This window comes from Sandarakinorhabdus sp. (assembly GCF_987265915.1).
This window is the reverse complement of the sequence record NZ_OZ503948.1, coordinates 1,249,925-1,304,506: the sequence shown is the minus strand read 5'-3', so window position 1 is coordinate 1,304,506 and position 54,582 is coordinate 1,249,925. Positions and strand designations below refer to the sequence as shown.

Annotated in this window: 59 protein-coding genes (2 of these 59 only partly in view); 26 read left to right on the top strand and 33 right to left on the bottom strand. The window is 65.4% G+C overall.

Annotated features, from left to right (window positions below; translation table 11 throughout):
- From AC6UUM_RS06380 to nadB, 3 genes are all read left to right on the top strand, one after another.
- On the top strand, positions 1-1,080 hold the end of the coding sequence (locus AC6UUM_RS06380; RefSeq protein ID WP_500804496.1) for a TonB-dependent receptor. The gene continues 1,254 nt to the left of window position 1, outside the view; only the last 1,080 of its 2,334 coding nucleotides appear in the window; its start codon lies off the left edge, out of view; it ends in the stop codon at positions 1,078-1,080.
- A 467-nt stretch (positions 1,081-1,547) separates the two neighbouring features.
- Positions 1,548-2,474: an ABC transporter ATP-binding protein gene (locus AC6UUM_RS06375; RefSeq protein WP_500804495.1), complete on the top strand. Its 927-nt coding sequence runs from the start codon at positions 1,548-1,550 to the stop codon at positions 2,472-2,474.
- A complete protein-coding gene (nadB, locus tag AC6UUM_RS06370; RefSeq protein ID WP_500804494.1) occupies positions 2,458-4,089 on the top strand; it encodes an L-aspartate oxidase in 1,632 nt (543 codons plus the stop codon). The genes AC6UUM_RS06375 and nadB overlap by 17 nt, the downstream gene beginning before the upstream one ends.
- Positions 4,090-4,093: 4 nt before the next feature.
- Here nadB and AC6UUM_RS06365 read toward each other — a convergent pair whose 3' ends face one another.
- Both AC6UUM_RS06365 and leuC read right to left on the bottom strand, forming a co-directional pair.
- The gene (locus AC6UUM_RS06365) at positions 4,094-6,526 is read right to left on the bottom strand and encodes a putative bifunctional diguanylate cyclase/phosphodiesterase (protein WP_500804493.1); all 2,433 of its coding nucleotides are present in this window, start codon (positions 6,524-6,526) and stop codon (positions 4,094-4,096) included.
- 158 nt (positions 6,527-6,684) lie between these two features.
- Positions 6,685-8,100, bottom strand: coding sequence for a 3-isopropylmalate dehydratase large subunit (leuC, locus tag AC6UUM_RS06360; RefSeq protein WP_500804492.1), 1,416 nt, complete (start codon positions 8,098-8,100; stop codon positions 6,685-6,687).
- A gap of 87 nt (positions 8,101-8,187) precedes the next feature.
- Here leuC and AC6UUM_RS06355 point away from each other — a divergent pair, with 87 nt between their 5' ends.
- On the top strand, positions 8,188-8,979 hold the full coding sequence (locus tag AC6UUM_RS06355; RefSeq protein ID WP_500804491.1) for a bestrophin-like domain: 792 nt from the start codon (positions 8,188-8,190) through the stop codon (positions 8,977-8,979).
- Positions 8,980-9,169: 190 nt separating this feature from the next.
- On the opposite strand, the gene AC6UUM_RS06350 is transcribed toward AC6UUM_RS06355, so the two are convergent.
- From AC6UUM_RS06350 to AC6UUM_RS06295, 12 genes are all read right to left on the bottom strand, one after another.
- On the bottom strand, positions 9,170-10,420 hold the full coding sequence (locus AC6UUM_RS06350) for a cysteine desulfurase-like protein (protein WP_500804490.1): 1,251 nt from the start codon (positions 10,418-10,420) through the stop codon (positions 9,170-9,172).
- Between the two features lie 24 nt (positions 10,421-10,444).
- The gene (locus tag AC6UUM_RS06345; RefSeq protein ID WP_500804489.1) at positions 10,445-10,984 is read right to left on the bottom strand and encodes a peroxiredoxin family protein; all 540 of its coding nucleotides are present in this window, start codon (positions 10,982-10,984) and stop codon (positions 10,445-10,447) included.
- 45 nt (positions 10,985-11,029) lie between these two features.
- Positions 11,030-12,043: a Holliday junction branch migration DNA helicase RuvB gene (gene ruvB, locus AC6UUM_RS06340; RefSeq protein WP_500804488.1), complete on the bottom strand. Its 1,014-nt coding sequence runs from the start codon at positions 12,041-12,043 to the stop codon at positions 11,030-11,032.
- A 127-nt stretch (positions 12,044-12,170) separates the two neighbouring features.
- Positions 12,171-12,767, bottom strand: coding sequence for a Holliday junction branch migration protein RuvA (gene ruvA / locus AC6UUM_RS06335; protein WP_500804487.1), 597 nt, complete (start codon positions 12,765-12,767; stop codon positions 12,171-12,173).
- The gene (gene ruvC / locus AC6UUM_RS06330) at positions 12,764-13,255 is read right to left on the bottom strand and encodes a crossover junction endodeoxyribonuclease RuvC (protein ID WP_500804486.1); all 492 of its coding nucleotides are present in this window, start codon (positions 13,253-13,255) and stop codon (positions 12,764-12,766) included. Before ruvC ends, ruvA begins: the two co-directional genes overlap by 4 nt.
- Positions 13,256-13,282: 27 nt before the next feature.
- The gene (locus AC6UUM_RS06325) at positions 13,283-13,699 is read right to left on the bottom strand and encodes a DUF4440 domain-containing protein (protein ID WP_500804485.1); all 417 of its coding nucleotides are present in this window, start codon (positions 13,697-13,699) and stop codon (positions 13,283-13,285) included.
- A 17-nt stretch (positions 13,700-13,716) separates the two neighbouring features.
- Positions 13,717-14,457, bottom strand: coding sequence for a YebC/PmpR family DNA-binding transcriptional regulator (locus AC6UUM_RS06320; protein ID WP_500804484.1), 741 nt, complete (start codon positions 14,455-14,457; stop codon positions 13,717-13,719).
- An 89-nt stretch (positions 14,458-14,546) separates the two neighbouring features.
- On the bottom strand, positions 14,547-15,314 hold the full coding sequence (locus AC6UUM_RS06315) for an FAD binding domain-containing protein (protein ID WP_500804483.1): 768 nt from the start codon (positions 15,312-15,314) through the stop codon (positions 14,547-14,549).
- Positions 15,307-15,783, bottom strand: coding sequence for a (2Fe-2S)-binding protein (locus tag AC6UUM_RS06310; protein WP_500804482.1), 477 nt, complete (start codon positions 15,781-15,783; stop codon positions 15,307-15,309). The genes AC6UUM_RS06315 and AC6UUM_RS06310 overlap by 8 nt, the downstream gene beginning before the upstream one ends.
- A 50-nt stretch (positions 15,784-15,833) precedes the next feature.
- On the bottom strand, positions 15,834-16,475 hold the full coding sequence (locus tag AC6UUM_RS06305) for a glutathione S-transferase family protein (protein WP_500804481.1): 642 nt from the start codon (positions 16,473-16,475) through the stop codon (positions 15,834-15,836).
- 14 nt (positions 16,476-16,489) lie between these two features.
- Complete coding sequence (locus AC6UUM_RS06300; protein WP_500804480.1) at positions 16,490-16,729, bottom strand: DUF2312 domain-containing protein; 240 nt, start codon at positions 16,727-16,729, stop codon at positions 16,490-16,492.
- A gap of 32 nt (positions 16,730-16,761) precedes the next feature.
- Positions 16,762-17,094, bottom strand: a complete 333-nt coding sequence (locus tag AC6UUM_RS06295; protein ID WP_500804479.1) for a DUF1244 domain-containing protein — start codon at positions 17,092-17,094, stop codon at positions 16,762-16,764.
- A gap of 35 nt (positions 17,095-17,129) precedes the next feature.
- Between AC6UUM_RS06295 and pyk the strand changes: the two genes are divergently transcribed.
- Positions 17,130-18,617, top strand: a complete 1,488-nt coding sequence (pyk, locus tag AC6UUM_RS06290; protein WP_500804478.1) for a pyruvate kinase — start codon at positions 17,130-17,132, stop codon at positions 18,615-18,617.
- 6 nt (positions 18,618-18,623) lie between these two features.
- Here the strand turns inward: pyk and AC6UUM_RS06285 are convergent, their stop codons facing one another.
- On the bottom strand, positions 18,624-19,247 hold the full coding sequence (locus AC6UUM_RS06285; protein WP_500804477.1) for an HAD family hydrolase: 624 nt from the start codon (positions 19,245-19,247) through the stop codon (positions 18,624-18,626).
- 89 nt (positions 19,248-19,336) lie between these two features.
- The gene (ykgO, locus tag AC6UUM_RS06280; RefSeq protein WP_164157367.1) at positions 19,337-19,462 is read right to left on the bottom strand and encodes a type B 50S ribosomal protein L36; all 126 of its coding nucleotides are present in this window, start codon (positions 19,460-19,462) and stop codon (positions 19,337-19,339) included.
- A gap of 113 nt (positions 19,463-19,575) precedes the next feature.
- Here ykgO and AC6UUM_RS06275 point away from each other — a divergent pair, with 113 nt between their 5' ends.
- From AC6UUM_RS06275 to AC6UUM_RS06265, 3 genes are all read left to right on the top strand, one after another.
- Positions 19,576-20,148 carry a DUF4136 domain-containing protein gene (locus AC6UUM_RS06275; RefSeq protein WP_500804476.1) on the top strand — a complete coding sequence of 191 codons (573 nt, stop codon included), beginning with the start codon at positions 19,576-19,578 and terminating at the stop codon, positions 20,146-20,148.
- A complete protein-coding gene (locus tag AC6UUM_RS06270) occupies positions 20,145-21,278 on the top strand; it encodes a M14 family metallopeptidase (protein WP_500804475.1) in 1,134 nt (377 codons plus the stop codon). The genes AC6UUM_RS06275 and AC6UUM_RS06270 overlap by 4 nt, the downstream gene beginning before the upstream one ends.
- Positions 21,279-21,359: 81 nt before the next feature.
- Positions 21,360-22,160, top strand: a complete 801-nt coding sequence (locus tag AC6UUM_RS06265) for an enoyl-CoA hydratase-related protein (protein ID WP_500804474.1) — start codon at positions 21,360-21,362, stop codon at positions 22,158-22,160.
- 1 nt (position 22,161) lies between these two features.
- On the opposite strand, the gene AC6UUM_RS06260 is transcribed toward AC6UUM_RS06265, so the two are convergent.
- Both AC6UUM_RS06260 and mgtE read right to left on the bottom strand, forming a co-directional pair.
- Positions 22,162-22,572: a DUF1489 family protein gene (locus AC6UUM_RS06260; protein ID WP_500804473.1), complete on the bottom strand. Its 411-nt coding sequence runs from the start codon at positions 22,570-22,572 to the stop codon at positions 22,162-22,164.
- Positions 22,572-23,981, bottom strand: a complete 1,410-nt coding sequence (mgtE, locus tag AC6UUM_RS06255) for a magnesium transporter (protein ID WP_500804472.1) — start codon at positions 23,979-23,981, stop codon at positions 22,572-22,574. Before mgtE ends, AC6UUM_RS06260 begins: the two co-directional genes overlap by 1 nt.
- A gap of 108 nt (positions 23,982-24,089) precedes the next feature.
- On the opposite strand from mgtE, the gene AC6UUM_RS06250 reads away from it, so the two are divergent.
- The gene (locus tag AC6UUM_RS06250) at positions 24,090-24,974 is read left to right on the top strand and encodes a hypothetical protein (protein WP_500804471.1); all 885 of its coding nucleotides are present in this window, start codon (positions 24,090-24,092) and stop codon (positions 24,972-24,974) included.
- 21 nt (positions 24,975-24,995) lie between these two features.
- Positions 24,996-25,355 (top strand): hypothetical protein, encoded by a 360-nt coding sequence (locus tag AC6UUM_RS06245; protein WP_500804470.1) that lies wholly within the window; start codon positions 24,996-24,998, stop codon positions 25,353-25,355.
- A 57-nt stretch (positions 25,356-25,412) separates the two neighbouring features.
- Here AC6UUM_RS06245 and AC6UUM_RS06240 read toward each other — a convergent pair whose 3' ends face one another.
- The 7 genes from AC6UUM_RS06240 to AC6UUM_RS06210 form a co-directional block, all read right to left on the bottom strand.
- Positions 25,413-28,004: a TonB-dependent receptor plug domain-containing protein gene (locus AC6UUM_RS06240; protein ID WP_500804469.1), complete on the bottom strand. Its 2,592-nt coding sequence runs from the start codon at positions 28,002-28,004 to the stop codon at positions 25,413-25,415.
- 105 nt (positions 28,005-28,109) lie between these two features.
- On the bottom strand, positions 28,110-28,601 hold the full coding sequence (gene greA, locus AC6UUM_RS06235; protein WP_500804468.1) for a transcription elongation factor GreA: 492 nt from the start codon (positions 28,599-28,601) through the stop codon (positions 28,110-28,112).
- Positions 28,598-29,680: a tRNA preQ1(34) S-adenosylmethionine ribosyltransferase-isomerase QueA gene (queA, locus tag AC6UUM_RS06230; RefSeq protein WP_500804467.1), complete on the bottom strand. Its 1,083-nt coding sequence runs from the start codon at positions 29,678-29,680 to the stop codon at positions 28,598-28,600. Before queA ends, greA begins: the two co-directional genes overlap by 4 nt.
- Positions 29,681-29,719: 39 nt before the next feature.
- On the bottom strand, positions 29,720-30,460 hold the full coding sequence (locus AC6UUM_RS06225) for a peptidylprolyl isomerase (protein WP_500804466.1): 741 nt from the start codon (positions 30,458-30,460) through the stop codon (positions 29,720-29,722).
- Entirely contained in the window at positions 30,460-30,960 is a 501-nt protein-coding gene (gene coaD, locus AC6UUM_RS06220) for a pantetheine-phosphate adenylyltransferase (RefSeq protein WP_500804465.1), read from the bottom strand. The genes AC6UUM_RS06225 and coaD overlap by 1 nt, the downstream gene beginning before the upstream one ends.
- A 12-nt stretch (positions 30,961-30,972) precedes the next feature.
- Positions 30,973-31,872, bottom strand: coding sequence for a polyprenyl synthetase family protein (locus tag AC6UUM_RS06215; protein WP_500804464.1), 900 nt, complete (start codon positions 31,870-31,872; stop codon positions 30,973-30,975).
- A 13-nt stretch (positions 31,873-31,885) separates the two neighbouring features.
- Positions 31,886-32,128 (bottom strand): exodeoxyribonuclease VII small subunit, encoded by a 243-nt coding sequence (locus AC6UUM_RS06210; RefSeq protein ID WP_500804463.1) that lies wholly within the window; start codon positions 32,126-32,128, stop codon positions 31,886-31,888.
- Positions 32,129-32,255: 127 nt separating this feature from the next.
- Here AC6UUM_RS06210 and AC6UUM_RS06205 point away from each other — a divergent pair, with 127 nt between their 5' ends.
- Together AC6UUM_RS06205 and AC6UUM_RS06200 are read left to right on the top strand one after the other, a co-directional pair.
- Positions 32,256-33,359, top strand: coding sequence for an NAD(P)-dependent alcohol dehydrogenase (locus AC6UUM_RS06205; RefSeq protein ID WP_500804462.1), 1,104 nt, complete (start codon positions 32,256-32,258; stop codon positions 33,357-33,359).
- Between the two features lie 91 nt (positions 33,360-33,450).
- On the top strand, positions 33,451-33,786 hold the full coding sequence (locus AC6UUM_RS06200; protein ID WP_500804461.1) for a GntR family transcriptional regulator: 336 nt from the start codon (positions 33,451-33,453) through the stop codon (positions 33,784-33,786).
- Between the two features lie 30 nt (positions 33,787-33,816).
- Here AC6UUM_RS06200 and AC6UUM_RS06195 read toward each other — a convergent pair whose 3' ends face one another.
- Both AC6UUM_RS06195 and AC6UUM_RS06190 read right to left on the bottom strand, forming a co-directional pair.
- A complete protein-coding gene (locus AC6UUM_RS06195; RefSeq protein WP_500804920.1) occupies positions 33,817-34,716 on the bottom strand; it encodes a crotonase/enoyl-CoA hydratase family protein in 900 nt (299 codons plus the stop codon).
- 145 nt (positions 34,717-34,861) lie between these two features.
- Entirely contained in the window at positions 34,862-36,037 is a 1,176-nt protein-coding gene (locus AC6UUM_RS06190; protein ID WP_500804460.1) for an acetyl-CoA C-acetyltransferase, read from the bottom strand.
- Positions 36,038-36,131: 94 nt separating this feature from the next.
- Between AC6UUM_RS06190 and AC6UUM_RS06185 the strand changes: the two genes are divergently transcribed.
- Together AC6UUM_RS06185 and AC6UUM_RS06180 are read left to right on the top strand one after the other, a co-directional pair.
- On the top strand, positions 36,132-37,553 hold the full coding sequence (locus tag AC6UUM_RS06185) for a DUF1254 domain-containing protein (RefSeq protein WP_500804459.1): 1,422 nt from the start codon (positions 36,132-36,134) through the stop codon (positions 37,551-37,553).
- Positions 37,554-37,561: 8 nt separating this feature from the next.
- Complete coding sequence (locus AC6UUM_RS06180) at positions 37,562-39,217, top strand: thiamine pyrophosphate-binding protein (protein ID WP_500804458.1); 1,656 nt, start codon at positions 37,562-37,564, stop codon at positions 39,215-39,217.
- A 150-nt stretch (positions 39,218-39,367) separates the two neighbouring features.
- On the opposite strand, the gene fghA is transcribed toward AC6UUM_RS06180, so the two are convergent.
- Both fghA and AC6UUM_RS06170 read right to left on the bottom strand, forming a co-directional pair.
- Entirely contained in the window at positions 39,368-40,189 is an 822-nt protein-coding gene (gene fghA / locus AC6UUM_RS06175; protein ID WP_500804919.1) for an S-formylglutathione hydrolase, read from the bottom strand.
- Entirely contained in the window at positions 40,189-41,298 is a 1,110-nt protein-coding gene (locus AC6UUM_RS06170) for an S-(hydroxymethyl)glutathione dehydrogenase/class III alcohol dehydrogenase (RefSeq protein WP_500804457.1), read from the bottom strand. The genes fghA and AC6UUM_RS06170 overlap by 1 nt, the downstream gene beginning before the upstream one ends.
- Positions 41,299-41,503: 205 nt before the next feature.
- Here AC6UUM_RS06170 and infA point away from each other — a divergent pair, with 205 nt between their 5' ends.
- The 4 genes from infA to AC6UUM_RS06150 all read left to right on the top strand — a co-directional run bounded on the left by infA (position 41,504) and on the right by AC6UUM_RS06150 (position 43,655).
- Positions 41,504-41,764: a translation initiation factor IF-1 gene (gene infA, locus AC6UUM_RS06165; protein ID WP_017668801.1), complete on the top strand. Its 261-nt coding sequence runs from the start codon at positions 41,504-41,506 to the stop codon at positions 41,762-41,764.
- A 155-nt stretch (positions 41,765-41,919) separates the two neighbouring features.
- A complete protein-coding gene (locus tag AC6UUM_RS06160) occupies positions 41,920-42,252 on the top strand; it encodes a hypothetical protein (protein WP_500804456.1) in 333 nt (110 codons plus the stop codon).
- Positions 42,253-42,629: 377 nt separating this feature from the next.
- On the top strand, positions 42,630-42,857 hold the full coding sequence (locus AC6UUM_RS06155) for a hypothetical protein (RefSeq protein ID WP_500804455.1): 228 nt from the start codon (positions 42,630-42,632) through the stop codon (positions 42,855-42,857).
- A gap of 462 nt (positions 42,858-43,319) precedes the next feature.
- Positions 43,320-43,655, top strand: coding sequence for a hypothetical protein (locus tag AC6UUM_RS06150; RefSeq protein ID WP_500804454.1), 336 nt, complete (start codon positions 43,320-43,322; stop codon positions 43,653-43,655).
- Between the two features lie 45 nt (positions 43,656-43,700).
- Here the strand turns inward: AC6UUM_RS06150 and AC6UUM_RS06145 are convergent, their stop codons facing one another.
- Positions 43,701-44,150: a DUF192 domain-containing protein gene (locus AC6UUM_RS06145; RefSeq protein WP_500804453.1), complete on the bottom strand. Its 450-nt coding sequence runs from the start codon at positions 44,148-44,150 to the stop codon at positions 43,701-43,703.
- Positions 44,150-44,737: a cold-shock protein gene (locus tag AC6UUM_RS06140; RefSeq protein ID WP_500804452.1), complete on the bottom strand. Its 588-nt coding sequence runs from the start codon at positions 44,735-44,737 to the stop codon at positions 44,150-44,152. The genes AC6UUM_RS06145 and AC6UUM_RS06140 overlap by 1 nt, the downstream gene beginning before the upstream one ends.
- A 165-nt stretch (positions 44,738-44,902) precedes the next feature.
- Here AC6UUM_RS06140 and AC6UUM_RS06135 point away from each other — a divergent pair, with 165 nt between their 5' ends.
- From AC6UUM_RS06135 to AC6UUM_RS06100, 8 genes are read left to right on the top strand one after another with little or no spacing between them, the layout of a single operon-like run.
- Complete coding sequence (locus tag AC6UUM_RS06135) at positions 44,903-45,520, top strand: SRPBCC family protein (protein WP_500804451.1); 618 nt, start codon at positions 44,903-44,905, stop codon at positions 45,518-45,520.
- The gene (locus tag AC6UUM_RS06130) at positions 45,517-46,503 is read left to right on the top strand and encodes an XdhC family protein (protein WP_500804450.1); all 987 of its coding nucleotides are present in this window, start codon (positions 45,517-45,519) and stop codon (positions 46,501-46,503) included. The genes AC6UUM_RS06135 and AC6UUM_RS06130 overlap by 4 nt, the downstream gene beginning before the upstream one ends.
- Positions 46,500-48,062 (top strand): NTP transferase domain-containing protein, encoded by a 1,563-nt coding sequence (locus AC6UUM_RS06125; RefSeq protein ID WP_500804449.1) that lies wholly within the window; start codon positions 46,500-46,502, stop codon positions 48,060-48,062. Before AC6UUM_RS06130 ends, AC6UUM_RS06125 begins: the two co-directional genes overlap by 4 nt.
- 42 nt (positions 48,063-48,104) lie before the next feature.
- Positions 48,105-48,995, top strand: coding sequence for a dienelactone hydrolase family protein (locus tag AC6UUM_RS06120; protein WP_500804448.1), 891 nt, complete (start codon positions 48,105-48,107; stop codon positions 48,993-48,995).
- A 40-nt stretch (positions 48,996-49,035) separates the two neighbouring features.
- Entirely contained in the window at positions 49,036-49,494 is a 459-nt protein-coding gene (locus AC6UUM_RS06115; RefSeq protein ID WP_500804447.1) for a MarR family winged helix-turn-helix transcriptional regulator, read from the top strand.
- Positions 49,491-49,940, top strand: a complete 450-nt coding sequence (locus AC6UUM_RS06110; RefSeq protein ID WP_500804446.1) for a PaaI family thioesterase — start codon at positions 49,491-49,493, stop codon at positions 49,938-49,940. Before AC6UUM_RS06115 ends, AC6UUM_RS06110 begins: the two co-directional genes overlap by 4 nt.
- Positions 49,916-50,659, top strand: coding sequence for an SDR family NAD(P)-dependent oxidoreductase (locus AC6UUM_RS06105; protein ID WP_500804445.1), 744 nt, complete (start codon positions 49,916-49,918; stop codon positions 50,657-50,659). Before AC6UUM_RS06110 ends, AC6UUM_RS06105 begins: the two co-directional genes overlap by 25 nt.
- 11 nt (positions 50,660-50,670) lie before the next feature.
- On the top strand, positions 50,671-51,258 hold the full coding sequence (locus AC6UUM_RS06100) for a 2-hydroxychromene-2-carboxylate isomerase (RefSeq protein WP_500804444.1): 588 nt from the start codon (positions 50,671-50,673) through the stop codon (positions 51,256-51,258).
- Positions 51,259-51,282: 24 nt separating this feature from the next.
- Here the strand turns inward: AC6UUM_RS06100 and AC6UUM_RS06095 are convergent, their stop codons facing one another.
- Positions 51,283-53,772, bottom strand: a complete 2,490-nt coding sequence (locus AC6UUM_RS06095) for a TonB-dependent receptor (RefSeq protein WP_500804443.1) — start codon at positions 53,770-53,772, stop codon at positions 51,283-51,285.
- A gap of 275 nt (positions 53,773-54,047) precedes the next feature.
- Positions 54,048-54,582 carry the 3' portion of a Bax inhibitor-1/YccA family protein gene (locus AC6UUM_RS06090; protein ID WP_500804442.1) on the bottom strand. It continues 203 nt past the right edge of the window, so the window shows 535 of its 738 coding nt (coding positions 204-738); its start codon lies off the right edge, out of view — the gene reads right to left on this strand; it ends in the stop codon at positions 54,048-54,050.

Genomic DNA, 54,582 nt, shown 5'->3' with positions numbered 1-54,582 from the left:
GCCACCGGCGTCGTCGAAGCCGCGCGCGCGACGGCACTGCTCACCGCCGGGCGGTTCACCCAGTTACCCTATTCCGCTGAACTGTTTCGCAACTCGGCGACCATCGACACGTTCAGTGCATTTGCCGATGCCACCTGGATCCCGACGCCGAAGCTGGAGATCAATGTCGGCGGCCGTTGGCTGACGGAAAACCGCTTCAGCGGCATTTCGACGAAAATCCCCAACACGGTGATCACCGGTGCCACGCTGATCCCCGGCGGGATCAACACTGGCGGCCAGGTGCTGAGTTCCAGCGGCCGCTTCAATGCCTTCCTGCCGCGCGCCAACCTGCTGTTCCGCGCCACCGACACCATCAATCTTTATGCCACCTATTCGCGCGGCCGTCGCTCGCCAGTGGTGCAGGTGAACGCCGGGCGGACTGCAGGGGTGCTGACCCCGGCTGTGCGCGTGTTCCCGGCGGAAATCATCGACAATTTCGAAGCCGGCGTGAAGGGTTCGATCGGCAAGCTGACCTTCAGCATCGGAGCCTATCTGCTGAAATACAAGGATTTCCAGATCACCGTGCTGCGGCCCGGCTTCCCCTCCACCATCGAGAATGCCGATGCCAGCAACAAAGGCATCGAGGCGGAAGTCAGCGCCAATATCTCGCCCAATTTCAACCTGTTCGCCAACGGCAGCTATATCAATGCGCGCGTCAACGATGATCCGCGCTTCGGCCAGTTCGCCGGCGATCGCTTCCGCCTGCAATCGGAATGGCAGGGCGCCATCGGCGGCACCGTGCGCGTGCCAGTCGGCGACAAACTTGAACTGTTCGCCACCCCCACCGTGACGCACCGCTCGTCGCTGTTCTTTGAACTGCCCAACAACCCGGTGACGTCGCAAGGCCCGGTGACGCTGGTCAATCTGCGCGCCGGCATCCGCGATCCAGATGCCAAGTGGGAGATCATCGGCTTTGCCAACAATCTGCTGAACGACAAATATCTGCTGGACGGTGGCAACACCGGCGGCGGCTTTGGCATCCCCACCTTCATCCGCGGCTTGCCGCGGCTGTTCGGGGTGGAGGCGGTTTATAGGTTCTAATCGCAGCCGGGCGCGCAAATAGCGTAGATATTTGCCGACTCCGGCAAGATCGGCCAGCGAGCGAAAAAGGGCGGCTCCCCAGCCGCCCTTTTTTGACTCGTCTGACGGCGTGGCTCCGCCACGCTCTTCTTCCTGCCTTCTCTTCTCCGTCCCGCAAGCCCGCACGGACTCGGCGGCTTCGCCGCCGGCCGTGCCTAGAGTCGATTGCGTTCAAGTTGAAGCGAGGAAGCTCCCTCCCTTCAAGGGAGGGCGAGAGACGAGCCGCAGGCGAGGCCCGGGGTGGGTGTTGTGTGTGGCCACAGGCGGGATCACCCACCCCGCTCGGCTGGCGCCGAGTCGCCCTCCCTTGAAGGGAGGGAGCCAAGGCGCTTCAATCAAACTGCAATCGAGCCTAGGCCACACCACGCTCCAACTTGCCACAGCCCGAACCCTTGCCCCAACCCTCCCCACCGTCTATCCCGTTCTGCATGAGCGAACCCGCCATCCGCCTTTCCGGCCTGACCAAGGTCTATGCCGGCGGCAAGCGCGCGCTGAACGGCATCGATCTGGAGATTCCGCGCGGCAGCATCTTTGGCCTGCTCGGCCCCAATGGCGCCGGCAAATCCACCACGATCAACATCCTCGCCGGCCTGGTGAACAAGACCGGCGGATCGGCGCGCATCTGGGGCTTCGATATCGACGAACACCCGCGCAATGCCAAGGCCAGCATCGGCATCGTGCCGCAGGAACTGGTGTTCGACGCATTTTTCACGCCGTTTGAAACGCTGGAATTGCAGGCCGGCCTCTTCGGTGTGCCCCGCGCCAAACGACGGACGATGGAATTGCTGAAGGCCGTGCGGCTGGAGGACAAGGCGCATGTCTATTCCCGCACGCTTTCGGGCGGCATGAAGCGGCGGCTGCTGGTGGCCAAGGCGTTGGTGCACACGCCGCCGGTGCTGGTGCTGGATGAACCGACCGCCGGCGTGGACATCGAATTGCGGCAATTGCTGTGGGATTATGTGCGGCAGCTCCATGCCGATGGCACCACCATCGTGCTGACCACCCATTATCTGGAAGAAGCCGAAAGCCTGTGCGATCGCATCGCCATCATCAATCATGGCACCGTGGTCGCCAATGACGAGACCCACAAATTGCTCGGCACCACCGGGGACAAGGTGCTGGAACTGATGGTCGATCGCGATTTGACCGCCGTGCCGGCCGAGCTTGCCACCTGCAAATCGGTGGAACTGAAGGGCCCGCGCCAGTTGGCCATCACCTTCGACAAGCGCAACACCAACGCCGGCGCCGTGCTGGCCATGGTCTCTGCGGCCGGATTGGGCGTGCTCGATGTCTCGACTCGCGAGGCCGATCTGGAAGATGTGTTCCTGGAGCTGACGAGTGGCCCAAAAGCCTAAAGTGCCGCCAGAGGCCCTGCATTATGACGCGCTAGTCATCGGATCGGGTGCGGCCGGCCTCACCGCCGCGCTGAACCTGGCCGAACATGGCCGCGTGGCGGTGCTGGCAAAGGCCGATCTTGCTGCAGGTTCGACCGCGTGGGCGCAGGGCGGCATCGCGGCGGTGCTGGATGCCGGCGACACGGTGGCGGCGCATGTCGAAGACACGATGGTCGCCGGCGCCGGCCTGAATGACCGTGCCACGGTGGAATATGTCGCGGCCAATGCCTCGGCCGCCATCGATCGGCTGGCGGCGTTGGGCGTGCCGTTCAATCCCGGCGAAACCGTATCGGAACGCTGGCACCTCACCCGCGAAGGCGGGCACAGCCATCGCCGCATCGTGCATGTCGATGATGCCACCGGCTGGGCGGTGAGCCAGGCGCTGATCCGCGCCGCGCAAGACCATCCCAACATCACGCTGATTCCGCACATGGCGGCGGTCGATCTGATCACCCATCGTCATGTCGTCGGCCGGCGCTTCCCGGCGCGGCGCTGCCATGGCGTCTATGCGCTCGACACGCAGAAACGGCGAGTGGTGCGGATATTGGCGCCGGCCACGGTGTTGGCCACCGGCGGCGCATCCCGCGTCTATCTCTATTCCACCAACCCCGATGGCGCGACCGGCGATGGCATCGCCATGGCGTGGCGGGCGGGGTGCCGGGTGTCGAACATGGAATTCAACCAGTTTCACCCGACCTGCCTGTTCCACCCCAGAGTGCGCAATTTCCTGATCACCGAGGCCGCGCGCGGCGAAGGCGGCCATCTGAAGCTGCCCGACGGCAGCCGCTTCATGGCAAGCCATGATGATCGCCTGGAACTGGCGCCGCGCGACGTGGTGGCGCGGGCCATCGATGCCGAAATGAAGCGGCTGGGGCTGGAACATGTGCTGCTGGATCTCACCCATCTTGGCGCGGATTTCGTGCGTGGCCATTTTCCGACCATCCATGCGCGGCTGCTCGAACTTGGCATCGATTGCACCACCCAGCCCATTCCGGTCGTGCCGGCCGCGCATTACAGCTGCGGCGGGGTGATGGTGGACCTGAACGGCCGCACCGATCTGGGCGGGCTGTGGGCGGCAGGTGAAGTGACGCAGAGCGGCCTGCACGGCGCCAACCGGCTGGCATCGAACAGCCTGCTGGAATGCCTTGTGTTCGGCCAGGCCGTGGCGGACGACATTGCGGCGCAGGATGCCGCAGACACCATGCCAGATATCAAGCCCTGGGACGAAAGCCGGGTGACCGACAGCGACGAGGAAGTGGTGATCGCCCATAATTGGGACGAGCTGCGGCGCACCATGTGGGATTATGTCGGCATCGTGCGCACCGACAAACGTCTGGAGCGCGCCGCGCACCGCGTGAAGACGCTGCGCAAGGAAGTGCAGGAATATTACGGCAATTTCCGCATCACCGGCGATCTGGTCGAGCTGCGCAATCTGGTGACCGTGGCCGATCTGATCGTGCGATCAGCCCGCGCCCGCAAGGAAAGCCGCGGCCTGCATTTCAGCACCGATTATCCGCACCAGGCGGCCGCCGCGCTGGATACCGTGCTGGACCCGGCGCAGGGCCGCGACGCCTGACCGATCAGGCGGCAACCCGCTGAAAGGGGTGCGCCACCGGTTTGCCGAACAGCCAGCCCTGGGCCAGATCGCAGCCCATTTGCCGCAGCAGCTGCCGCTGTCCTTCGGTTTCGACGCCTTCGGCGACCACCTGCTTGCCAAGGCTGTGCGCCAGATCCACCAGCGCGCGCACGATCTGCTGGCTGCTGGCCGAATTGACCATGTCCGCAACAAAGCTGCGATCGATCTTGACGAAATTGGCGGGCACTTCGCGCAAATGGATCAGGCTGGCAAAGCCGGTGCCGAAATCATCAAGCGCCACATGCACGCCGGCATCACGCAGACATTCCAGGCATTCGATCAGGGCGCCGCCCAGCCCGCCCATCACCACGTCTTCCGTCACATCGACCACCAGCGCCTGCGGCGGCACCCGGTGGCGCGACAGATCATCCAGGATCGCCACGGCAGCGGCCGTGCCCTGCAACTGCCCGGTGACGAAATTGACCGATATGGTGATATCGGCGCCCTGCGCGCGCAGATACGCAGCCTGCGCCAGGGCCGTATCGAGCACCCACAGCTGCAACGCCGGCAGGATGGCGGCTTCCTTCATCACATCGGCAAATTCACCGGGCGCCAGCAAGCCCAGACGCGGATGTTGCCAGCGCAGCAGGGCTTCGTGGCCGACCACGACGCCATCAAGGCGCTGGACAGGCTGGTAATGCAGCAGGAATTGCCCGTCGGCGAGGCCGGTGCGGGCTTCGGCGACAATGCGGCTGCGGGCGAACGCCTCGTCGGCCATGCTGGCATCATAGCTGCGCCAACAGCCGCGCCCGGCAGACTTGGCGGCATACATGGCCAGATCGGCCTGTTTGAAGATGCGTGCCATCGGTATGCTGCGTTCTTCGCTGGCGGCATGCCCGGCGCAGATGGAAATGATCAGATCATAACCGGCATGGCGCAGCGGCATGCCGGCCGACAGGGCGATCATCTGGCGCAATGCCGGCATGCGTGCCCGGGCCGCGCCTTCCAGCAGGATGACGAATTCATCGCCGCCGATGCGCGCGATGGTGGCCAACGGGCCGGCCGCCGCCGCCAGGCGTTCGGCCACCGCCACGATCAGCGCATCACCCGCATCATGGCCAGCCATGTCGTTGGTCTGTTTCAGATAGTCGATATCAACAGCAATCACATCGATCCCGCCGTGGCGCAGCGCCGGCTGTTCCAGCAAATTCTGGAACAAGGCGCGATTGCCCAGCCCGGTCAGCGGATCGGTGGTGGCAAAACGCAGCAATGTCTGGCGCTCCGCACCACTGGCGTCGGCATCGCGGCGCATCTGGCGGAAGCGATCGGCAATGGCCAGGCTGAGCACCAGAGATTCCCAACCGATTGCGGCGAAACTGGCCTGATCGACGAGATCATCCTGCGGCAACAACCCGAAGTTGCGCGCGATCCGCAGGCCCAACATGACCAGCGCCGGTGTCCATCCTGCCAGGTAGAACCAGACGGCACGGCTGCCGCGCAGCACGGCAAAGACGCAGCCCACCATCAACGCCCCGGTCACGCTGATCAAAGACAAGTTCAGTATCCGGTCGGTGAACCAGGCGGGGAAAACCATGTCGAATGCCGCCACCACCGACGTGATCGCCGTCATCATTCCGGCCAATTGCCCGAAATCGATCAGCTTTTGCGGCAGCTTGCCCTTTTCGATCAACGAGAAGAAAAACGCCGCGCCCGATACCACCAGCAAACCGACCAACAGGAAAACGGTGCGGGCGGTCGCCGGCCCGGCAAGGAACGGCAGGACGTTGAGCATCGCGCCCGTCCACACCAGCAGATAGCAAACCGCACTCGCCACCCACACCACATACCAGCGCTGAAACGGGGATTTCAGCCAGGTGAGCAGGAACACATTATAAGTGAAGGCCGAAATCAACACGCCCATCACCACGGCGATCAATATGGTCCAGTCCAGCAGGAGCCGTTCGTGGCCGGCAGCGTCCATGGCCTTGACGGATCGCATCAGCGATGGCGCATCAATGTTGCGAAAACCGATACGCACTGCGGTTACATCGGCGCCGGCCACCGGCACTTGAAATCGCAGATTATTGCCAAGGGTCCAGTTGTTTGCGAGTTCGAACTGGCCGCGTTGCAGTTGATAGACGCCGCCCTGGTGAACCACCTGGATCGACACCGCCGTGAAGCGCGTGTTGTCCACCAGCAGATTCCATTGCGGCGGCAGCGATTTCAACGTGCTGGGATCAACAGCAAACCAGGTCCAGTCGCCGCCATCGCCTATCGGGCACTGCCCGGGCGCACGTTCACAATCAAGCACATGGAACGCCAGTTGCTGGCTTTCGGCACGCACAGGGCCGGCAAAGATGGCAATCGCGACCAGCAGCGCAGCGGCCCACAGGCAAGCAAGCCGGCCAACCCTCACCGGCCGGCCCAGCAGTGTCACCCCTGAGAACCCGTCAATCGACACCGCCGCAGCCACAGCCCCACTACAACCAAGCTCCACAACGTAGGGAGCCGGCGTTTACAAATAATTACTGCACATGTTGCAAGAATGACGCCATCACGAAAAATCGGTCATGGCGTGCTGCTGCGCGGCGATCTTCAGCCCATCAGCTGGCGCACATCGGTCAAACGGCCGGTGATGGCCGCCGCGGCTGCCATGGCCGGCGACAACAGATGCGTGCGTGAACCTGGACCCTGACGGCCGACAAAATTGCGATTGGACGTGGAGGCGCAACGCTCGCCCGCCGGTACCTGATCCGGGTTCATGCCAAGGCACATCGAACAGCCCGGTTCGCGCCATTCGAAGCCAGCTTCGGTGAAGATGCGATCAAGCCCTTCGGCTTCGGCCTGGCGCTTGACAAGGCCCGAACCGGGAACCACCAGCGCCTGGCGCACGCCCGCTGCCACGCGGCGGCCCTGCACAACCGCCGCGGCCACGCGCAGGTCCTCGATGCGGCTGTTGGTGCAACTGCCGATGAAGACATGTTCCACGCTCACGTCTTCCATGCGGGTGCCCGGCACCAGGCCCATATAATCGAGGCTCTTGGCCGCAGCCGCGCGCTTGCCGGGATCGGCGAAACTGTCCGGTTCCGGGATGCGGCCAGTGATCGCCACCACATCTTCGGGGCTGGTGCCCCACGTCACCAGCGGTGCGATGGCGTTTCCGTCTATGATGACGGTGCGATCAAACACGGCACCCGCGTCTGTGTGCAGCGTCTGCCACCAGGCCAGTGCCTGATCCCAAGCGGCGCCCTGCGGCGCGCGCGGGCGGCCCTGCACATAATCAAAGGTCTTCTGGTCGGGCGCGACCAGGCCGGCACGGGCGCCGGCTTCGATCGCCATGTTGCACAAGGTCATCCGCCCTTCCATCGACAGCGCCTCGATCACCGGGCCGGTATATTCGATGACATGGCCGGCGCCGCCACCGGACCCCAGCGTGCCGCACACCGCCAGCGCGACATCCTTGGCCGACACCGAAAAGCCCAGCGAACCGGTGACGCGCACTTCCATCGCTTGCGATTGGCGCAGCAGCAACGTTTGGGTGGCGAACACATGTTCCACTTCGGATGTGCCGATGCCGAACGCCAGCGCACCAAAGGCGCCATGGGTCGCGGTATGGCTGTCGCCGCACACCAATGTCACGCCCGGAAGGGTGAAGCCCTGTTCCGGGCCGATGACATGCACGATGCCCTGTTCAGGTGCATCGATGGCATAGAGCTCCACGCCGAAATCCGCACAATTGCGCGCCAGCGCATCGAGCTGCGCCTTCGACATCGGATCGAGGATCGGCTTGCTGCGATCGGTGGTCGGCACATTGTGATCGGGCACCGCCAGCGTCAGATCCGGGCGGCGGAGCTGCCGGCCCGCCAGGCGCAGCGCCTCGAACGCTTGCGGCGTGGTCACTTCATGGATCAGGTGGCGATCGATGAAGATCAGCGCGGTGCCGTCGTCCAGCGTGCCGACGACATGATCGTCCCAGATTTTCTGATACAGGGTGCGCGGGGAAGTTGTCATGGCCTGCGGCTTTGCCAATGGTCCCGCGCAAAATCCAGCGGCATTTGCGCTTGGCCGGCGGCAGCCCAGCTTCTAGACGTGGATGGCATGTACAGCCTTGTCGATGATTTGCCGCCTCTTGCCGTCGCGCTGCTGCTGCTGACGATCGGCGCGGCGGCCATGCTGGCGGGCCGTGGCTGGCGCCGCCAGCTGGGTGGCGATGGCGCGGGCGAGACGCTCTATGCCACCACGGCCACACTCAGCCTGTTCACGCTGCTGGTGGGCTTCACCTTCGCCGTCGCCCTCAACCGCTACGATACGCGCCGCGATCTGGTGGTGGAGGAAAGTGCCAGCTGCTTTGCGCTCTGGCAGCGACTGCAACTCCAGCCGGCGCCGTTTCGGGCGCAGATGGCCAGCACGCTGCGCGCCTATGTCGATGCCCGGCTGGCATGGGCGAGTGGCGGGCTGGAAACCGATCGCAACCGGCCCGGCGACACCGCCAGCGATGCCCTGATGGAGCGGATGTGGAACCTGACCCGGGAAAGCGGCGGCGATGGGGCCCGGCTGCGCCTGATAGCCGACAGTCTGACGCGAGTGGATGATGCCGCCTGGCGCCGCGAAGCGATGGCACGCGAGCATATTCCGCTATCGGTGATCGACGCGCTGGCCGTGTTCTTTATCTTGTCGGCCTTTTCGCTCGGCTATTCCGGGGCTGCCAACGCCCGCCTGGTGCGGACACCGCACGCCCTGTTCCTGATCCTCGCGGCCGGCGCGAATTTTCTGGTGCTGGACCTCGATCGACCGCGTTCCGGGCTGGTCAAGGTCAATCAGGCCCCGATGCGCGAGCTCGCCGGCTTCATGGCCCGCGACATGGCGGCGGACGCTTCGCTGCGGCCCTAGAGCGCTTTCCGACCAACTTGGATCACCGTCATCGCCCTGCAGGGCGACCCCTTCGGGGCAGGGCGCTTTTGGCCCAGGGCTGCGTCGCTCGTCGGTTACGATGCGAAAAGCATCGCGCCCTCCTCGCTTCTTGCCCTGAACCAAAATCACCGCTGTGCCGATGACCCAAGTTGGTCGGAAAACGCTCCAATCAGCCGGCGGCGATGCCGGCCAGCGCGCCGAGCAGCGCGTCCACTTCGGCGGCGCTGTTGTAATGGGTGAAGCCCACCCGCACCGCACCGCGCTCCTTCACGCCGAGCACGCCGGCCGGTTCCCAGGCGTAATAAAAGCCGTGCCAGACGAACATGTTGCGCGCCGCCAGTGCCGCTGCCACTTCGGCACTCGATTTGCCGGCCAGCTCGAAAGTGAAGGTGGCGACGCGTTCGTGCAACCGGTTGGGATTGGCGATGCCGTGCAGCGTCACGCCGGGCACAGTGCTGATCCCGGCCAGAAACTGCCGCATCAGATCGGTTTCATGCGCCTGCGCCGCCGCCAGCCCGGCCACCAGCCGCTGCCGCAAGGGCTGATCCGCGCCAACAGTGCCGGCGGCCTCGCCCAGCCAGGCCAGGTGATCAATGGCCGCCGCCGTGCCGGCCATGGCCTCGAACGCGGGCGTGCCGGGCGCCAGCCGCGTCGGCATCACATCCGCCGATGGCCGCACTTTGAGCGGCGGGATGATGGCCTGCAAGCGCCGCGACACGAACAGGATCGCCGCATGTGGCCCGAAGAATTTATAGGCTGAAGCCGCCATCAGATCACAGCCGATCGCCGCCACATCCAGCGCCATGTGCGGCGCCGATTGCACGGCATCGACGATGCTGACCGCGCCCACTGCGCGTGCCGCCGCACAGACCGCGGCGACATCGTTGATGGTGCCAAGGAAATTGCTGGCATGGCCCACGGCGACGGCGCGGGTACGTGCATCGATCAGATCGGGCAAGGTCTCCAGCTTCAGTGCAAACGTCTCCCGGTCCCATTCCAGAAACCGCACTTCCACCCCGCGCGCCGCCGCCGCCTGCAACCAAGGCGAGACATTGGCATCATGATCCATGCGGGTGAGCAGGATATTGTCACCAGCGCGCCAATCATGCGCGATCAGCGGCGCCATCTGGAAAAACAGGCTGGTGGTGTTCAGCCCGAAGATCACTTCATCATCGCCGCAATGGAAGAAGGCCGCCGCACTGGCAATCGCCGCATCGACGATGACGCCGGTCGCCACACTGGTGCGGAAAAGCCCGCCATCATTGGCGCAGGCCTGCACCATGACGTGGCCCATGGCATCGATCACCCTCCCCGCCACCTGGGTGCCGGCCGGCGCATCGAAATAGCCACGCGGATGGCCATCATCCAGCAGCGCCAGCGCCGGAAACGCCGCGCGCACGCTATCGATCGGCAATTGCATCTTGGTCCCCCCGTTTGGGGAGCATTACTGGCCCAGCGCATCCACCGCGGCAAGCACGACCTCAACCGGCGGGCGCTTCCGATAATCATCTTCCATCAGGCGGGCACGGATCACACCCTTGCGATCGATTACATAGATTGCTGGGCGCGGCACGCCGTAGGCACGGCTGCCCGCCGCATAGGCCGGATCGCGCAACTGCCAGCCATCGATGACCGTGGATTGCGGATCGGACAGCAGCGGCCAGGCCACCTTGCGCTCGGCGGCGAACTTGGCCAGCACGGCCGTCTCGTCATACGACAGGCCAACCAGCGTATAGCCGCGATTGGCCAACGGGGCGGCGGCGCCATCGTTCATCGCGATCATCTGCGCCTTGCAATAGGGGCACCAGGCGACCGAACGGAAGAACATCAGCACCGTGCCCTTGCGGCCCGCCACCTGCTTCAGCGTGCGTTGCTTGCCGCTGATATCGGTGCCCATCACCGCTGGGGCCTTTTCCCCCACCGCTGGAATGGCGGCCGCCGGGGCAGCGATCAGGATGAGGGCGGAGAGCAGGATGTGGCGCATGATCCAACATTCGCGCCCCGGCGGCATCCGGTTACACGGCCCGCCTCATTCCTCATCCAGCAGCGGCAACATGGCCTGTTCGGCGGGTGCCACCAGGCCCAGATGCTTCCACGCCGGCCCGGTGAGCATGCGGCCACGCGCGGTGCGGGCGACCAGGCCCTGCTGGATCAGGAACGGCTCGATCACATCTTCCAGCGTGTCGCGCGGTTCACTGAGACCGGCGGCCAGCGTTTCGATCCCCACGGGCCCGCCGCGATAGATATCGGCGATCATCATCAGATAGCGGCGATCCATGGCATCAAGGCCCAGCCGGTCCACCTCCAGCCGGCTGAGGGACTGATCGGCCAGCCGCTGATCCACCGCCCTGTCGCCAGCAAAATCACGCACCCGGCGCAGCAGCCGCCCGGCGATGCGCGGCGTGCCGCGGGCGCGCGCCGCAATCTCGCGCGCGCCATCGGGGTCAAGCGGCAGATCGAGCAGCCGCGCCGCGCGGGTGACCACCTGTTCCAGTTCATCAACACTGTAGAAATTCAGCCGCAGCGGAATGCCGAAGCGGTCGCGCAAGGGGGTGGTGAGCAGCCCGGCGCGGGTGGTGGCGCCCACCAGCGTGAAGGCCGGCAGATCGATGCGCACGCTGCGCGCCGACGGGCCTTCGCCGATCATGATATCGAGCACCCGATCTTCCATCGCCGGGTAGAGGATTTCCTCCACGGCGGGCGACAGGCGGTGGATTTCATCGATGAACAGCACATCATGCGGTTCGAGATTGGTGAGGATCGCCGCCAGATCGCCGGCCTTGGCGATGACAGGCCCGGAGGTGGCGCGAAAGCCGACGCCCAGTTCGCGCGCGACGATCTGCGCCAGCGTCGTCTTGCCCAGCCCCGGCGGCCCGTGCAGCAACACATGGTCCATCGCCTCGCCGCGGCTCCGGGCAGCGTTGATGAACACGGAAAGGTTCGACCGCAGCGCCGCCTGGCCGATGAATTCATCCAGCCCCTTGGGCCGCAGCGCGGCATCGATATCGTCAGGACGACGTTGCGGGGAGAGATCGGCGGTCATGCGCTTGCGACCTTATTCCCACCCCCAGCCCCTCCCGCAAGCGGGAGGGGAGCCGTTCGGTTCATGCACAATCGGTTCCCCTCCCGCTTGCGGGAGGGGCTGGGGGTGGGGAAGGCCAAACTTGTTGTCACCGCACACTCTTCTTCAACGCCATCCGCACCACATCATTCAGCGCCGAAGCCTCGCCCAACTCCGCCAGCGCGTCGCTCACCGCGCGGCTGGCGTCCATCGGCCGGAAACCCAGCGCCGCCAGCGCCGCCATGGCGTCTTCCAGCAACCGGTTGCCGGCCTGCACCGCAATCGGCGCGCCAGCCGCCAGCGCCACGCCGCCAAGCTTGCCCTTCAGCTCATTGGCAATGCGCGCCGCCAGTTTCGGCCCGACGCCGTTGGCCCGCGCCAGCGATGCCGCATCGCCGGCGGCCACGGCATGCGCCACCTGATCTGGGGTGAGCACCGACAGGATGTTCAGCGCGACGCGGCCGCCAACGCCCTGCACGGTGATCAGCGCCCGGAACCCCGCCAGCTCGGTTTCGCTGATGCAGCCGAACAATGTGATCGCATCTTCGCGCACCTGGGTTTCGATGTGCATCACCACGCCCTGCCCCACGGCCAGGCCCGACAGCGTGCGTGATGACGCCTGCACCAGATAGCCGACGCCGTTCACATCCAGCACCAGCGCATCGGCGGAAACCGAGTCCACCAGGCCTTTCAGGCGGGCGATCATGTCAGGCCCTTTCGCGCGCTGGCGCCCAGATGGGCGTGCGCAATCGCCACCGCCAGCGCGTCCGCCGCATCGCTGCCCACCACCGTCACGCCGGGCAGCAGCCGCTGCACCATGGCATGCACCTGCGCCTTTTCGGCACTGCCCACGCCAACGATGGCCTTCTTCACCAGCCGCGTTGCATATTCGGTGACCGGGAGGCCGGCCTTGGCCGCGCTGAGCATCACCACGCCGCGCGCCTGGCCGAGTTTCAGGGTGGATTGCGGATTGGCATTCACGAACACCTCCTCAACGGCGGCCGCGTTACAGCCATGGCCTTCGATCACTTGGCAAAGCGCATCGTAGAGGCTGGCCAACCGTTCTGCCAAGGGGGCGCTGGCCGCCGTGCGCACGGTGCCGTGGGCAATGTGGCTTATGCGATTGCCGTCGGCCCGGATCACCCCCCACCCCGTCGCCGCCAATCCGGGGTCAAGGCCAAGGATGAGGGTCAACGCCCCTCCCCTGAAGGGAAGGGGCGATTAGTTTGCCCCATTGCCCAGCGTCACAAACGTTTCGCTGCGCAGCTTCCAGCCCGTCGGCGTGGGCACCCACACCGCCAGATATTCACCGCTGACCCGGCCGGAAGTGCTGCCGCCCGACCAGTGGCCGCGTTCCATGGCGCGCAGTGCCGGCGCGGCCACGCTCACCACATCGGGTGTGCGCACAAAGCCCAGGAACCCCGGCGTCTTGAAGGCCCGCGCGAAATAATCCGCCATGGCATCGGCGCCGATTATCTTTTCGCCGCCGGAACCGGCCAGGCCGATATAATCATCGCCCAGCGCGGCGCGCACGCCGGCCACATCGCGCGCCGCGATGGCGGCGTTATAGGCGCTGCGCGCCGCCTTGATGTCCGCAACAGCATCGGCCGCAGCGGGGGTGGCCATCGCCATGATCATGATTGCGCACCCCGGCCTCACAGCTTCGCCAGCACGTCTTCGGGCACATCATAATTGCCCCAAACGGTCTGAACATCGTCATCGTCTTCCAGCGCATCGATCATCTTAAGCAACTGGCCGGCGTCGGCCTCGCCCACGCTGACCATCAGGCCCGGCTTCCACGCCAGCTTGATGGATTCGGCTTCGCCCAGCGAAGCTTCGATGGCTTTGGCGGTTTCGTGAAGGCCATCGATGGCGGTCCAGATCTCGTGGCCGTCTTCGGTGGATTGCACATCGTCGGCGCCAGATTCCAATGCGGCTTCGAACACGCGGTCGGTGCTGCCGGCCTTGGCGGGATAGGAAATCAGCCCGAGCCGTTCAAAGCCGTGGCTGACGCTGCCCGATGCCCCCAGATTGCCGCCATTCTTGGCGAAGATGGTGCGGACATTGGTGGCGGTGCGGTTGCGATTGTCGGTGAGCGTTTCGACAATCAACGACACGCCGCCGGGGCCGAAGCCTTCATAGCGCACATCTTCGTAATTGGCCGTATCGCCGCCCTGGCTCTTGTCGATGGCGCGCTGGATATTGTCCTTGGGCATGCCTTCGCTGCGGGCGGCCAGCACGGCGGCGCGCAAGCGCGGGTTGGCGTTGGGATCGGGCATGCCCATCTTGGCCGCCACGGTGATTTCGCGGGAAAGCTTGGAAAACAGCGCGCTGCGCTTTTTGTCCTGCGCACCCTTGCGGTGCATGATGTTCTTGAATTTGCTGTGACCGGCCATTGTTCGTCTGCTTGCATGATGGATGGCCGCGGGCTTAGCAACGCCGCCGCCACACCGCAATCAATAGCGCGCAGCGCTCAGGCCAAGGCTCAGGCCAGATTGGCCAGCGCCTGCTTCAGCATCACGCCGCACAGATGCCCCCGATATTCGGCGCTGGCGTGGATATCGCTGTTGAGATCATCGGCCGCCAGCGCCGGCACATCGCTGCCGGCTGCCAGCGCGGCCTCGGCGGCGTGCCAGCGGAACACGCCAGGCCCGGCACCGGTGACGGCCACGCGCCATCCGTGGGCAAAGCGCGCCACATAAACGCCGACCATGGCATAGCGCGACACCGGATGGCGGAATTTGCCATAGGCCGATGCCTGCGGAATGGCGAAACCGACACGGGTGATGATCTCGCCATCCGCCAGCGCCGTGCTGAACATGCCCTGGAAGAAATCGTCAGCCGTGTGGGCACCGCGATCGGTTTCAATGACCGCGTCCAGCGCCAGCGCCGCAGCCGGATAATCGGCGGCCGGATCATTGTTGGCCAGGCTGCCGCCAATGGTGCCGATATTGCGCACCTGCATATCGCCGATCCCATCGGCCAGTGCCGCCAGGCCGGGAATCGCGGTCGCGCCCGTGGCCACATCGGCGTGACGGGTCATCGCGCCGATCCACTGGCGATCGCCGTCCTGCGCAATGCCGCTGAGGCCCAGCGCCGACAAGTCGATCAGCGCATCGGGCATGCGCAGCCGCGATTTCATCGCCGGGATCAGCGTGTGGCCGCCGGCCAGATAGGCGGCCTCCCCGCCGGCGGCAAAGGCGGCGGCGGCATCGGCCACGCTGGCCGGGCGATGCAGGGCGAAATCACGCATGCTGGTTCTCCATCCCGGCCGCGCCGGCAACCACAGCCTTGATGATGTTGATATAGCCCGTGCAGCGGCACAGATTGCCTTCCAGTTCGTGCGCCACCAGCTCGGGCGTCAGGCTGGTGCCGTGCTTGCGCACGATTTCCAGCCCGGCCATCACCATGCCCGGTGTGCAGAACCCGCATTGCAGTCCGTGCGCTTCGCGGAACGCCTGCTGCATCGGGTGCAGCTGTTCGCCGTTCGCAAGCCCTTCGATTGTCGTCACCGCCGACCCTTGCGCCTGAGCGGCCAACAGGGTGCAGGACTTCACCGCCTTGCCGTCCACCAGCACGTTGCAGGCGCCGCACTGGCTGGTATCGCAGCCGATGTGCGTGCCGGTCAGGCCCAGCGTGTCGCGCAGAACTTCCACCAGCAATGTGGCGGCTGGCGCCTCCACATCATGGTTCTGGCCGTTGATGGTCAACATCATCTGCATTGCTGTCCCCTTTGCCGGCTGACCCTAACCGCTCCATGCGACGTCGGCAATCAACCCTGCCGTGCTGCCATCATCGCCGCCATGCCAGCGGCCTGTTCGGCCACGGCTTGCGCGCCCAGGCTGCTGGCCTTGGCGCGTTCCCACCAGGCGGCCAGGCCCGGCCGTGCCGCCACCAGCGCCTTGCTCGGCATCGGGCCATCCAGCGCATCCAGGAAGAAAAACAACGGGATCAGCGCTGCATCCGCCTGGGAAAAACCGTTCCCCCAGGCAAATTCATCGCCGCTGCGGCGATAATGTTCGATGAAGCCCAGCGCTTCGCCCATGGCCTGCAACGCAGCCGGCACGCCTTCCGGCTGCTCGCGACCGCGGAACAGGCCGCCCAGTGCCGGCACCATGTACACGTCCGCCAGCCGGACGATCAGCCGCACCATCGCGGCACCGGTTGCATCATCGGGCAACAGCCTCGGCCCCGGCAGCGCCGCGTCCAGATATTCGGCGATCACCTGGCTTTCCGGCAACGCCAGATCGCCATCGATCAGCAACGGCATCTTGCCCGTCGGGCAAAGCGCCAGATATTCCGAACTCTTGATGCCGCCCTCGAACGAGTCGAGTTCAACTTCGGCGCCCTTCGCCCGGCTCACCAGCAGCGGCCGCATCACGAACGGCGACAATTTCCCCCCGTACAGCTTCATCGTCATTCCCCCGTTCACAGGCCGAGCGCGGCCTTGTAGGTTTCCAGCAGCGCTTCGGCTTCCTGCCGGGCAGCGGTTTCCATCTTGCGCAGGCGCACCAGTGATTTCATCGTCTTGATATCAAACCCGGTGGCCTTGGCTTCGGCATAGACATCCTTGATGTCGTCAGCGATGCCCTTCTTCTCTTCCTCCAGCGTCTCGATGCGCTCGATATACTGGCGCAGCTGCGTGGCGGAGACATTCTCTTCGGTCATGGCAATCCCTGTCTGAAATCGGTGCGTCGGGGTTACCGAACCGCCTCGTTCTTCGCCAGCGATTCGGCCATCAGGTCCAATTGTGCCTGGGTCGCCGGCTGCTGATGCAGCGCTTTCCATTGTGCCTGGGTCATGCCGTAAACATGGGTGCGCGCGTTATCCTTCGACAGCGCAAGCCCTTGCTTTTCCGCCTCTTCGTGCAGCCAGTCGCCCAGGCAGTTGCGACAAAAACCGGTGTGGCCCATCAGATCGATGTTCTGCACGTCGCTGCGCTGCGCCAGATGCAGCATCAAGCGGCGGAAGGCGGCGGCTTCCAGCCGGTCGCGGGTGGCGGCATCCGCAAATGGCGTCGCGGTTATTGTCATCTTTGCCCAATCTTTCATCGCATTGCGCGCCAACCATGGCTAACGTCCCGGCAGCAACCAGAAGGCGCGACGTGCACGGAGTCTTTCAGCCAAGAGGCCGCCAGGTCAAGGTGCTTGCCACCTTGGGGCCGGCATCGAACAATGCAGCGATGATCGCGCGCCTGCATGCCGCGGGCGCCGATGCCTTCCGCGTCAACATGAGCCACGGCAGCCACGCCAGCCAGGGCGCCCTGATTGCCGCCGTGCGCAGCGTCGAGCAGACCAGCGGCCGGCCGATCACCATATTGGCGGACTTGCAGGGGCCAAAGCTGCGGGTTGGCCGGGTGGCGGGTGGCCGGGCCGAGCTGGTGAAGGGCCAGGCCTATCGCCTCGATATGGACGACACGCCCGGCGACGGCTCGCGCGTTCACCTGCCCCACAAGGAAATCTATGCCGCGCTGGCCCCCGGTGATCGGCTGCTGGTGGATGATGGCAAGATCGCGCTGCGTGCCACGGCCGTGTCGGCCGACGCCATCGACACGATCGTCGAATCGCCGGGAATCATCAAGGACAACAAGGGCGTCAACGTGCCCGATGTGGTGGTGCCGCTGCCGGCGTTGACGGCGAAGGATCGCGCCGATCTGGATTTTGCCCTGGATGTCGGGGTGGACTGGATCGCGCTGTCCTTCGTGCAGCGGCCCGAGGATGTGGCCGAAGCCCGTCGCCTCATCGGCGGCCGGGCGGCGCTGCTGGCGAAGATCGAAAAGCCGGCGGCGCTCGATCGGCTGGAGGAAATCCTCGAAATTGCCGATGCCGTGATGGTGGCCCGCGGCGATCTGGGGGTCGAACTGCCGCCACAGAATGTGCCGCCGGCGCAGAAGCGCATCGTGGCCCTGGCGCGCAGTTTCGGCAAACCGGTGGTGGTGGCCACGCAAATGCTGGAATCGATGATCAGCGCCCCCACGCCGACCAGGGCCGAAGTGTCGGACGTGGCCACGGCCATTTACGACGGCGCCGATGCGATCATGCTGTCCGCCGAAAGCGCCGCCGGGGATTTTCCCGAAGCCGCCGTCGCGATGATGGATGCGATTGCGCGCCAGGTGGAGGCCGATCCGGGCTATGACGGGCGGGTGCATTTCACCGCCGTCAGTGCAGGCCGCTCGACCGCGGCGGCGATCACGGCGGCCGCCGCCGATATCAGCCGGACGATCGGGGCGCGGGCGATCGCCTGTTTCACCATTTCGGGTTCGACCGCTGGCCGGGCGGCCCGCGAACGGCCATCGGTGCCGGTGCTGTGCCTGACGCCGAGCCAGACCACGGCGCGGCGCATGGGGCTGGTATGGGGCGTGCATGCCATTGTCACCCGCGATGTGGACAGTTTCGAAGCCATGGTGGCCAAATCCAAGCGCATGGCGCTGCGATCAGGCCTGGCCAAGAGCGGCGATCCGCTGGTGCTGATTGCCGGCGTGCCATTTTCGACGCCGGGAACCACGAATGTGGTGCACGTGGTGCGCTTGATCGGCGACGAGCTGAAACGTTACTGAGGTTGCTCAGCCAAGCAGGCCCAACCGCTCGAGTTCCGCCACCAGCCGGTCGTGATCTGAGAAATGATGCCCGACAAAGCCGTTGGCCGCCGCCGCATCGACATTTTCAGCCCGATCATCAACGAAAAGTGCCGCGCCCGGCGCCAGGCCGAACCGTGCCAGCGCCAGGGCATAAATGGCTGGATCGGGTTTGGTCAGCCGCACCGCGCCTGAAACGATGATGTCGGTGAAAAGGTCGAACACCGGCGCCGTGGCGCGAAACGACGGCCAGAACTCGTCGGAAAAATTGGTGATCGCGAACAATGGCACACCGCGCGCGGCCAGCCGCTCCACCAGCGCCAGCATGCCCGGTATCGGCCCGGTGACGGTTTCGTTGAAGCGTGGCCCGAAGGCGCGAATCAGATTAGCCTCGGCCGGAAAGCGTGCAGCCAATTCGGCCGAGGTTTCGGCAAAGGGCCGGCCGGCATCATGCTGGAAATGCCATTGCTGCGTGACCACCGTGCTGCAGAACCAATCGAGCCGCGCCGGATCGTCGATCAATTTGGCATAGAGGGCCTTGATGTCCCAATCGAACAGGACATTGCCGATATCGAACACCACAGATTTCAGGGCCACAGATTTCATCGCCATGGCTGCATCACCCGCAAACGACAACACCCCCGCCGCAAGGCAGGGGTGCATCAAACCACCGATGCGCTGCCACAGGGCAGCGCCAGACTTCAGCCCTGGCGGGCCTTGAAGCGACGGTTGGTCTTGTTGATCACATAGGTGCGGCCATGGCGGCGGACCACCTGACAATCACGGTGACGAGCCTTCAGGCTCTTGAGGCTGTTGCGGATCTTCATGGGAAATTCCGGTGCTGAATCGGGTCTTTGAAATGGAAGCGTGGCGTTATGGGAGGGCCGGTGCTTTGTCAACCGCGGTTGCACTGTCGGCTGGGCCATGCGACCACGATCCCATGAGGATGTTGCTCTCAATGGCGCTGCCGATGGCCCTGCTGGCCGGCTGCGCGTCCGGCCCGGCCGGGGTGGAAATCACGCGCTTCCACCTGTCGCAGCCGCTGGCAGGGGCGAGCATCAGCGTGCAGCCCGCCGATCCCGCAGCGGCCGACAGCCTGGTGTTCCGGACCGAGGCCGATGCAGTGTTGGCTGAACTGCTCCGCGCCGGGTTCCGGCCCGCCACGCCGCCGCAGCCGGCGATGCTCAACGCCGTCATCAAGCTGGAGCGCAGCAGCAGCGAGCAGCCGCGTAAATCGGGGCTTTCCATTGGCTTCGGCGGCGGATTCGGTGGCCGTCGCGGCGGGCTTTCCACCGGCATTCAGGTGCCGGTGACCCCGACCACCCAGATCGTGACCAATGCCGTGCTCACCCTGCAAATCCGCCGCGCCGGTGATGCCAGCATGGTGTGGGAAGGCCGCGCCGTCACCGCCGGTTCGCCGGCGGATGCTGCCGTCGGCCGGCTGGCACGCGCCTTGCTGTCCGGCTTTCCGGGCCCAAGTGGCCAAACCATGGTGGTAAGACCCAAGCCATGATTCGCATCGATTCGAAGTTCGATTCCGGCAATATCATTGTCGAGCGCAGCGCCGGCCCGCAGGATGTCGTGCTGCGCATCGGCAAGGATGCGCACAGCGATTTCTACCAATGGTTTCATTTCCGCCTGTCCGGCGCGCGCGGGCAGCCCTGCACCATTCGCATCATCGATCTGAATGGCAGTGCCTACCCCGGCGGCTGGCCCGGATATCGCGCCTGTGTTTCGGAAGACCGGCAGGTATGGCGGCGGGCGGAGACCAGCTTTGATGCCAAGGCCGACAACGGCACGCTGACCATCCGCGTCACGCCCGGCGGCGATCAACTGTGGCTGGCCTATTTCGCGCCTTACTCGCTGGAACGGCACCATGATCTGATCGCCCGCATTGCCGCCCGGCCGGGTGTCGCGTTGGACGTGCTGGGCCACAGCCTGGATGGCCGGGCCATCGATCGACTGGTGATCGGCGCAGGCCCACGCATGGTCTGGCTCTATGCCCGCCAGCATCCCGGCGAATCGATGGCCGAATGGTGGATGGAAGGCGCGCTGGAACGGCTGACCGATCCGGCCGACCCGGTGGCGCGCAAGTTGCGGGCCTTGGTGACCTTCCACATCGTGCCCAACATGAATCCCGACGGATCGATTCGCGGCCATCTGCGCACCAACGCCGCCGGCGTGAACCTCAACCGCGAATGGGCCAATCCGTCAGCCGAACGATCGCCGGAAGTGCTTTGCACGCTGGCTGCCATGGACAAGACCGGCTGTGACATCGCCATGGACGTGCATGGCGACGAAGCCATCCCGCAGGTGTTCATCGCCGGCTTTGATGGCATCCCGTCGATCACTGCGAAACAACTCGCGCTGCTGGACAGTTACAAGGCGCGGCTGGTGCGGCTCTCGCCGGACTTCCAGACCGCGAAAGGCTATCCGCGCGCTAGGCCCGGCACCGCCAATCTGGCGATGAGCACAAACCAGCTCGCCGAGCGTTTCGGCTGCCTGGCCATGACGTTGGAAATGCCGTTCAAGGACAATGACGACCTGCCCTGCGCCGAATTTGGCTGGTCGCCGGAACGCAGCAAACACCTGGGCCGCGATTGTCTGGCGGCGATCCTGGAAACGCTGCCCGACCTTGGCTGATTGCCCCACCTTCACTGAATGATGGGGTGACGGGCAGCGCCCTCACCCATATCGTGCGGCGCAAAGCAAAGGATGCGCGCCATGAGCTACAGCCACATCAATTTCGAAACCGAAAACGCCATCGCCACGCTGACCATCAACCGGCCGCAAGTGATGAACGCCCTGCATGTCGGCGTGATCGAGGAGATGATCGACGCGGTTGATCGCGTACGCGACGAAGGCACGGCACGGGTGCTGGTGCTGACCGGCGCAGGCCGCGCCTTTTGCTCCGGCGCCGATCTGGCTGGCGGTGGTGCGGGTGGCGGGCCGAAGCGCTCTGGCCCGCCGGATGCCGGGTCGGTGCTCGAATCGCATTTCAATCCGCTGCTGGAACGGCTGTTCGCGCTGCCGGTGCCGTTCATCACGGCGGTGAACGGCCCGGCGGCCGGCGCTGGGTGCTCCTATGCGCTGGCCGGCGATATCGTGATTGCGGCGCGCTCCGCCTATTTTCTGCAGGCCTTCGTCAACATCGGCCTGGTGCCCGATGTCGGCTCCACCTGGCTGCTGCCGCGGCTGGCCGGGCGGGCGCGGGCACAGGCGATGATGATGCTGGGTGAACGCATTTCGGCCGAAACCGCGCTGGATTGGGGCATGGTCTACAAGGTGGTCGATGATGCCGATCTGGCCGCCGCCACACAGGCCGTGGCGGCCAAGCTCGCCGCCGGCCCGACCAAATCCTATGCGCTGATCCGGCAGGGCATCCGCGAGTGCCTCGACACCTCGCTCAGCGAAGGCCTTATGGTCGAACGCCGCCACCAGCTGCTCGCCGGGCGCAGCGCCGATTTCATCGAAGGCGTGAGCGCGTTCCTGCAAAAGCGTCCGGCGCAGTTCACGGGAAAATAGGTCACAACAACCAGAGCGACTGCAATTCCCGCACCAGCCCGGCCGGCAGCGCCTCGATGCCGTCGCTGGTGCCGTCCACAAAATCCGGCGGCGCGTCCTCGGCGGCCAGATAGCGCCAGCCCTGATGCGCGCGCAGCGGGCGCGGCTGCACCGCCACCGGGCCGGGCACCAGCTCGATGGCGCATTTTTCGCCCCACGGCGTCGTGGCCATGGCAATCGACAATATTGTCTGCCGCGCCACCAGCCGGTGTGCGATGATCCAAAAGATCGAACCGCCGATCAGTTCCTCGGCGCGTTTCGGCATGAAGCGCGTGTGCGCCCCGGCACGGCCGTCGCCCCACCACTGCGCCTGCCGGGCCGCCAATGTCTCGATGTCCGGGCAGCCCACTGCCACTTTGGTAAGATGCAACATCAGCCCAGATACTGGACGCCGACCAGCGTCGCCAAACCCAGAAACGCGAAGAAGCCCATTGAATCGGTGATCATCGTCACGAACACCGAAGAGGCCACTGCCGGGTCGGCCTCCAGCCGGTCGAGCGTCAGCGGCACCATCACCCCGGCCAGCCCGGCGATCAATATATTGAACTGCATGGCCACCGCGATCACCAGCCCCAGCGTCGCATTGCCGAACACCAGGGTCACGCCGATCGCCATCAGCACCGCCAGCGTCAGCCCGTTGAGCAGCGCCACCCTGATCTCACGCCAAACCGTGCGGCGCGTATTGCTGGTCGTCAGCTGATTGGTGGCCAGCGCGCGCACGGTGACGGCCATGGTCTGGTTGCCGGCATTGCCGCCGACACTGGCCACGATCGGCGACAGCGCCGCCAGCGCCACCAGCGCCTGGATGCTGTTGGAAAACGCTCCGATGATGCTGGCCGACACCAGCCCCGTCACCAGATTGGCGACCAGCCAGCGCGACCTGGTGCGATAGGTGGTGAACACCGGTTCGTTGATGTCGCCATCGCCGGCGCCGGACAGTTTCAGCACATCCTCGCCGGCTTCGGCCTGGATGATGTGCACCACGTCATCGACGGTGATCACGCCGACCAGCTTGCCGGCATCATCCACCACCGCCGCGGAAATCAGCGCATATTTCTGGAACAGCAGCGCGACTTCTTCCTGGTCCATGGCGACCGGGATCAACGTCTGCTCGCGCTTCATCACATCACCCACCGAAATATCGGGCGGCGCAGTGAGCAGCCAGCTCAGCCGCATGGTGCCGGTGGGGCGCCGGCCCGCATCAGTGACGAAAATCTCCCAGAAATCCGTCGCCGGATCGATGGTGGTGCGCACCGCTTCGATCACCTCGCCGACGCTCATGGTTTCGGGCACCGCGACCAGATCGCGCTGCATCAGGCGGCCGGCGGATTCCTCCGGGTAATTCAGCGCGGCTTCGATGTCGGCGCGGTCTTCGGGGGCCAGCGCGCGCAGCACTTCGCGCTGTTCGTCGGCTTCCAGATCGCCGATGATCGCCACGGCATCGTCGGTGTCGAGCTGGGTGACGACGTCGGCGACTTCGCCGGGCGAGAGCGCGCCGAGCACATCATCGCGGACATAGTCATCAAGCTCGGCAACGACATCGGCATTGAGCAGTTCGCCGAGCGCAACCGCCAGGTCCCCGCGCCGATCATTGGCAATGGCAGCAAACAGATCGGCGACGTCGGCGGGGTGCAATGGCGACACCAACGCCCGCACATCATCCACATCACCGCTGTCCACCGCTGCCGTCACATCGGCGACGAAGGCACGGCTCAACTGCCCTTCCTGCAGGGCATCGGGCGCGTCGTCGTCGCGATAATCCAGGCGGGCATCATCGGTCACGCAGGCGTTATACGCGCAACCGCCGCCAGCGCCAGCCGGCGCGCGCTGGCCCGGCAAAAGCGCCGCAGCCACCTTTGCAGGCCCGCGACGGATCGTTACATCCCAGCCATGTTCGGCACCAGCGCATCCTCCACCTGGCCACTGTATGGCGCGGCCGGGATCGCGTTTGCGGCGATCCTGTTCGCCTGGCCGGAACCGCTGGCAGGCGGCTGGGAATGGGCCAGCCTCTCGGCAGCAGTGTTCGGCATATTGGGCAGCATGAAATTCTGGCCCGCGGCGCAAGCGGAGCAACAAGCGAACGGCAAGTCGGGTTTTGGTGGTCTGATCCTGGCGATCCTGGCCGGCGTGCTGGTGGCGGTCACCATGATCCACCTCGGCAATGCGGCGCTGTCACCGGGGCCGGTGCGCGAGGCCGTGCTGAATGTGACCGACAAATATGTCACGCGCGGCAGGCGTGGGCGCAAGAATTACCAGGTGGTCACGTCGCCAGTGCTGGGGCCAGTGCCGGGGGAACGTGACGCCGTGACCGTGCATGGCGTCGGCGGGCTGGCCAGCACCTCGGGCAGCTATGATGATTATACGATCGGCGGTTGCATGGCGCTGAAATGGCGGCCGGGCTGGCTGTGGCCGGTGGTGGTCAGCCGCGCCGCCAGCCCCTGCCCGCCGCAGCAAGCCCCGGCCAGCGCATCCGATCTGCCGATCGCGCGCCCCGGCCCGGCGTGGCCGGGCATTCAGGCGCGACTGGCCCGCGATATCACGGCGTTGCCGCTGCTGCCGCAGGGCATACGTCTCGAACTCCACGTCACCGCCGACAGCGTCGGCCGCATCACCGCCATCGCGCCGCTGCCCGGCAGTGCCGCCCTGTCACCCATCGCCACCGAGATCCTCGAACGCGCCATCATGCAGCAGCCCGGCGCGCTGACCCAGGCCGGCGAATATCGCATGTGGCTGCTGCTGCGTCCGGCTGGCGGCCAGGCCGGCACTGACATATGATCGCCTGAGAGGGGGGCGCTTATGCAGGTCTGGTTGCCGATCATCATCTATGGCACCACGGTTTCACTGGGGCTGGTGCTCGGCTGGTATTTTCTCAGCAGCAAGCGCCCACCCAAGGCCGTGCAGGCCATCCATTTTCTCACCGGCTTTGGCGGGCTGGAGGTGGTGATGCTGGCCAGCAAGCTGAACCGCGGGGCCAATCCGCTGGGCGATGACATCAAGATCGCGCTGGTGCTGCTCGGCCTCGCCGTGGTCTCCGGCCTGTTCGCCGGCATCATGGCCAAGCCGCGCCCCGACATCATCGGCCCGGCGCTGCTGGCCCACGCCACCATCGGCGGCACGGCCTTCCTGTTGCTCGCCAACTGGGCGATGAACGCTTGAGGTCGAACAGGGCAGATCGCGCGCGCGACCTGCCCCGTTTCAACAGCTCCTGACGGATCAGAAGCTGAACGCCGCGCTCAGGTAATAATAGGCGCCGTTGAACCCGAACTGGTTGGAATTGCGCGAATAAGGCACCTGGCCGTTCGAATAGGAGGCCGCTTCACCCACAAAACCGTCCCGACGGTTGTTGTATTTGTCGGGATAGGTGTTGAAGATATTGTTGGCACCCAGCGTGATGTTCAAATTGTCGAGCAGTTTCACGCTGGCGCTCAGATCGAAGATCGCCTTGGCGGCAAAGGTCTGCACGCAGCGGGCGGCGGCGTCACATGCCACGTTCGGATCCTGCGCGGACAGGCCGGTGCTGAACGCCTTGACCGAACCGAAATAGGTGCCGCGCGCATTCACGGTGACATTCTTGTAACCGACCGTGACGCTGCCCAGCACCTTCGTCTGCGGGATGGCGACTTCGATCAGCTCAATCGACGTCTGGTCGAGCAGTTGCAGGCTCTGGCCGCGCGCGGTGGCGCCGACCAGGATTGGGGCCGGGGTCGGGCGCTGGCGGCGAACCTTGGTGGGATTGTGCGAGGCCGCCACACTGGCATCAAGGCGCCAATCCTCACCCAGCCGCGTGCGATAAGTGGCGACGAAATCAATCCCCTTGGTGCGCGTGTCGATCTGATTGGTGAAGAAGGAGATTTCATTGTTGCTGGGGAACAGCGCGCGGATGGCTGGGAAATCGGCGGTTCGCAGGCCCTGGCTGATGGTGATGCGATCCTTGATGTCGATCAGATACACATCCAGCGTGGTGGTGATCTGTCCGCCCAGCACGTCATCGAAATCACCCGTCAGGCCGGCGCTGAAGCCGTTGGAAATTTCGGCGCGCGGCTGCTCCACGCCCAATGTAACCAGGCGGGGATCATCGCTGGAAACCTGCTGCGTCTGCACGACGACATTGTTCTGCGCCGTGGAGGTGAGCACCCGGTTGCCAATCTGCGCCAGGGACGGGGCCCGGAAACCCCGGTTGTACGAGCCGCGGACCGCGAAACTGTCGGTGATCTTGTAGCGCGCGGCGAGCTTGCCCGACACGTTGCCACCGAAATCGCTGTAGTTTTCATAGCGCAGCGCCGCTGCCACCAGGAAGGCGTCGCTGATATCGAGTTCCACATCGACGAAGCCGGCATAGTTTTCGCGGGCAATGTCGATTTCGTCGCGATCGGCAATGCCGGGGCGGGCGCTGGAACCGATGAACTTGCCCGATGCCGCCAGCGGGCCGGTGGCATAAGAGGCCACATCGCCGCGCATCACGCGGAAATCATCGCGCCGCGCCTGCAACCCGAAGGCGATGTTCACACCCTTCATGCCGCCAATGCCATCAAAGCTTTTGCTGCCGTTGAATTCGGCGATGTACTGGCCGAAATTGGTGCGGCCGACATAGAAGCTGGTGGGTGATGCCGTGCCCAGCGACGGATTGAGCGTGTTGAAGATCGATTGATCAAGCTCGTTGTGGCCATAACCCACTGAAAAATCAAGCTTCAGTCCGCCACCGGTTTCGTGATTGAGGCCGACAACGCCCGAATAATCCTTCGACGTGCCGGGGATCACCGGAACATAGCCATCAGGGAAAATGCTAAGGGTGGAATTGGCGAAGTTCGCGGCCGAACGGAAAAAACCGAAGGCCGTGATATCCTTCTGCGAATAGCCGCCAAAAGCATAGAGATTGGTGGTTTCGCTGATCGGCAGCTGGCTGTTGAAGAACGCCTGATAAGTGATGTTCTTGTTGGCGCCGAAATTGCCGACCACGAACGGCGTGGTCGGATACACGCCGCGATCAACGCGCGGATTGGCGGTGGTGTAGGGGAAATTGACCGTCGGGCCTGTGGTGCCATAGTTGGCCGGCGTAGCCGGATACAGCGCGCCGTCGAACGTATCGGACCGGTTGGTGCCGGCAAAATTGAAATACTCCAACGTGTAGTTGAAGAACCCGCCCTCACCGCCCAGGCGGAAGCCATGGTTGAACGCGGCACGATAGGTTTCGCCGTCGCCTTCGCGGAAGATCCCGGCCGTCACATCGGCCGTGCCGCCTTCGGCGCCATCGTTGAGCACGAGGTTGACGATCCCGGCGATCGCATCCGAACCATATTGCGCGGCAGCACCGTCACGCAACACTTCGATACGCTTGATGGCGGCCGAGGGAATCGCGTTCAGATCGCTGACCACGGTACCGCGACCCGGCGCGACGTTGAGGTTCAGCGCCGAAAACTGGTGCCGGCGCTTGCCGTTGATCAGAAGCAGCACCTGATCGGGGCCAAGGCCGCGCAGCGACGCCGGATCGGCATAGTTGGTGGCGCCATTGACGCCATATTTGGCCGAGTTGAACGACGGCGAGGTGAACTGCAACTGCTGGCCCAGATCGGTCTGGCCGGTGGCGCGCAGTTCCGGGGCACCGACCACATCGACCGGCACCGGCCGATCGACATCAGTGCGCGCCCGCCCGCGGGAGCCGACCACCAGGATTTCGGCAGCCGGTTCGGCTTCTTCACTTGCTGCAGGTGCAGCAGCTGGTGCCGGATTTGCAGTCTGCGCGACGGCCGGCGTCAAGGCGGTGGTCCCGGCCAGCAGCATGGCAAGGTAAAGTTTCGATGTTGTCACGGTGTTCCCCCCGAAAGCCTGATTTATGCAGAATTCGATTTTTTGGTCGGGTTTCCTCGTCTTTCGGAGCGGTAATTGCAAGGGCTCTATTGTCTCACCCGCGATTCAATTGATCGCGACGATCTCCACCTCTTGGCCAGCCAGCGTCACCATATCGCCCAGCCCCTTGCCGATCAGCGCGCGCGCCAGCGGCGCGACATAGGAGACGCTGGCGGACTCCGGGCCCGCCGTCGGATCAGCTTCGTCATCGCCGACGATGGCAAAGCTGTGCACGCGACCGTCGGGGCGTTCCAGACTGACACGGTTGCCGAACACCACGGTTTCCCCGGCAGGCTGCACCGCGATCAGCTGCGCCGAAGCCCGGCGCGCCGACCAATAGCGCAGGTCGCGGGTGGCACGGGCCATGGCGGTGCGATCGGCGCTGATCGCATCGCCAGCCTGCGCCGCAGCATAGGCGGCGCGCGCCGCGCTCAATTCGGCATCGATGTGCGCCAAGCCGCGCGGCGTCACCAGATTGGCATGCGCCGGGATCGGCCGGTCGGGCAGGTCGGCAGCGACGGCTTCGGCGTCGGATTCCTTGGTGAAGGCTACACTCATTGCGGATTCCTGCCCGCGCCCGATCCGGGCAACAACAGGCTGCCATCGCCGTAGGAATAGAAACGATAGCCGCTGGCGATGGCATGGGCATAGGCGCGGCGCATCACGTCCAGCCCCATCATGGCGCTGACCAGCATGAACAGGGTCGACTTCGGCAGGTGGAAATTGGTGATCAGGCCGTCCACCGCGCGCCAGCGATAGCCTGGATGGATGAAGATGGCGGTGTCGCCCGTAAACGCCTGGATCACGCCATCGTCGCCGGCCGCGGATTCAAGCAGGCGCAAGCTGGTGGTGCCGACCGGGATGATCCGGCCACCAGCGGCCCGCGCCGCGTTCAGGCGCTGTGCGGTTTCCGCATCGATGCTGCCCCATTCGGCGTGCATCTGGTGATCGGCAACGCGATCCGCCTTCACCGGCAGGAAGGTACCGGCGCCGACATGCAGCGTCACGGTTTCGCGGCCGATGCCGGCAGCAGCCAGCGCGTCCCACAGGCGCGGCGTGAAGTGCAGGCCGGCGGTGGGCGCCGCCACCGCGCCATCCTTGGCGGCGTGCAGCGTCTGGTAATCGGCCAGATCGGCAGCATCGATGCCGCGCCGCCGGGCGATATAGGGCGGCAGCGGCATCTGGCCGACGGCGTGCAGCGCGGTTTCCAGCGCTGCGCCGTCGGTATCGAATTGCCAGAGCACGCCGTCACCGCTTTTTTCGAGCACGGTGCCGGACAGGGCGACACTGCCCTGGCCGAAATCGATGACATCGCCGGCCCGCAGCCGGCGGGCGTTCTTGACGAAGCTCCACCAGCGGTTGGCGGCTTCGCGCTTGTGCAGGGTGACGCCGATGGCGGCCTCCCCCTTCGTGGCAAACAGTTGCGCCGGGATGACGCGGGTGTCGTTGACCACCAGCACATCGCCGGCCCGCAACAGCCGCGGCAGATCGAGAAAACCGAAATCGCCGAGTGCGCCAACATCGCGCCCGGTCACACTGAGCAGCCGCGCCGAATCGCGTGGGCTGACGGGGCGCAGCGCAATGGATTCAGGCGGCAGATCGAATTCGAAATCGGAAACCAACAGATCAGTCATCATTGGGGGAACAGCCCTTTGATGGAGGAAGGGGGAAGGAAATCAGCGCGGCGGGGTCGGCCCTGAAACCACGGGCGGCTTGCTTGATGTGGGCGGCGGCAGATTCAGCGCTCCGGCCGGAATCGCGCTGGCGGCCGGCTTCAGCGCGGCAAAGTCCGGCGGCGGCACCTTGTCGGCGGCGATGCTGGCCTTGAGGATGCGGGTCGGGCTGTCCGGCGGTTCGCCCTTTTCGATGCCGTCCACCCACTTCATGCCTTCGACCACCCGGCCCCACACCGTGTAGTTGCGATCCAGCTTCAGCGTCGGCATCAGCACGATGTAGAACTGGCTGTTGGCGCTGTCCTCACCCTGCGCGCGTGCCATGGCGACGGCACCGCGCACATGCGGCAGATCGTTGAATTCAGCCTTCAGATCCTCAAGCTTCGATCCACCGGTGCCGGTGCCGGTCGGATCACCGCCCTGCGCCATGAAGCCGTCGATGACGCGGTGGAAGACCGTGCCATCATAAAAACCCTGGCGCACCAGCGTGCGGATGCGATCAATATGCTTGGGCGCCACATCCGGGCGCATGATGATCTTCACACGGCCGCCCGAGGCCAGATCGAGCAACAGGACATTCTCCTCGCTGACCTGTGCGATCATGCCCTGCAGGTTGGACGGCGCTGCCATCTGCGGCAGCTTGGGCGGTGCCTTCAGATCCTTGGGATCGACGCGCGGCGCCTGCTGCGCCAGCGCAGACGTGGCAGTCAGCAACGCCACGGCAAACAGTATCGAAAATCGCATCACTGGCCCTTCATCCCGGTCTGCTGCACGCGGGCCACCACATCGGCGGCCACGGCGTGCGGCACGAATTTGCGGATGTCGCCACCATAGACCGCGATTTCCTTGACCAGACGTGAAGCGATCGGCTGCAATGCCACATCGGCCATCAGAAAAACCTGCTCGATATCGTCATTCAAGGCGCGATTCATGCCGGTCATCTGGAATTCATATTCGAAATCGCCGGCACCGCGCAGGCCGCGCACGATCACCGTGGCCCCCAGGCGCTCGGCAAACGACATCAGCAGCTCATCGAAATCGGCCACTTCGACATTGGGAATATCCGCCGTCTCGCGGATGATCTGCGCCTTGCGTTCGGCCAGGGTGAACATCGGCGATTTCGACGGGTTGGTGGCCACCCCGATCACCAACCGATCCACCAGCCGCGCGCCGCGCCGGATGATGTCCATATGGCCCAGGGTGATGGGATCGAACGTGCCGGGATAAACACCGATGCGCGTCATGATTGCGGCTCCTTACCGGTCACGTTCGACCGCGAAGCGCGCAATGGCCCGCAGCAAGTCCGCCTCCGGGCCAAAGCCCGACAATTGGCCGATGGCCTGATCGATCAGCGCGCTGGCCTGATCACGGGCGCGCTCCAGCCCGAGCAGCGACACGAAAGTCGCCTTGCCGGCCGCCGCATCCTTCTGCACCGCCTTGCCGGTTTTCGCCGACGTGCCTTCGACATCGAGCAGATCATCGGCAATCTGGAAGGCGAGGCCCAGATCGCGGGCATAGCCGCGCAAGGATTTCTTCTCGGCGTCGGTGGCGCGGCCCATGATGGCGCCGGCCTCCAGGCACCAGACGATCAGCGCGCCGGTTTTCAACTGTTGCAGCCGGGTGATGCCGGCCAGATCATAGATGACATCGCCGGCCACCAGATCCATCATCTGGCCGCCGGCCATGCCTTCCGGGCCGGATTGGATCGCCAATTGCGTGATCAGTTCCAGCCGCGCCTGCGGATCATCATGGGTGGCGGGATCGGCGAGGATTTCAAAGGCCAGATCGTGCAGGCAATCGCCGGCCAGAACGGCGGTCGCTTCGTCGAAGGCGATATGCACGGTCGGCTTGCCGCGGCGCAGATCATCATCGTCCATGCAGGGCAGATCGTCGTGGATCAGGCTGTAGCAATGGATGCATTCGATCGCCAGCGCGACCCGCAAACTGCGTTCGCGCGGCACCTGGAACAGATCGCAGGCCGCCACCACCAGCAACGGCCGCATGCGCTTGCCGCCGCCGATCACCGCGTGGCGCATCGCTTCATACAGGCGGGCGCGGCTGTCGTCGGGCACCGCCAGCAGGCGATCGAAGCGCTGATCAATGGCCTTGCCGATGGCATCGAGCGCCGGTTTCAGCATCAACGGAGCGGGGACCATCGCGGCGGCGCCTTTACTGGGCATCAAACGGGCGGGTGCCGGCGGCTTCACCGGCGGCGCTTTGCTGGATCTGCTCGATGCGCATGCGGGCATCGGCCAGCCGCGCCTCGCACAGGCCTTTCAGGCCCTGGCCTTCTTCATACAGGCTGATCGAGGCATCGAGGCTGAGTTCGCCGGACTCCAGCTGGCGCACGATATCCTCCAGCCGCTTCAATGCGGCCTCGAAGGTCGGCGGGGGTGCGGCAATGCTGTCCATCGTGGCCGTAATTGAACGGGCGCGCGTCCGGGGTCAAGCCAGTCTGCAACGGCCCTTCCTCGCACCAATGGCGGCTGGCGTTTGGCCGGGGGTGGCGCGATGATGGCGGCAGAACGGGAGAACAGCCATGACCACCACGACCACCGCCGCCGTATTGCGCCAACGCGGCGGACCCTACAGCCTCGAAACCCTGGAACTCGCCGATCCGGGGCCGGGGCAAGTGCTGGTGCGGCTGGCGGCGTGCGGCATTTGCTTCACCGACGTCGGCGTGCAACGGTACGAGCAAGGCACACCGTTGCCGCAGGTGCTGGGCCACGAAGGCGCCGGCACGGTGCTGGCGGTGGGCGACGGTGTGACCAACGTGGCGCCCGGCGACCGCGTGGTGCTGAGCTATGCCAGCTGCGGCGCGTGCAACAATTGCAGCCACGATCACCCGCAGTACTGCAGCAATTTCATGATGTTGAACTATGCCGGCGTACTTTCGGACGGCCGGGCGCCGTTCACGCTGGCGGGCGCGCCGGTCTATGGCGGCTTCTTCGGCCAATCCAGCTTTGCCACCCACGCCATCGCCTATGCGCGCAACACGGTGAAGGTGACGGCAGACGTGCCCTTCGCGCTGCTGGCGCCGTTCGGCTGCGGGCTGCAAACCGGTGCCGGTACCGCCTACAACACGCTGGATGTGCAGGCGCAGCAGTCGTTTGCGGTGCTCGGCGCGGGCTCGGTCGGCCTGGCGGCGCTGCTGGCGGCGGTGGATCGTGGTTGCCACACTATCATCGCGGTGGATCGGGTGGCGGCGCGACTTGATCTGGCGCGGCAGCTGGGCGCGACGCACACGATCTTGGCGGATGGCCAGGATCTGGCGGCCGCGCTGCGCGCCATCTGCGCCACCGGCGTCGATCGCATTGTCGATACCACCGGCGTCTCGGCGGTGGTGCGCGGCGGGCTGGAGGCGCTGGCCAGCCGCGGCGAGCTGGCGATGCTGGCGGTGACCGCGCCCGGCACCGAAATCACGTTTAATCCCAATACGTTGCTGGGCGGTCGGGCCATCCGGGGCGCGGTGGAGGGCGATGCCGATCCCCAGGCCTTCATTCCCTGGCTGATCGGCCGCCACATCGCCGGCCGCTTCAATCACGCGCCGCTGATCCGCGAATATCCGCTGATCGCCATCAACGAGGCCGTGGCAGACATGGCGGCGGGCCGCGTGGTGAAACCGGTGCTGATCCTGGATTGAAGCGACATTCTGGCAGGCAAAACGCCAATAGCCTGTGGTATACATGGTTAACACGGTTGACCTGCGGCTGTGCTGGCCCCATACCACAGTGATGTTCACCCCAGACCGCCCGATTTACCGCCAGATCCGCGACGTGATTGTCGAGCGCATCCTGACGCTGGGTGATGGTGCCATGCTGCCATCAGTGCGGGCGCTGGCCGCCGAAGCCGGCGTCAACCCGCTCACCGTCGCCAAGGCCTATCAGGATCTGCAAGCCACCGGCCTGGTGCGGGCGCGAAAGGGCGTTGGCCTGTTTGCCGCCGAAGGCGCGATGAACAGCCTGCTGACCCAGGAGCGCGAGCAGTTCCTGACCGAGGAATGGCCGCGCGTGATGGCGCGGATCAACCGGCTGGGGCTGGATGCCGCCGAACTGCTCGAAAAGGCCTGAGCCTTGCCCTCGCCGCTGTAACGGCGATATTTACCAGCGCTCCTCCGACCACCACGGAAACACCTCTGCCGGCATGTCCTGGCTCACCGTGTCGGGATATTCGGGTTTGCGCTTTTCCAGGAAGCTGACGACGCCTTCCTTCGCATCGCCGGAACGCCCGCGCATATAAACCATCTTCGAATCCAGCCGATGCGCATCCCATGGGCTGGGCGCACCGGCCATGCGCCACAGCATCTGCCGGGTCAGCGCCACTGAGACCGGCGCGGTATTCTCGGCAATCTCCAGCGCCAGCGCCCGCGCTGCCGGCAACAGATCGTCCGGGGCATGGGTGGAGCGGGTCAGGCCGCCCTTTTCGGCTTCGGCGGCATCGAACACCCGGCCGGTCATGCACCATTCCAGCGCCTGCGGCAGGCCGACGAGTTTGGACAGGAACCAGCTCGATCCGGCCTCCGGCACAATCCCGCGCCGCGCGAAGACGAATCCGAAGCGCGCTGTATCACTGGCCATCCGGAAATCCATCGCGCATTGCATGGTGGCACCAATGCCGACCGCCGGACCGTTCACAGCGGCGATCACCGGTTTCAGGCTGCGGAAGATGCGCATCGTCATCTGGCCGCCGCCGTCGCGCGTGGCAGGATGATGCCAGTCGATGCTGCCATCCTCACCGATCGGGCTGGCACTGCGCGCGCCGCCGAGTTTCTCATAATCGAAGGTGGCCGCCCCGGCGCTGAGGTCTGCGCCGGCGCAGAAGGCGCGGCCGCGGCCGGTGACGATCACCGCCTTCACCTGGTCGTTCGCGTCCGTCTCGTCGAAGGCGGCGATGATTTCGGCCATCATGACGCCGGTGAAGGCGTTCAATTTCTCCGGCCGGTCGAGGGTGATGGTGGCGACTGGGCCGTCGATGTCGAGGGCGATCTGGGTGTAGGTCATCATGAATTCCTTTATTGACGACGGTGCGTGCTTGCCGGTTTTCCCACCCCCAGCCCCTCCCGCAAGCGGGAGGGGAGCCGGTCGGTTCATGCGCAATCTACCCCCTCCCGCTTGCGGGAGGGGTTGGGGGTGGGTCTTCCCCGGCTTACAACGCCTCGACAATCGTCACATTGGCCAGCCCGCCGCCTTCGCACATCGTCTGCAGGCCCCAGCGCTTGCCGCGCGCGTGCAGCGCATGCACCAGCGTCGTCATCAGCTTGGTGCCGGAAGCCCCCAGCGGGTGGCCCAGCGCAATCGCGCCGCCGTTCACATTCAGCCGCGCATGATCGGCGCCGAGCACTTGCAGCCAGGCCATCGGGATCGACGCAAACGCCTCGTTCACCTCATAAAGATCGATATCGCCGATCGACATGCCGGCGCGCTGCAGGGCCTTCTTGGTCGCCCCGATCGGCGCTTCCAGCATGATCACCGGGTCTTCGCCGACCACGGTCATGGTGTGGATGCGCGCCAGGGGCTTGACGCCCAGAGCCTTCAGTCCGCGTTCGTTGACGATCAGCACGCCGGACGCGCCGTCGCAGATCTGGCTGCTGGTCGCCGCCGTCAGCCGGCCGCCATCGGGGTTGATCAGCTTCACGCCGCGCACGCCTTCGAGCGACACGTCAAAGCGGATGCCTTCATCTTGGATGTGGCGGTGAGGCGCGCCATCATGGGTGGTCACGTCGATGGGCACGATTTCGCCCGCGAACGAGCCATCCTTTGCGGCGCGCGCGGCGCGGATCTGGCTTTCATAGCCAAATTCATCGAGCATGTCCTTGGTCAGCCCATATTTCTCGGCGATCATCTCGGCGCCGGTGAACTGGCTGAACTGGATGCCCGGATAGCGTGCGGCCATGCCCTCGCCATAGGGCATGCCCATCCCGGCCTTGGCCGGCAGGCTGACCGTCATGCCCATCGGCACGCGCGTCATCGATTCGACACCGGCGGCGATCACCACGTCCATCTGGCCGCTCATCACCGTGGCGGCGGCGAAATGGATGGCCTGCTGGCTGGACCCGCACTGGCGGTCCACCGACGTCCCCGGCACGGATTCGGGCAGTTTCGACGACAGCACGGCGTTGCGCGCCACGTTGGTGCTCTGCTGGCCGCCCTGGCCGACACAGCCCATGATGACGTCTTCGATCAGCGCCGGATCGACGCCGGTTTCATCCACCAGTGCATCGAGCACCTTGCCGGCGAGATCGGCGGGGTGCCAATCGCGCAGCAGGCCGCCGCGCCGGCCACCGGCGGTGCGCTTGGCGGCAACGATATAGGCTTCGCTCATCTTGTGTCTCCCGGACATGCGATTCGTTCTGCGCTACTTTACGCGCGCGCAGCCCTTGGGCATTGACGGGCAAAATGATCAGGGAGGACGGACCATGCGCCGCCATTTGGGAATGATTGCGGCGCTGTTGGCGCTTGGCGCGCCGGCTGACGCGGCCCCGCCGGTGAAAAAGCCTGTGGTGGCAGCGAAGGTGGCAGCCAAGCCGGCGCCCAAGCCCGCCGCCAAGCCCGCACCGGCCGTGGTTGCGCCCCTGCCCGATACGCCGGAAGTCCGCGCGCTGCGCCGGGCCTTCCGCTTCGGCTTTGCCCCCTATGAAATGTTGCGCACCCGCCAGCTGCAGTTGGGCCGCATTGCCGAGGCCGGCTTTGGTACCGGGGTCAACGCGCTGATCCCGCGCGTCACCCTCGCCGATGCAACCACGCGTGAGATCACGACGCCCAACAACGACACGCTCTATGGCTCGGCCTGGCTCGATCTGTCCCAGGGCCCGGTGTTTTTCACCATGCCGCCGCTGGCGCGCTATCATTCGGCATCGCTGATGAGCATCACAAGCGATGTGAACGCGCTGCTCGGGACCCGATCGGTGGGCAGCAATGGCGGGCGCTATGCCATCGTCGGCCCCGGCTGGCGCGGCGATCTGCCAGCCGGCGTGGAGAAGGTGCAAAGCCAGAGCAACGATGCTTGGCTGCTGGTGCGGGTGGTGGTGAATGGACCGGAGGATCTGGCAGCGGCCGCCGATGGGCTGACGCGCTTCACCCTGTCGGCGGTCGCCGGCGCGACGCCGCTGGACTTGCAGGTTCCGGCCATGCCCGATGGCAAGGCGTTCCTCGCCACGGTGAACGCCGCCGTCGCGCGATCGGGCGACGATCTGCTGGTGGCACGGGCGCGCAACTTTGCCGATCAAGGCATCGGCCAGGCCTGGGATAATCTGACGCCCGAACAGCAGAAATTGTGGAACGACAGCCTGCCGGCGCTGATCGCCGAACTGAAGGGCGGGCTGATGGCCGGCGGCGGCATCAATGGCTGGACCTACCCGCCGTTCAACATCGCGCTTTATGGCGATGATGATGATCTGCGCAGCCTGGTGGCGCTGGGCGGGCTGGCGGCGCTGCCTCGGGTGGAGGCCATCTATGTGTCGGCGCGCACCGATAACGAGGGCCGCCCCCTGACCGGGGACAAGAGCTGGCGGTTGCGCATCCCCGGCGGGCTGCCGGTGGGCGGCTTCTGGTCGCTGACCATGTACCAACAGGAAGACGATGGCCGGCTGTTCTTCGTGCCCAACGCGCTCGATCGCTTTGCGGTGGGCAACCGCTCGCGGCATTTGCGGCCCAACCCGGATGGCAGCATCGAATTGTTCATCCAGAACGGCAAGCCATCGGGCGAGCGCGTGGTGAACTGGCTGCCGGCGCCCAAGGGCCCGTTCGTGCTGATGTTCCGCGCCTATCTGCCTGGCGCCGGCCTGCTGGATGGCAGCGTGCGGCTGCCGCCGGTGATCGAAGACGAGATGATTCCATGAGCGGGGCCATGAGCGGGTCACGCGCCGGCAAGCATATCCTGCTCGACATATTGCACAGCGAGGGCGTCGAATTTGTCTTCGGCAATCCCGGCACCACCGAATTGCCGTTGCTCGACGCCTTCGTGGTGGAGGAGCGGCTGCGCTACATCCTTGGCTTGAACGAAGTGGTGGTGATGGGCATGGCCGATGGCTGGGCGCAGGCCACGGGCAAGCTGGCGGTGTGCAACCTGCACGCCGCGCCCGGCCTGGGAAACGCCATGGGCATGCTCTACAACGCGGCCAAGGCCGGCGCGCCGGTGCTGGTCACGGCCGGCCAGCAGGACATGAGCATCCGCCTGACCGAGCCGCTGTTGTGGGACGATCTGGCCACCATGGCCCGCCCGCTGTGCAAATGGTCGTTCGAGGTGAACAGCATCGCCGAACTGCCGCGCGCTGTGCGGCGGGCAGCGAAGGTGGCGCTGACCGCGCCGACCGGCCCGGTGTTCCTCTCCATCCCCGGCGACGTGCTGACGGCCATGGCGCCCGATGATCTCGATCTGGGCGTGCCGACGCGCATCGGTGTGGCCTTGCGCGGTGATGCAGCGGAAATTGCCAAGGCCGCCGCAATGATCCGCGCAGCGCAAACGCCGGTGATTTTTGCTGGCGATTGCGTGGCCAACAATGATGCCTTTGCCGAGATCGTCGCCTTTGCCGAGGCGGTGGGCGCGCCAGTTTACATGGAGGGCATGGCCAACCGCGCCGCCTTCCCATCGAACCACCCGCAATTCGCCGGCACGGTGCCGCGCATGACCCCGGCGCTGCGCAGCGTGATGCAGGGCCATGATCTGCTGATTTCCATCGGCGCCGATCTGCTCACCCAAAGCCAGGCGACCGGCGTGGAGGCGTTGGCGCCGGGCACGCCGGTCGTGCACCTGGACGATGAACCCTGGCAGATCGGCAAGAATTTCGCCGCCGCTGCCGCGATCCAGGGCTGCCCGAAGGCGACCCTGCCGGAATTGACGGCGCTGGTGGCCGGCTGTGGCGACGACCGGCGGGCCGGTGTGGTGGCACGCATCGCCGAGGCGAAGGCGGCGTTGCTGGCCAAGGCCGAGGCGGCGATGGACTCGCAGCCGATGGACCCGCTGGCGGTGCTGAAGCGGCTGGGCGAGGTGATGCCGGATGATGCGATCATCATCGAGGAACTTCTGTCCTCCGGCATGAATGTGGTGCGCAGCCTGCTGCCCGCCACAAGGCCCGATTCCTGGTTCGGCATGCGCGGCGGCGGCATCGGCGTGTGCGTGCCGCAAGCCGCCGCGATCAAGCTGGCGCATCCGGAACGCCCGGTGGTGGCGCTGACCGGCGATGGCAGCCTGATGTACAGCGCTGCCGCGCTGTGGACGCTGGCCCACTATGAATTGCCGGTGGTGACCATCGTGTTCAACAATGCGTCGTATCGCATCCTCAAGCAGCGCACTCGCGCCATAGGCGATCACAGCGCCCGCGAAGACCGCTATGTGGCGATGGATTTGCAGGAACCGGCCATCGATTTCATGGCGCTGGCGGCGGCGCATGGCGTGGCCGGCGTGCGGGTGGCATCGATTGACGCGTTGATCGCGGCGTTTCAGGCGGCGCTGGCCAGCGATGCGCCGACGTTGATCGAGGTGCCGGTGGCGCGGGCGATTTGAATCGGACGACTTGAGGGCACGGTCACTTCCCCTCTCCCGCCGCGCTTCGCGCGAGTTGACCTCTCCCCAAGGGGAGAGGTGAGCACTTCACCTCTCCCCTTGGGGAGAGGTCGAGAGACGGCGAAGCCGGCCCGGGAGAGGGGTCGCGCGCTACAGCCGCGCGGCGTGCCACCGCAAATGATCGCCCACAAAACTCTGCACGAACCAATAGCTGTGATCATAGCCCGCGTGCCGCCGCAGCGTCAGCGGGATGCCGGCGCGGGCGCAGGCGTCGGCCAGCAACTCGGGACGCAATTGCGGCGCCAGAAACGCATCCGCCTCGCCCTGATCGACCAGCAAATCCGCCACCCGCGCGCCGCCATCGATCAGCGCACAGGCATCATGCGCCGCCCACGCGGCGGGATCGTCGCCCAGATAGGCGGGCAGCGCCTTCTGCCCCCACGGCACCTGAGTCGGCGCGACGATCGGCGCAAAGGCCGACACGCTGCGAAACACGCCCGGGTGTTTCAGCGCCAGGGTGAGCGCGCCATGGCCGCCCATGCTGTGGCCGGTGATGCCCTGCCGGGCCAGATCGGCGGGGAAATGCGCCGCGATCAGCGCCGGCAGCTCGTCGATCAGCCAGCTCCGCATACGGAAATGCGCCGCCCATGGCGGGTTCATCGCATCCAGATAGAAGCTCGCCGCCTGCCCCATGTCCCACGCCGAGTCATCGACCACATTGGCCCCACGCGGCGACGTATCGGGCGTGATCAGCATCAGGCCCAGCGCAGCCGCCAGCGCCTGCGCCCCGGCCTTGATGGCGAACGTCTCTTCATTGCAGGTCAGGCCAGCCAGGCACCACAGCATGGGAAACGGGCCCATACCGGGCGGCGTGAACACCCCGAAGCGCATCGCCGTGCCAGTGGCCTCGCTGGCGTGGCTGTGAAAGCTCTGCACCCCGCCATGGCAGGCGGCGCTGGCAAGACTCTCGATCAAAACAGCACCACCGTGCGGATACTCTCGCCGCCATGCATCAGATCGAAGGCCTGGTTGATCTTCTCCAGCGGCAGCACGTGGGTGATCATCGGATCGATGGCGATGGTGCCGTTCATGTACCAATCGACGATCTTCGGCACATCGGTGCGCCCGCGTGCGCCGCCGAACGCCGTGCCTTTCCACACCCGGCCGGTCACCAGCTGGAACGGGCGCGTGCTGATTTCCTTGCCGGCTTCGGCCACCCCGATGATGATCGACTCGCCCCAGCCGCGGTGGCAGCATTCCAGCGCGGTGCGCATCACATCGGTGTTGCCGGTGCAATCGAAGGTGTAATCCGCCCCTCCCTCGGTAAGCGCCACCAGATGCGCCACCAGATCGCCGTCAACATTGCGGGGATCGATAAAGTGCGTCATGCCGAACTGCCGGCCCCAACGCTCACGATCCGGGTTGAGATCGACGCCCACAATCTGTTCGGCGCCGACCAGCCGCAGCCCCTGGATAACATTCAGGCCGATGCCGCCCAGCCCGAACACGATGGCACGCGCACCGGCCTGCGCCTTGGCAGTATTGACCACGGCGCCAACCCCGGTGGTGACGCCGCAGCCGATGTAGCAGGCCTTGTCGAACGGCGCGTCGGGGCGGATCTTCGCCACGGCGATTTCGGGAAGGACGATGAAGTTGGAAAAGGTCGAGCAGCCCATATAATGATAGATCGGCTGGCCCTTGTAACTGAACCGCGTAGTGCCATCGGGCATCAGGCCCTTGCCCTGCGTGGCGCGGATGGCGGTGCACAAATTGGTCTTGCCCGAAAGGCAGCTTTTGCATTGGCGGCATTCTGGGGTGTAGAGCGGGATGACATGATCATCGGGCACCACGCTGGTGACGCCGGCACCCACGGCACGCACGATACCGGCGCCTTCATGGCCCAGCACGCACGGGAAAATGCCTTCACTGTCCTTGCCTTCCAGCGTGTAGGCATCGGTGTGGCAGACGCCGGTGGCCATGATTTCCACCAGCACTTCGCCCGCCTTGGGGCCTTCGACATCGATCTCGACGATTTCGAGCGGCTGGTTCGGGGCGAAGGCCACGGCGGCACGGCTTTTCATGTTCATTGTCCTGTTGAGATGCGGCCACACATGGCCGCGAACCGCCCGGCTTGCCAAGGGGGATGGGTTGCTTTTTTGGCCTTGACGCGCCATGGGGCAAGCCGGCCATGCGGCTGCCCGGCGCGCGGCCCGCCCGCCCTCAACCAACCTCCACACACGATAACAGGAAATTACATGCGGTTTGCCAGCGAGATTCAGGCGTAACATGCCAAAAGAAGAGATCATCCGGATCGAAGGTGAAATCACCGAAATCCTGCCCGACGGGCGCTTCCGCGTGAAGTTGGAAAACGAGCACGAGATCATTGCCTATACGGCCGGCAAGATGCGCAAGAACCGCATCCGTTCCATCGTCGGCGATCGCGTGCATGTGGAAATGACGCCCTATGATCTGGACAAGGGCCGCATCGTCTTCCGCGAAAAGACCACCCCGATGCCGATGAACCAGCGGCGCTTTTTCCGCCGCTGAACCGGGCTGCGGATGACCGGGCCGCTTGCGTGCGCCGCAGGTAGATTCCGCATATACAGCAATTTCAACGCGTCATGGCGGTGACCCGTCAGTTTGGACGCAGTGTCGCCAACAAGTTACTTGCGTTCAGACTTTGTTAGCAATATCAAAATCTGATGGGTCAGTACGTTGTCTCGTCGTTGAATGCGCAGGAATCGCCGCGTGGCATCCTGCTGGATCGCATCGTCGGTCCCGGCTGGGCCGAAACGCCCGCCAAACTGCTCGACCATATCGTCCATGGCAGGCACCAGTTCATTCTGGCTGACACCAATTTGAAACTGGCTGCGCGGCGCCAGGGCAAACATCAATGGTTGCTCGTCATCGTCGATCCCGATGGCCGCGAAGTCGCGCCCCAAAGCCTGCCACACTGGCGCATCGAACAGCTGCGCCCCGCACAGAGCCCGCGGCTGAATTGGTGGCAACGCCTGATGGATCCTGACGCGGCCTGATTAACGGGGCTGAAAGATTCGCCCCTTTCAGCGGCACGATCGCTGCCATCGCTGGTGATGCCGTCCCACCACTGCACATCACCACCGCACGCTGCGCCAACAGGGCTGGCCCTGACGGACATTGCGCGCCTGCCCTGGCGGCACTGTGGCCGTTTGCTTTCACGCCCGATCGCCGCCTGTCTCGCGCTTATGCTCTGTAATTGCAGGCGAAAAAAATTTCATCGTCCAGGCCGAATCGGCTTGCGTTTATTTTTTGTTAAGCATATTGTTCACCCATGGCTACATACATTGTCTCGGCGTTGCACGCCCTCCAGTCACCCCTTGGTGTGGTCCTCGACCGCATTGTAGGTCCCGGATGGACCGAAACTCCGTCCAAAATGCTGAATCATCTGATTCACAATCGGCACCAGTTCGTGCTGGCCGGTACCGAGCTGCAGCTCGCTGCGCGGCGGCAAGGCGCAGACACATGGTTGCTGGTCATTGTGGATCTGCATGGTCGCGAAGTGGCTGCCCAAAGCCTGCCGCATTGGCAGCTGGAACGGCAGCAGCTCGTGCGCCCCACCCAGAGCTGGTGGCAGCGGCTGGTTGGCCCTGATCTGGCTTGAGCCGCAAGGCCGCTTCCGGCGTAAACCGGAAACGGCATTTGTAGCCCGGGGCCGGCGATGCGCTCGGCCCTTCAGCCGGCTTCCGCGTTCAGGCCGAAGTGCTTGGCTTCGCCCGCTGCGCCTTTGGTCACGCCAGAGATGCCCGCTGACTTGACGAGGCTCACCCCGGCGTTGGGCTCCATGCCCCGGCCACAGCTGGCGGTCTTTCGCCTCCATGCTGATTCGCCGCAACAACAGGTTCGATCACGCTGCTGATGCAGCTTGACGACGGCACGTCGCGCGATTGCGGCCGACTCTCTCGGGCATTGCGCACCCGCCCCAACGGCACTGATGCAGCTTGCCTTCATGCCTGGTCGACACCGGCGGTGCCTCACCAAGGCCGACAAACCACACGCAATGAAAAATTCATTACTCCTACAGAATCCAGTTGCATTTATTTTCTGTTAAGCATACTGTTCACCCATGGCTACATACATTGTCTCGGCGTTGCACGCCCTTCAATCACCCCTTGGTGTGGTCCTCGATCGCATCGTCGGCCCCGGCTGGACCGAAACTCCGGCGAAGATGCTGAATCATCTACGAAACAACCGGCACGAGTTCGTGCTCGCCGGCACCGATTTGCAGGTGGCAACGCGGCGGCATGGCGAAGACAGTTGGTTGCTGATCATCGTGGATCGCGATGGCCGCGAAGTGGCAGCCGAACGTCTGCCGCACTGGCACCTGGAGCAGCGCAAGCCGCCAGTACGCGCCGCCGCCCAGAGCTGGTGGCAGCGCCTGGTCGGCCCCGATCTGGCGTAAGCAGGAAGCGGCGATCGCGGCCCAGGCCGCGCAGCGTGTGCGCGCTCAGCGCCTCACCCGGTCCCCGGGTTTCAGGCCGATGCGCTTCGCCTCGCCAGCGGCAAGCTCGATCACATCAGCGGCAATGCCAGCCGATGCGAGCACGTCGCGCGAATAGGGCTGCCCCTGGCGGACATTGAGCACGCGGCCCTGCGGCGACACGAAAATCAGATCGAGCGGCAGGATCGTGTTCTCCATCCAGAACCCGGCTGCCCGCGGCGGCTGCATCGGAAAGCTCATCCCGGTGCCCGGCGCCATCGATTCGCGGAACATCATCCCGCACGCCTGCTGTTCGGATGTGGCCGCCACTTCCACGCGATAGGGGAAGCGCCCTTTCGCCGTTTCAAACATCACCTTGATGGTTTGCAGGCCGCTGTTCGGACATGGGGAGGCTGCCCGCACCGGAGCCACCGCCAAAGTAGACAGCAGCATCGCCGCCGCCAGCACATTTCGCATCAATCGCTGCCTTCATCCGATTCGGGCATGGCGTCGATGGGGATTGCCACCACCGCCAGCGGCCCTTTGTGGCCTGGCGCCACCCGCACCTGCAATGGATGGCCGGGCTGCACGTCGGTCAAGCCGGCGCGGCGCAGCGTTTCCATATGGATGAAGATGTCGTCCATGCTGTCAGGCCTTATCACAAAGCCATAACCCTTCAAACGATTGAACCATTTGACCGAGACCGGTTCGAAGGGGCCCGCCGCCGCCACCATGGCGCGCGGATCGATTCGATCGGCGGCCCGTGCCGCTGCGGTTTCAGGATCGGGACCGATCGCCGTGGTCAGATCGAGATCGAGGATGCGCTTGGCCTGGCGGCCGCGATCGCGCGCCACAACCGTACAGGTGAGCGTGGCACCTTCCGGCAGCGTGCGGCGGCCCAGGTCGCGCACCAGGCTGAAATGCACCAATATGTCGCTGCCTTCCCCGGTGACCGGCACCATGAAGCCATAGCCTCTAACCGGATCGAACCATTTCATCGTGCCACGCACGATGATTTCTTCTTCCTCAGCCAGCGACGCCGCTGCTGATTCGGCCGCTTTCATGTCTGTTCCCCTGTGCCACGCAACGCACTTGCCCCCGCAAGTCATAAAGTCTTAATCAGTGGCTTCAGCTTTGCAATCCAGCTTTTTGCGCCCTGATTGACTTGCCAGTGCCGAAGGCGGCAAGCGTTGGCGACAAGCCACAGACAAGCAGATGACGAGGCGCGCATGGAACTGGCAGGACAAGTCGAGATCGCAGCACCGCGCGCCAGCGTGTGGGCGGCGCTGAACGACCCTGATGTGCTGGCGCGCTGCATCGATGGGGTCGAGCGCCTGGTGCGTACCGAGGGCGCCGAATCGGGGAGCGTACCAAGCTTCGAAGGCGAGATGAATGCCAAGGTTGGCCCGGTGCGGGCGCGCTTTGCCGGCACGGTGCGGCTGGAGGATATCGTGGCGCCCGAACGCTACCGGCTCGTCGGCGAAGGCAAGGGCGGGATCGCCGGCTTTGCCAAGGGCGGCGCTGATGTCGCGCTGGCCGAGCTTGGCCCGGCCCTGACCCGGCTGGAGTATGTCGTGAAAGCGCAAGTGGGCGGCAAGCTGGCGCAACTGGGCGCGCGGCTGATCGAAGGCACGGCGCGGCAATATGCCGAAGGCTTTTTCGCCAAGCTGAAAGCCGAAGTGGAAGCACCAGCAGCGGAGGCGGCCGCAGCGGTCGATTCGGCGGCGGAATCGGCGTCCCCCTCCGTGGCCCCGGCGGCTCAGGGCGGGCTGTCGCCGCTGCTGTGGGGCGGCGGGCTGATCGTGGCGGTGATGCTGTTCCTGGCCTGGCAGTGGAATCATCTGTGAACGCGGCGGGACTGGACGATGATCTGACCACCTTGGCCACCGCGCTCGGTTGGGCCCGGGCCGGCCACGGCGTGGCCATCGCCACGGTGATGACCACCTGGGGATCGGCGCCGCGCCGGATGGGCAGCCATCTGGCGGTGCGGGGCGCTGCGGCAACCGCCGTCGACGGCGGGGACGGCTTGTTCGAAGGCAGCGTTTCGGGCGGCTGTGTGGAGGCCGATGTCATCATGGCCGCGCAGGATCTGATCGCCGCCGGCACCGGCCATGCCGTGCTGGAATTTGGCGTCGCCGATGCCGTGGCATGGAGCGCCGGGCTGGCGTGCGGCGGCCGCATTTCGATCCTGGTGCAACGCTTGGCCGACGATGGCCTGCCGGCGGCCTTGGTGGCCGATGTGCTGGCCGCGACTGCCGCCGGTGAAGCCCGCAGCATCAGCAGCGATCCTGCCACCGGCCAGGCGCAGGCCGGAGAGGCCGGCCCGTTCGTACGCGCCTATCCGCCACCACGGCGCCTGCTGATCATCGGGGCGGTGCATATCGCGCAGGCGCTGGTGCCGTTGGCGCAAGGGCTGGGTATATCCGCGGCGGTGATCGATCCGCGCGGCTTGTTTGCGGCTGATGATCGCTTTGCCGGCGTGGCGCTCGATCGGCGCTGGCCGGATGAGGCGCTGGCCGAACTGCGCCCGGATGCGGCGACGGCGTTGGTGGCGCTCACCCATGATCCCAAGGTCGATGATGTGGCGTTGGCTGCGGCGCTGCGTTCACCGGCGTTCTACATCGCGGCGCTTGGAAGTCGCAAGAATCACGCCGCCCGGCTGGAGCGGCTGGCGGCCCAGGGCTTTGACGCGGCCGATCTGGCGCGCATCCACGGCCCGGCGGGGCTGAACATCGGCGCCGCCAACCCGGCGGAGATTGCCCTGTCGATCGCGGCGCAGTTGGTGGCCGCATGGCGGACTATTAGGCATGGGGCGATCGCCCGCCCATGAAGTTCGGGCCGGTGCCGCTGGCCGCTGCGCGGGGCGCGCTGCTGGCGCACAGTGTCGCGCTGGGGCGGCGGCGGCTGGCCAAGGGCCATCGCCTGAACGCCGATGATGTGACGGCGTTGGCAGCCGCCGGGATCGCCGAGGTGGTGGTGGCGCAACTGGAGCCCGGCGACGTCGGCGAGGATGCGGCCGCCGCGCAGTTGGCCGCGGCGCTGGCCGGCAGCGGGCTGACGGCGCTTGCACCGGTGCATGGCCGGGTCAATCTGGCGGCGCACAGCGCCGGGCTGTTCATCCTGCCGCCCGGATTGGTGGCCGCGATCAACAATATCGATGAGGCGATCACGCTGGCGACGCTGGCCCCCCACACGCGAGTCGCGGCGGGCGGCATCGTCGCCACCATCAAGATCATCCGTTACGCCGTGGCCGAACCGCAGCTTGGCGCCGCCATCGCCTTGGTGCGCCCGCTGCAGGTCGCGGCATTTCGGCCGGCGAAGGTGGCGTTGATCGCCACCACCCTGCCCGGCACCAATGCCAAGGCGCTGGCCAAGCTGGAGCAGGTGACCGCCGCACGCGTCACCGCGCTGGGCGCGGACATGCTGATGCAGCCGCCCTGCCCGCATGATGCCGCGGCGCTGGCGGCACGCCTGGCAGCGATGGAGGCCGATCTGCTGCTGGTGGCGGGCGCCTCGGCCAGTGTCGATCGCGGCGATGTGATCCCGCAGGCGATCATCCAGGCTGGTGGCCGCGTCGAGCGGCTGGGCATGCCGGTCGATCCTGGCAATCTGCTGGTGCTGGGGCAATTGCACGGCCGCCCGGTGATCGGCCTGCCTGGCTGCGCGCGCAGCCCCAAGCGCAACGGCTTTGATCTGGTGCTGGAACGCTTGGCTGCCGGGATCGCGGTCAGCGGTGGCGACATTGCCGCCATGGGCGAAGGCGGCCTGCTGCCCGAAGCCGAGCGACCGGAACCGCGCGCCGCCGCGCGGCGACCCCACAGCGTCGGCGCGGTGGTGCTGGCAGCGGGGCGGGCCAGCCGCATGGGCGGGCCGCATAAACTGCTGGAAATCTGGCGCGGCGCACCGCTGGTGGCACATGTGATCGATGCCCTTGCCGCCGCCGGCCTGCCGCCGCCCATGGTCGTGCTCGGGCACGAAGCGGCCGCGGTGCGGGCAGCGCTGGCCGGGCGGGCGGTGCAGTTCGTGACGGCCGCCGATTGGCAGGATGGTATGGGCCGCAGCCTGGCCGCCGGCATCGCGGCGGTGCCGGCCGAATGGGATGCGGCGCTGGTGTGCCTGGCCGACATGCCGCGGATCGAGCCGACATTGATTGCAGCCCTGGCCGCGGCGGCCGGCGACGTGGTGCTGCCGGAATTTCAGGGCCGGCGCGGCCATCCGGTGCGCTGGCCGCGCGCCGCCTTCCCGCAGCTGCTGGCGCTCACCGGCGATATCGGTGGGCGGGCCGTGATGGCGGACTTTGCCGTGACCACCCTGCCGGCGCCATCGGATGCCTGCCTGGATGATATCGACACGCCGGCGGCATTGGTCGCGCTGCGGGCCTTGCCCTGACGCGCGATTGGCTTAGGCTTGGTCCGAACGGGAGGACCAACCATGACGCAACCGACCCAGGCAATGATCGATCTTTATGACCGCTTCACCCATGGCCGTGACCCCAACCGCCGCGACCTGATGACCAAAATGGCGCGGCTGGCCGGCGGTACGGCGGCCGCGAGCAGCATGCTCGGCCTGATCGCGGCGCGCAGCGATGCCGCACCGATGGTGGCGCCGGATGATGCGCGCATCAAGGCGGCCGATATGGTCGCGGACATTGGCGGCGGGCGCACGATGCGCGGGCATCTGGCGCAGCCGGTGAAGGGCGCAAACGCTGCACCGCGGGTGCTGGTGATCCACGAAAATCGCGGCCTGAATGATCATACGCGCGATCTGGCGCGGCGGCTGGCCACGGCTGGCTTCGTCGCTTTTTCCGCCGATTTCCTCACGCCGGTCGGCGGTACGCCCACCATGGCCAGCGGCACCACCAGCGCCGAGGATGTGGCACGCGACATGATCGGCAAGCTCGATCGCGCCCAGACGGTGGCGGACGGCGTCGCCACGCTGCAATGGCTGGCCGCCAAGGCCCCCGGCAAGGGCATCCCCGGCGCGGTGGGCTTCTGCTGGGGCGGCGGCATGGTCAATGCGCTGGCAGTGGACGCCGGCCCGGCCTTGCGCGCCGGGGTCGCCTATTATGGCGCCGCGCCGCAGGATGTGGCCGGCGCCGCGCGGGTGAAGGCGAAACTTCTGCTGCACTATGCCGGCCTGGATGAACGCATCAACGCCATGGCACCGGCCTGGCAGGCGGCATTGAAAGCGGCCGGCGTGACCTATGAAGCGCAGGTCTATGCCGGTGTGAACCATGGCTTCAACAACGACACGGCGGCGGCGCGTTATGACAAGACTGCGGCCGAACTGGCCTGGAGCCGGACGCAGGCCTGGCTCCGCTGATCGGTCTTGATTGCCTGCAATTGCAGATTATACTCGTGGAATGTCGTCGCCTGCCCCACACCCACGTTCCGGCCCCGGCCTGCACTGCACCGCGGCCAAGGTGCGGCAGCTGTCGCGGCGGGTCACGCAGATTTATGACGACGCGCTGGCCGGCCATGGCCTGACCATCGGCCAGTTCGGCCTGCTGGCCTGCCTGTCGCGACGCAAGGGCCTGGGTATCGGCGCTTTGGCCGAACAATTGCGCGCCGACGCCTCCACCGTGTCGCGCCTGGTGCGGCCGCTGGCCAGTGCCGGCTTGATCAGCATCCGCATCGATCCGGATGACAAGCGCGGCCGGTTGGTGTGGCTGACCGATGCCGGCCACCAGCGCCGCGCCGCCGCCCAAGCCGGCTGGCAGGCGGCGCAGGATCAATTGGCCACACAACTCGGCGCCGGCCGCCTCGCCGCGCTGCGCTTCCTGCTCGATGAAGCCCACGACCGATTGGAGACGGCAATATGACTGCAATTGCAGATAATATATCGGAGCGAACCGGACTGGAGCTGATGCAGGCGCTGGTCGCAGGGCCGCATCGCGGCATGTCGGCGCTGATGGGCATGGACGGTGGCAGCGCTGGCGAAGGCTGGGTGATATTCCTCGCCACACCCGGCCCGCAGCATCTCAATCCGATCGGCACCGTGCATGGTGGCTTTGCCGCCACCTTGCTCGATTCGTGCATGGCCTGCGCGGTGCACAGCGCGCTGCCGGCAGGCGTCGGCTACAGCACCATCGATCTCAATATCAGCTACATCAAGGCGATTACCCCCACATCCGGGCAGGTGACGGCGCGCGGCGAGATCATCAGCCGCGGCAAGCGTGTGGCCACGGCGCGCGGCACCCTGACCGACAGCGCAGGCCGTCTGCTGGCCACCGGCACCACGACATGCCTGATCATGGCTGCAGCATGAGCGGCGCGGCGGTGATTATCGGCGCCGGCGATGCCACCGGCGGCGCTGTGGCCGAGGCCTTCGCCGGTATCGGCCTGGTGGCGGTGCCAGTGCGGCGCAATGGCGACCAATTGGCGCCGTTACGGGATCGGATCGTGGCCAAGGGCGACCAATGCGTGGCCATCGGCGGCGATGCCCGCGACGAGGCGGCGATGATCGCGCTGTTCGACCGCGTCGAGGCCGAGATCGGGCCGGTCGAGGTGCTGGTGTTCAACATCGGCGCCAATTCGCCGATGGGCATCCTCGACGAAACCGTGCGCCGCTACACCAAGATCTGGGAGATGTGCGCGCTGGCCGGCTTCATCACTGGGCGGGAGGCGGCGCGGCGCATGGTAACGCGCGGGCGCGGCACCATCATCTTCACCGGCGCTACTGCGTCCTTGCGCGGTTCGGCTGGGTTCGCCGGCTTTTCCGGCGGCAAGTTCGCGCTGCGCAGCCTGGCGCAGGCGATGGCGCGCGAGCTTGGCCCCAAGGGCATCCACGTCGTGCACAGCATCATCGACGGCGCCATCGACACGGAGTTCATTCGCAGCAATTTCCCGGATCGTTACGCCATGAAGAGTGACGATGGCATTCTCGATCCCCACGCCATCGCGGCGGAATATGTGCGCCTGCACCAGCAGCCGCGCAGCGCCTGGACGCACGAACTGGATCTGCGGCCGTGGATCGAAAAATGGTGAAGGAGCAAGCCATGCCAAACGCAATCGAATTTCTGTTCGACGTCGGATCACCCACGGCCTATCTGGCCTGGCACCGGCTGAAGGGTATCGCCGCCCGCACCGGTGCTGAACTGATCGCGGTGCCGATCCTGCTCGGCGGTGTGTTCAAGGCCACCGGGGGCAGCCCGCCGGGCACGGTCGCGGCCAAGGGCCGCTGGATGAACGAGGACATGCAACGCTGGGCGGCGCGCGACGGCATCACCCTGGGCAGCAACAAGTTCTTCCCGGTCAACACCATAACCATGATGCGCATTCTGGCCGGGCTGCAGGGGGAAGGCAATTTTGCCGCCGTGACCGATACGCTGTTTGCCGGCATGTGGCTGCACGGGCGCAACATGGCTGATGCCGACGTGTTGGCGGCAACGCTGATTGAAGGCGGCCACGATGCCGCCGCGCTGCTGGCGCTGGCAGGGTCACCGGCGGTAAAGGCGCGGCTGATGGCCAATACAGAGAGTGCGGTGGCGCGCGGTGTGTTCGGCGCACCAACCTGCTTTGTCGCTGGCCAGATGCATTTCGGCCAGGATCGGCTGGATTGGGTGGAGGCGGCGGCGGCCGGCTGATCCGCCGGCCGCCCCCTTCAAACCTCAGAAGCGATAGCGTGCCAGCACGCCATAGGTGCGCGGCTGGTTGCGATAGCCAGACAGCGTGCCGGCCTGCGCCACACCCGGGAAGATGGTGGTGATCCAGGCTTCGTTGGTCAGGTTGCGGGCCCAGAGCGTGAGTTCGGCCTTGTTGTTGAACACCAGCGTGGCCGAGGTGTTGACCAGATTGACTTCACGCTGCAGTGCGACCGTGCCCTGGGCGATCTGGGTCGGGCTTTCGTGCGCATAATCGATGTGGAACATCAGCTTGTTCTTGTCGCCCAAGGGCACGGTATAATCGGTGGCGAGTGACGTCGAGAATTCCGGCACACCGGCGCTGCGCTGGCCGCTCAGATCCACCGGAACCGTCGAAAAGCTGCCCGTGACGAGCGCGGCGCCGCCGGGGAAACGATCGAACTTGCTGTCAAGGTAGGTGAGGTTGGCGCTGAAGCGCAGGTTCTTCGTGGGCGAGAAGCTGGTATCCAGTTCAAGACCCCGCACCGATTGTTGATCGGCATTGGCCAGGATGAAGCCGGTGCCGGAAAACACATTGCTCTGGAAGCCATTGATGACCTGAATGAACGCGGCGACATTGACGCTGAAGCCTTCCCATTGGCCCTTGGCGCCCAATTCATAGACCGTGGCATATTCCGGGTTGGCAAAGCGCGAACCGGTGGTGAGGTTCACCGGCAGTGCCGCACCAAGTGCGGTGCGGATCGGCGAAGCCGCCGGTGCCGGCGATTGCGCCGGCGAACCCGGGATGAACTGCGAGGCGAACGGCCGCGAATCGATCGACAGGTTGAACGAGCTCGCCTTGAAGCCGGTGGCGTGGGTCGCATAAACATTGACGTTGTCGCTGAACTTGTAGGACAGACGCAGCGTGTAGGCGAAATCGCTGTCAGACGTGCGGCCATCTTCCACGGCATTCGGGAAGTTCAGGAACGGCGGGATGAACTGCAGCGGACGCAGACCCAGGAACGGGTTGGCTGACGTAGCAGCGACACTGGCCGGCACATTGGCCCGCACACCGGCGAGCACCAGATCAAGGCCGGAGAACACGTCGGTGGTGGTGACATTGGTGGCCACGCGCTTGGTGTCGCGCGTGTAGTTGCCGCCGGCAGTGAACGTCAGCCGATCGACGATTTCCCAATCCACGTTGCCGAAGATCGAGATGGCACGGTTCTGATAGTTATATTGTTCGAAACGGCCCTGGCCCTGGCCGCCGAAGGCGCCGGCCGGGGTGCCCGGCAACAGGGCGCGCAGCGTGGGCTCCAGATTGGTGTAGGCCCCGCCCGACAGGGCGCTGGCATAGTTGCGGAAATCGCGGCCAAAGGTCAGCTGGCCACTGGCATCGATATTCTCGTGGAAATAATAGGCGCCAAGCAGGAAGTTGATCGGACCATCGAATTTCGACGCGACCCGGAACTCGGCGGTGTAGGTATCGATGGCATTACGGCCGATGTTCGAACCGATCAGATCCGCGCTGGTGAAATCGCTGTCCGCATTGGTGTTCAGCCGGACGCCGCGATAGGCGCCGATGAAGGTAAGGTCGAAGCTGCTGGTCTTGGCATCGGCCTGGGCCGACACACCGAAATTGTCGATCACGTTGGTCGAAGCGAAGTTGGTCGCCGACGTCAGCGCCAGCGGCTGGTTGGAGATGATCCGGCCGCCCAACGCCCGCACGGCAGCGCCGGTTGGGCCATCGACGATATTGACCACCGAGCAGCAGATTTCATCGATCTTGTCGTAATCGGCGATGATGCGCAGCTTGAAATCTTCCGACGGCTTGAACAGCAACTGACCGCGCACGCCGCCACGGTTTCGCTCATTCTCGTTGCGATTCAGCGTGGTATTGAACACATAACCATCGCGCTTGTTGAAATTGCCGGCGAGGCTGAAGGCGACGGTTTCGGAAATCGGGCCGGTGACTTCGGCGCGCGCCACAATGGCGTTGTAGTTGCCATAGGACAGTTCGGCCTGGCCGCCGAAATCGAACTTCGGCTCAGAGGTGACCACGGAAATGATACCTGCGGACGCGTTCTTGCCGAACAGGGTCGATTGCGGGCCACGCAGCACTTCGATGCGCTCCAGGCTGGGCAGATCACCGATCTGCGCGGCCGAACGGCTGCGATAGACGCCGTCGATGAACACGCCGACGGCCGGTTCGATACCGACATTGTTGGCGCCGTTGCCAAAGCCGCGGATGATGAAGCTGGTGTTGGCCGAGCTTTGCAACTGCGACACGCGCAACGACGGCACCAGCGTCTGCAGATCGAGCGCATCGCGGATCTGGGCGGTTTCGATCGCCTGGCGGCCAGTCACCGACACCGAAATCGGCGTGTCCTGCAGGGTCTTGGCCTGCTTGCTGGCGGTGACGATGATGATGTCATCGTCATTGGCGGCATCATTCTGGGCGGTTTGCTGCGCGGTGGCGGCGGTGGCAATCAGGCTGGTGCCGGCGAGAATGGCAATACGAAGAGCAGAGAAATTCATGATGGTCGACCCCGGATAAGGCGTTGCAATAGGGCATATACCCCACGATGTGCGTGTTTCCCGGCAGTCAGGCCGGAAGGAAAGCGCCAAAGCGGGGATTGGCAAATTGGGCGGCTGTTTCCAACCGCACGTTGCGAAATTGTCACAGTTTGTGCATGGCCACGGCCGGATTTGGCGCGAGGCTGCCAATTGATCGCAACACTGGCTCGATCAAAACACAAAAAGCCCGGCAGGTTTCCCTGCCGGGCCTTGTTGTTGACCCCGTCCAGAGCTGCTTAGTCGCGGTTGCCCATGAAGCTGAGCAGGAACTGGAACAGGTTGATGAAGTTCAGGTACAGCGTCAGCGCACCCAGCACGGCCGACTTGCCGGCGAAATCGCTGCCGGCGACCTGGTAATACAGCTCCTTCAGGCGCTGCGTGTCATAGGCGGTCAGGCCAGCGAAGATCAGCGTGCCCAAGATGTTCATCGCCAGTTGCAAGCCGCTCGACTGAATGAAGATGTTGGCGATCGACGCGACGATGATGCCGATCAGGCCCATCATCAGGAAGCGGCCCATCGCTGACAGATCCTTCTTGGTCGTGTAGCCATAGAGGCTGAGGCCCGCGAACGAGGCCGCGGTCACGAAGAAGGTCTGCGCGATCGACGCACCGGTGTAGCGCGCGAAGATCACGCTCATCGACACGCCCATCAGCGCGGCAAAGCCCCAGAACAGGCCCTTGAGCGTCGATTCGCTCATGCGGTTCAGGCCGAAGTTCATGGCGAGGATGATGCCGAGCGGCGACAGCATCGCCACCCAGCCCAGCATCGTC

Bases quoted from the DNA above. Each gene is read 5' to 3' on its own strand.
- AC6UUM_RS06375 (WP_500804495.1), top strand. From the start codon at position 1,548: ATGAGCGAACCCGCCATCCGCCTTTCCGGCCTGACCAAGGTCTATGCC.
- leuC (WP_500804492.1), bottom strand. From the start codon at position 8,100: ATGACAACTTCCCCGCGCACCCTGTATCAGAAAATCTGGGACGATCAT.
- AC6UUM_RS06355 (WP_500804491.1), top strand. From the start codon at position 8,188: ATGTACAGCCTTGTCGATGATTTGCCGCCTCTTGCCGTCGCGCTGCTG.
- AC6UUM_RS06350 (WP_500804490.1), bottom strand. From the start codon at position 10,420: ATGCAATTGCCGATCGATAGCGTGCGCGCGGCGTTTCCGGCGCTGGCG.
- AC6UUM_RS06345 (WP_500804489.1), bottom strand. From the start codon at position 10,984: ATGCGCCACATCCTGCTCTCCGCCCTCATCCTGATCGCTGCCCCGGCG.
- ruvB (WP_500804488.1), bottom strand. From the start codon at position 12,043: ATGACCGCCGATCTCTCCCCGCAACGTCGTCCTGACGATATCGATGCC.
- ruvA (WP_500804487.1), bottom strand. From the start codon at position 12,767: ATGATCGCCCGCCTGAAAGGCCTGGTGGACTCGGTTTCCGCCGATGCG.
- AC6UUM_RS06325 (WP_500804485.1), bottom strand. From the start codon at position 13,699: ATGATCATGGCGATGGCCACCCCCGCTGCGGCCGATGCTGTTGCGGAC.
- AC6UUM_RS06320 (WP_500804484.1), bottom strand. From the start codon at position 14,457: ATGGCCGGTCACAGCAAATTCAAGAACATCATGCACCGCAAGGGTGCG.
- AC6UUM_RS06315 (WP_500804483.1), bottom strand. From the start codon at position 15,314: ATGCGTGATTTCGCCCTGCATCGCCCGGCCAGCGTGGCCGATGCCGCC.
- AC6UUM_RS06310 (WP_500804482.1), bottom strand. From the start codon at position 15,783: ATGCAGATGATGTTGACCATCAACGGCCAGAACCATGATGTGGAGGCG.
- AC6UUM_RS06305 (WP_500804481.1), bottom strand. From the start codon at position 16,475: ATGAAGCTGTACGGGGGGAAATTGTCGCCGTTCGTGATGCGGCCGCTG.
- AC6UUM_RS06300 (WP_500804480.1), bottom strand. From the start codon at position 16,729: ATGACCGAAGAGAATGTCTCCGCCACGCAGCTGCGCCAGTATATCGAG.
- AC6UUM_RS06295 (WP_500804479.1), bottom strand. From the start codon at position 17,094: ATGACAATAACCGCGACGCCATTTGCGGATGCCGCCACCCGCGACCGG.
- pyk (WP_500804478.1), top strand. From the start codon at position 17,130: ATGGCTAACGTCCCGGCAGCAACCAGAAGGCGCGACGTGCACGGAGTC.
- AC6UUM_RS06285 (WP_500804477.1), bottom strand. From the start codon at position 19,247: ATGGCGATGAAATCTGTGGCCCTGAAATCTGTGGTGTTCGATATCGGC.
- ykgO (WP_164157367.1), bottom strand. From the start codon at position 19,462: ATGAAGATCCGCAACAGCCTCAAGAGCCTGAAGGCTCGTCACCGTGAT.
- AC6UUM_RS06275 (WP_500804476.1), top strand. From the start codon at position 19,576: ATGAGGATGTTGCTCTCAATGGCGCTGCCGATGGCCCTGCTGGCCGGC.
- AC6UUM_RS06270 (WP_500804475.1), top strand. From the start codon at position 20,145: ATGATTCGCATCGATTCGAAGTTCGATTCCGGCAATATCATTGTCGAG.
- AC6UUM_RS06265 (WP_500804474.1), top strand. From the start codon at position 21,360: ATGAGCTACAGCCACATCAATTTCGAAACCGAAAACGCCATCGCCACG.
- AC6UUM_RS06260 (WP_500804473.1), bottom strand. From the start codon at position 22,572: ATGTTGCATCTTACCAAAGTGGCAGTGGGCTGCCCGGACATCGAGACA.
- AC6UUM_RS06250 (WP_500804471.1), top strand. From the start codon at position 24,090: ATGTTCGGCACCAGCGCATCCTCCACCTGGCCACTGTATGGCGCGGCC.
- AC6UUM_RS06245 (WP_500804470.1), top strand. From the start codon at position 24,996: ATGCAGGTCTGGTTGCCGATCATCATCTATGGCACCACGGTTTCACTG.
- greA (WP_500804468.1), bottom strand. From the start codon at position 28,601: ATGAGTGTAGCCTTCACCAAGGAATCCGACGCCGAAGCCGTCGCTGCC.
- queA (WP_500804467.1), bottom strand. From the start codon at position 29,680: ATGATGACTGATCTGTTGGTTTCCGATTTCGAATTCGATCTGCCGCCT.
- AC6UUM_RS06225 (WP_500804466.1), bottom strand. From the start codon at position 30,460: ATGCGATTTTCGATACTGTTTGCCGTGGCGTTGCTGACTGCCACGTCT.
- coaD (WP_500804465.1), bottom strand. From the start codon at position 30,960: ATGACGCGCATCGGTGTTTATCCCGGCACGTTCGATCCCATCACCCTG.
- AC6UUM_RS06215 (WP_500804464.1), bottom strand. From the start codon at position 31,872: ATGGTCCCCGCTCCGTTGATGCTGAAACCGGCGCTCGATGCCATCGGC.
- AC6UUM_RS06210 (WP_500804463.1), bottom strand. From the start codon at position 32,128: ATGGACAGCATTGCCGCACCCCCGCCGACCTTCGAGGCCGCATTGAAG.
- AC6UUM_RS06205 (WP_500804462.1), top strand. From the start codon at position 32,256: ATGACCACCACGACCACCGCCGCCGTATTGCGCCAACGCGGCGGACCC.
- AC6UUM_RS06200 (WP_500804461.1), top strand. From the start codon at position 33,451: ATGTTCACCCCAGACCGCCCGATTTACCGCCAGATCCGCGACGTGATT.
- AC6UUM_RS06195 (WP_500804920.1), bottom strand. From the start codon at position 34,716: ATGACCTACACCCAGATCGCCCTCGACATCGACGGCCCAGTCGCCACC.
- AC6UUM_RS06190 (WP_500804460.1), bottom strand. From the start codon at position 36,037: ATGAGCGAAGCCTATATCGTTGCCGCCAAGCGCACCGCCGGTGGCCGG.
- AC6UUM_RS06185 (WP_500804459.1), top strand. From the start codon at position 36,132: ATGCGCCGCCATTTGGGAATGATTGCGGCGCTGTTGGCGCTTGGCGCG.
- AC6UUM_RS06180 (WP_500804458.1), top strand. From the start codon at position 37,562: ATGAGCGGGTCACGCGCCGGCAAGCATATCCTGCTCGACATATTGCAC.
- AC6UUM_RS06170 (WP_500804457.1), bottom strand. From the start codon at position 41,298: ATGAAAAGCCGTGCCGCCGTGGCCTTCGCCCCGAACCAGCCGCTCGAA.
- infA (WP_017668801.1), top strand. From the start codon at position 41,504: ATGCCAAAAGAAGAGATCATCCGGATCGAAGGTGAAATCACCGAAATC.
- AC6UUM_RS06160 (WP_500804456.1), top strand. From the start codon at position 41,920: ATGGGTCAGTACGTTGTCTCGTCGTTGAATGCGCAGGAATCGCCGCGT.
- AC6UUM_RS06155 (WP_500804455.1), top strand. From the start codon at position 42,630: ATGCTGAATCATCTGATTCACAATCGGCACCAGTTCGTGCTGGCCGGT.
- AC6UUM_RS06150 (WP_500804454.1), top strand. From the start codon at position 43,320: ATGGCTACATACATTGTCTCGGCGTTGCACGCCCTTCAATCACCCCTT.
- AC6UUM_RS06145 (WP_500804453.1), bottom strand. From the start codon at position 44,150: ATGCGAAATGTGCTGGCGGCGGCGATGCTGCTGTCTACTTTGGCGGTG.
- AC6UUM_RS06140 (WP_500804452.1), bottom strand. From the start codon at position 44,737: ATGAAAGCGGCCGAATCAGCAGCGGCGTCGCTGGCTGAGGAAGAAGAA.
- AC6UUM_RS06135 (WP_500804451.1), top strand. From the start codon at position 44,903: ATGGAACTGGCAGGACAAGTCGAGATCGCAGCACCGCGCGCCAGCGTG.
- AC6UUM_RS06125 (WP_500804449.1), top strand. From the start codon at position 46,500: ATGAAGTTCGGGCCGGTGCCGCTGGCCGCTGCGCGGGGCGCGCTGCTG.
- AC6UUM_RS06120 (WP_500804448.1), top strand. From the start codon at position 48,105: ATGACGCAACCGACCCAGGCAATGATCGATCTTTATGACCGCTTCACC.
- AC6UUM_RS06115 (WP_500804447.1), top strand. From the start codon at position 49,036: ATGTCGTCGCCTGCCCCACACCCACGTTCCGGCCCCGGCCTGCACTGC.
- AC6UUM_RS06110 (WP_500804446.1), top strand. From the start codon at position 49,491: ATGACTGCAATTGCAGATAATATATCGGAGCGAACCGGACTGGAGCTG.
- AC6UUM_RS06105 (WP_500804445.1), top strand. From the start codon at position 49,916: ATGCCTGATCATGGCTGCAGCATGAGCGGCGCGGCGGTGATTATCGGC.
- AC6UUM_RS06100 (WP_500804444.1), top strand. From the start codon at position 50,671: ATGCCAAACGCAATCGAATTTCTGTTCGACGTCGGATCACCCACGGCC.
- AC6UUM_RS06095 (WP_500804443.1), bottom strand. From the start codon at position 53,772: ATGAATTTCTCTGCTCTTCGTATTGCCATTCTCGCCGGCACCAGCCTG.